Origin of the sequence: Pseudomonas mucoides (genome assembly GCF_015461845.1) — a bacterium.
GTDB lineage: Bacteria > Pseudomonadota > Gammaproteobacteria > Pseudomonadales > Pseudomonadaceae > Aquipseudomonas > Aquipseudomonas mucoides.
The window spans coordinates 913,682-971,352 of the sequence record NZ_JACOPW010000001.1 but is presented as its reverse complement, the minus strand read 5'-3'; the positions used below and the strand labels follow the sequence as shown (position 1 = coordinate 971,352).

44 protein-coding genes and 1 other RNA gene (1 of these 45 cut by a window edge) are annotated in these 57,671 nt (G+C 59.7%); 18 read left to right on the top strand and 27 right to left on the bottom strand.

The window, feature by feature from the left end:
- A protein-coding gene (gene rlmKL / locus H8F22_RS04590) for a bifunctional 23S rRNA (guanine(2069)-N(7))-methyltransferase RlmK/23S rRNA (guanine(2445)-N(2))-methyltransferase RlmL (RefSeq protein WP_027922568.1) crosses the window boundary here: on the top strand, nucleotides 1–1,678 show its 3' portion. The gene continues 593 nt to the left of window position 1, outside the view; the window shows 1,678 of its 2,271 coding nt (coding positions 594–2,271); its start codon lies off the left edge, out of view; its stop codon occupies nucleotides 1,676–1,678.
- Between the two features lie 142 nt (nucleotides 1,679–1,820).
- Nucleotides 1,821–4,220: a sensor domain-containing diguanylate cyclase gene (locus tag H8F22_RS04585; protein ID WP_027922569.1), complete on the top strand. Its 2,400-nt coding sequence runs from the start codon at nucleotides 1,821–1,823 to the stop codon at nucleotides 4,218–4,220.
- A 135-nt stretch (nucleotides 4,221–4,355) separates the two neighbouring features.
- Here the strand turns inward: H8F22_RS04585 and dacB are convergent, their stop codons facing one another.
- Nucleotides 4,356–5,816: a D-alanyl-D-alanine carboxypeptidase/D-alanyl-D-alanine endopeptidase gene (dacB, locus tag H8F22_RS04580; protein ID WP_059181320.1), complete on the bottom strand. Its 1,461-nt coding sequence runs from the start codon at nucleotides 5,814–5,816 to the stop codon at nucleotides 4,356–4,358.
- A 234-nt stretch (nucleotides 5,817–6,050) separates the two neighbouring features.
- Here dacB and H8F22_RS04575 point away from each other — a divergent pair, with 234 nt between their 5' ends.
- Complete coding sequence (locus H8F22_RS04575; RefSeq protein ID WP_007896965.1) at nucleotides 6,051–6,395, top strand: YggL family protein; 345 nt, start codon at nucleotides 6,051–6,053, stop codon at nucleotides 6,393–6,395.
- Between the two features lie 107 nt (nucleotides 6,396–6,502).
- Here H8F22_RS04575 and H8F22_RS04570 read toward each other — a convergent pair whose 3' ends face one another.
- The gene (locus H8F22_RS04570; protein ID WP_027921749.1) at nucleotides 6,503–7,693 is read right to left on the bottom strand and encodes a benzoate/H(+) symporter BenE family transporter; all 1,191 of its coding nucleotides are present in this window, start codon (nucleotides 7,691–7,693) and stop codon (nucleotides 6,503–6,505) included.
- A 354-nt stretch (nucleotides 7,694–8,047) separates the two neighbouring features.
- Between H8F22_RS04570 and H8F22_RS04565 the strand changes: the two genes are divergently transcribed.
- Entirely contained in the window at nucleotides 8,048–8,812 is a 765-nt protein-coding gene (locus H8F22_RS04565) for a GntR family transcriptional regulator (protein ID WP_010456474.1), read from the top strand.
- Nucleotides 8,813–8,919: 107 nt separating this feature from the next.
- On the opposite strand, the gene guaD is transcribed toward H8F22_RS04565, so the two are convergent.
- From guaD to xdhA, 4 genes are all read right to left on the bottom strand, one after another.
- Entirely contained in the window at nucleotides 8,920–10,224 is a 1,305-nt protein-coding gene (gene guaD, locus H8F22_RS04560) for a guanine deaminase (protein ID WP_194939794.1), read from the bottom strand.
- Nucleotides 10,225–10,249: 25 nt separating this feature from the next.
- Entirely contained in the window at nucleotides 10,250–11,095 is an 846-nt protein-coding gene (gene xdhC / locus H8F22_RS04555; RefSeq protein ID WP_194939793.1) for a xanthine dehydrogenase accessory protein XdhC, read from the bottom strand.
- Between the two features lie 115 nt (nucleotides 11,096–11,210).
- Nucleotides 11,211–13,610 carry a xanthine dehydrogenase molybdopterin binding subunit gene (gene xdhB / locus H8F22_RS04550; protein WP_027921746.1) on the bottom strand — a complete coding sequence of 800 codons (2,400 nt, stop codon included), beginning with the start codon at nucleotides 13,608–13,610 and terminating at the stop codon, nucleotides 11,211–11,213.
- On the bottom strand, nucleotides 13,603–15,057 hold the full coding sequence (gene xdhA / locus H8F22_RS04545; RefSeq protein ID WP_027921745.1) for a xanthine dehydrogenase small subunit: 1,455 nt from the start codon (nucleotides 15,055–15,057) through the stop codon (nucleotides 13,603–13,605). The genes xdhB and xdhA overlap by 8 nt, the downstream gene beginning before the upstream one ends.
- 266 nt (nucleotides 15,058–15,323) lie before the next feature.
- On the opposite strand from xdhA, the gene H8F22_RS04540 reads away from it, so the two are divergent.
- From H8F22_RS04540 to H8F22_RS04510, 7 genes are all read left to right on the top strand, one after another.
- Nucleotides 15,324–15,983 carry a GntR family transcriptional regulator gene (locus tag H8F22_RS04540; RefSeq protein ID WP_027921744.1) on the top strand — a complete coding sequence of 220 codons (660 nt, stop codon included), beginning with the start codon at nucleotides 15,324–15,326 and terminating at the stop codon, nucleotides 15,981–15,983.
- Nucleotides 15,984–15,985: 2 nt separating this feature from the next.
- Nucleotides 15,986–19,474: a chromosome segregation protein SMC gene (gene smc, locus H8F22_RS04535; RefSeq protein ID WP_194939792.1), complete on the top strand. Its 3,489-nt coding sequence runs from the start codon at nucleotides 15,986–15,988 to the stop codon at nucleotides 19,472–19,474.
- Between the two features lie 258 nt (nucleotides 19,475–19,732).
- Nucleotides 19,733–20,587 (top strand): cell division protein ZipA, encoded by an 855-nt coding sequence (gene zipA, locus H8F22_RS04530; RefSeq protein WP_027921742.1) that lies wholly within the window; start codon nucleotides 19,733–19,735, stop codon nucleotides 20,585–20,587.
- A gap of 90 nt (nucleotides 20,588–20,677) precedes the next feature.
- On the top strand, nucleotides 20,678–23,041 hold the full coding sequence (ligA, locus tag H8F22_RS04525) for an NAD-dependent DNA ligase LigA (protein WP_194939791.1): 2,364 nt from the start codon (nucleotides 20,678–20,680) through the stop codon (nucleotides 23,039–23,041).
- A gap of 131 nt (nucleotides 23,042–23,172) precedes the next feature.
- Complete coding sequence (locus tag H8F22_RS04520; RefSeq protein WP_059181316.1) at nucleotides 23,173–24,339, top strand: zinc-binding metallopeptidase family protein; 1,167 nt, start codon at nucleotides 23,173–23,175, stop codon at nucleotides 24,337–24,339.
- Between the two features lie 168 nt (nucleotides 24,340–24,507).
- An RNA gene (gene ffs, locus H8F22_RS04515) (signal recognition particle sRNA small type) lies at nucleotides 24,508–24,604 on the top strand.
- Nucleotides 24,605–24,918: 314 nt separating this feature from the next.
- Nucleotides 24,919–26,619 carry a putative bifunctional diguanylate cyclase/phosphodiesterase gene (locus tag H8F22_RS04510; RefSeq protein WP_059181315.1) on the top strand — a complete coding sequence of 567 codons (1,701 nt, stop codon included), beginning with the start codon at nucleotides 24,919–24,921 and terminating at the stop codon, nucleotides 26,617–26,619.
- A gap of 10 nt (nucleotides 26,620–26,629) precedes the next feature.
- Here H8F22_RS04510 and H8F22_RS04505 read toward each other — a convergent pair whose 3' ends face one another.
- Complete coding sequence (locus H8F22_RS04505; RefSeq protein ID WP_194939790.1) at nucleotides 26,630–27,376, bottom strand: substrate-binding periplasmic protein; 747 nt, start codon at nucleotides 27,374–27,376, stop codon at nucleotides 26,630–26,632.
- A gap of 143 nt (nucleotides 27,377–27,519) precedes the next feature.
- Here H8F22_RS04505 and dnaX point away from each other — a divergent pair, with 143 nt between their 5' ends.
- The 5 genes from dnaX to H8F22_RS04480 all read left to right on the top strand — a co-directional run bounded on the left by dnaX (nucleotide 27,520) and on the right by H8F22_RS04480 (nucleotide 33,293).
- Entirely contained in the window at nucleotides 27,520–29,589 is a 2,070-nt protein-coding gene (dnaX, locus tag H8F22_RS04500; protein ID WP_027921724.1) for a DNA polymerase III subunit gamma/tau, read from the top strand.
- Between the two features lie 66 nt (nucleotides 29,590–29,655).
- The gene (locus H8F22_RS04495; RefSeq protein ID WP_027921723.1) at nucleotides 29,656–29,994 is read left to right on the top strand and encodes a YbaB/EbfC family nucleoid-associated protein; all 339 of its coding nucleotides are present in this window, start codon (nucleotides 29,656–29,658) and stop codon (nucleotides 29,992–29,994) included.
- Nucleotides 29,995–30,256: 262 nt separating this feature from the next.
- Nucleotides 30,257–31,291, top strand: a complete 1,035-nt coding sequence (locus tag H8F22_RS04490) for an NADP-dependent oxidoreductase (RefSeq protein WP_027921722.1) — start codon at nucleotides 30,257–30,259, stop codon at nucleotides 31,289–31,291.
- A gap of 65 nt (nucleotides 31,292–31,356) precedes the next feature.
- Nucleotides 31,357–31,959, top strand: coding sequence for a recombination mediator RecR (gene recR, locus H8F22_RS04485; RefSeq protein ID WP_059181314.1), 603 nt, complete (start codon nucleotides 31,357–31,359; stop codon nucleotides 31,957–31,959).
- Between the two features lie 185 nt (nucleotides 31,960–32,144).
- The gene (locus tag H8F22_RS04480) at nucleotides 32,145–33,293 is read left to right on the top strand and encodes an acyl-CoA dehydrogenase family protein (protein ID WP_027921720.1); all 1,149 of its coding nucleotides are present in this window, start codon (nucleotides 32,145–32,147) and stop codon (nucleotides 33,291–33,293) included.
- 106 nt (nucleotides 33,294–33,399) lie between these two features.
- On the opposite strand, the gene H8F22_RS04475 is transcribed toward H8F22_RS04480, so the two are convergent.
- From H8F22_RS04475 to ccoG, 8 genes are all read right to left on the bottom strand, one after another.
- Nucleotides 33,400–33,948 (bottom strand): adenine phosphoribosyltransferase, encoded by a 549-nt coding sequence (locus tag H8F22_RS04475; RefSeq protein ID WP_027921719.1) that lies wholly within the window; start codon nucleotides 33,946–33,948, stop codon nucleotides 33,400–33,402.
- 79 nt (nucleotides 33,949–34,027) lie between these two features.
- Nucleotides 34,028–34,762 carry a fumarate/nitrate reduction transcriptional regulator Fnr gene (gene fnr, locus H8F22_RS04470; protein ID WP_027921718.1) on the bottom strand — a complete coding sequence of 245 codons (735 nt, stop codon included), beginning with the start codon at nucleotides 34,760–34,762 and terminating at the stop codon, nucleotides 34,028–34,030.
- Nucleotides 34,763–34,917: 155 nt separating this feature from the next.
- A complete protein-coding gene (gene hemN, locus H8F22_RS04465; RefSeq protein ID WP_027921717.1) occupies nucleotides 34,918–36,300 on the bottom strand; it encodes an oxygen-independent coproporphyrinogen III oxidase in 1,383 nt (460 codons plus the stop codon).
- A 235-nt stretch (nucleotides 36,301–36,535) separates the two neighbouring features.
- On the bottom strand, nucleotides 36,536–37,219 hold the full coding sequence (locus H8F22_RS04460; protein WP_027921716.1) for a sulfite exporter TauE/SafE family protein: 684 nt from the start codon (nucleotides 37,217–37,219) through the stop codon (nucleotides 36,536–36,538).
- Complete coding sequence (gene ccoS, locus H8F22_RS04455) at nucleotides 37,212–37,430, bottom strand: cbb3-type cytochrome oxidase assembly protein CcoS (RefSeq protein WP_027921715.1); 219 nt, start codon at nucleotides 37,428–37,430, stop codon at nucleotides 37,212–37,214. Before ccoS ends, H8F22_RS04460 begins: the two co-directional genes overlap by 8 nt.
- Before the next feature lie 24 nt (nucleotides 37,431–37,454).
- Nucleotides 37,455–39,905, bottom strand: a complete 2,451-nt coding sequence (locus H8F22_RS04450; protein WP_027921714.1) for a heavy metal translocating P-type ATPase — start codon at nucleotides 39,903–39,905, stop codon at nucleotides 37,455–37,457.
- A gap of 67 nt (nucleotides 39,906–39,972) precedes the next feature.
- Nucleotides 39,973–40,512 carry a FixH family protein gene (locus tag H8F22_RS04445; RefSeq protein ID WP_027921713.1) on the bottom strand — a complete coding sequence of 180 codons (540 nt, stop codon included), beginning with the start codon at nucleotides 40,510–40,512 and terminating at the stop codon, nucleotides 39,973–39,975.
- An 11-nt stretch (nucleotides 40,513–40,523) separates the two neighbouring features.
- Nucleotides 40,524–41,939, bottom strand: coding sequence for a cytochrome c oxidase accessory protein CcoG (gene ccoG / locus H8F22_RS04440; protein WP_027921712.1), 1,416 nt, complete (start codon nucleotides 41,937–41,939; stop codon nucleotides 40,524–40,526).
- 467 nt (nucleotides 41,940–42,406) lie between these two features.
- Between ccoG and H8F22_RS04435 the strand changes: the two genes are divergently transcribed.
- On the top strand, nucleotides 42,407–43,396 hold the full coding sequence (locus tag H8F22_RS04435; protein WP_027921711.1) for a metallophosphoesterase family protein: 990 nt from the start codon (nucleotides 42,407–42,409) through the stop codon (nucleotides 43,394–43,396).
- An 82-nt stretch (nucleotides 43,397–43,478) separates the two neighbouring features.
- Here the strand turns inward: H8F22_RS04435 and ccoP (H8F22_RS04430) are convergent, their stop codons facing one another.
- From ccoP (H8F22_RS04430) to ccoN (H8F22_RS04395), 8 genes are all read right to left on the bottom strand, one after another.
- The gene (gene ccoP, locus H8F22_RS04430; RefSeq protein ID WP_194939789.1) at nucleotides 43,479–44,462 is read right to left on the bottom strand and encodes a cytochrome-c oxidase, cbb3-type subunit III; all 984 of its coding nucleotides are present in this window, start codon (nucleotides 44,460–44,462) and stop codon (nucleotides 43,479–43,481) included.
- A complete protein-coding gene (locus tag H8F22_RS04425) occupies nucleotides 44,459–44,644 on the bottom strand; it encodes a CcoQ/FixQ family Cbb3-type cytochrome c oxidase assembly chaperone (RefSeq protein WP_003175465.1) in 186 nt (61 codons plus the stop codon). Before H8F22_RS04425 ends, ccoP (H8F22_RS04430) begins: the two co-directional genes overlap by 4 nt.
- Nucleotides 44,645–44,649: 5 nt before the next feature.
- Nucleotides 44,650–45,258: a cytochrome-c oxidase, cbb3-type subunit II gene (gene ccoO, locus H8F22_RS04420; protein ID WP_027921709.1), complete on the bottom strand. Its 609-nt coding sequence runs from the start codon at nucleotides 45,256–45,258 to the stop codon at nucleotides 44,650–44,652.
- Nucleotides 45,258–46,700, bottom strand: coding sequence for a cytochrome-c oxidase, cbb3-type subunit I (gene ccoN, locus H8F22_RS04415; protein WP_027921708.1), 1,443 nt, complete (start codon nucleotides 46,698–46,700; stop codon nucleotides 45,258–45,260). The genes ccoO (H8F22_RS04420) and ccoN (H8F22_RS04415) overlap by 1 nt, the downstream gene beginning before the upstream one ends.
- Nucleotides 46,701–47,199: 499 nt before the next feature.
- Nucleotides 47,200–48,156: a cytochrome-c oxidase, cbb3-type subunit III gene (gene ccoP, locus H8F22_RS04410; RefSeq protein WP_059181312.1), complete on the bottom strand. Its 957-nt coding sequence runs from the start codon at nucleotides 48,154–48,156 to the stop codon at nucleotides 47,200–47,202.
- Nucleotides 48,153–48,353, bottom strand: a complete 201-nt coding sequence (locus H8F22_RS04405; protein ID WP_027921706.1) for a cbb3-type cytochrome oxidase subunit 3 — start codon at nucleotides 48,351–48,353, stop codon at nucleotides 48,153–48,155. The genes ccoP (H8F22_RS04410) and H8F22_RS04405 overlap by 4 nt, the downstream gene beginning before the upstream one ends.
- A gap of 3 nt (nucleotides 48,354–48,356) precedes the next feature.
- Nucleotides 48,357–48,965, bottom strand: a complete 609-nt coding sequence (gene ccoO / locus H8F22_RS04400) for a cytochrome-c oxidase, cbb3-type subunit II (protein ID WP_027921705.1) — start codon at nucleotides 48,963–48,965, stop codon at nucleotides 48,357–48,359.
- A gap of 10 nt (nucleotides 48,966–48,975) precedes the next feature.
- Nucleotides 48,976–50,400: a cytochrome-c oxidase, cbb3-type subunit I gene (gene ccoN, locus H8F22_RS04395; RefSeq protein WP_027921704.1), complete on the bottom strand. Its 1,425-nt coding sequence runs from the start codon at nucleotides 50,398–50,400 to the stop codon at nucleotides 48,976–48,978.
- A 98-nt stretch (nucleotides 50,401–50,498) separates the two neighbouring features.
- Between ccoN (H8F22_RS04395) and H8F22_RS04390 the strand changes: the two genes are divergently transcribed.
- Nucleotides 50,499–51,197: an alpha/beta family hydrolase gene (locus H8F22_RS04390; RefSeq protein ID WP_059181311.1), complete on the top strand. Its 699-nt coding sequence runs from the start codon at nucleotides 50,499–50,501 to the stop codon at nucleotides 51,195–51,197.
- Nucleotides 51,198–51,305: 108 nt separating this feature from the next.
- Here H8F22_RS04390 and H8F22_RS04385 read toward each other — a convergent pair whose 3' ends face one another.
- The 4 genes from H8F22_RS04385 to acnA all read right to left on the bottom strand — a co-directional run bounded on the left by H8F22_RS04385 (nucleotide 51,306) and on the right by acnA (nucleotide 57,479).
- Nucleotides 51,306–51,773, bottom strand: a complete 468-nt coding sequence (locus H8F22_RS04385; RefSeq protein WP_059181310.1) for a hypothetical protein — start codon at nucleotides 51,771–51,773, stop codon at nucleotides 51,306–51,308.
- Between the two features lie 270 nt (nucleotides 51,774–52,043).
- Nucleotides 52,044–53,609, bottom strand: coding sequence for a methyl-accepting chemotaxis protein (locus H8F22_RS04380; RefSeq protein WP_059181309.1), 1,566 nt, complete (start codon nucleotides 53,607–53,609; stop codon nucleotides 52,044–52,046).
- 103 nt (nucleotides 53,610–53,712) lie between these two features.
- Complete coding sequence (locus H8F22_RS04375; RefSeq protein ID WP_027921700.1) at nucleotides 53,713–54,504, bottom strand: CPBP family intramembrane glutamic endopeptidase; 792 nt, start codon at nucleotides 54,502–54,504, stop codon at nucleotides 53,713–53,715.
- A 233-nt stretch (nucleotides 54,505–54,737) separates the two neighbouring features.
- On the bottom strand, nucleotides 54,738–57,479 hold the full coding sequence (acnA, locus tag H8F22_RS04370; protein ID WP_027921699.1) for an aconitate hydratase AcnA: 2,742 nt from the start codon (nucleotides 57,477–57,479) through the stop codon (nucleotides 54,738–54,740).
- Nucleotides 57,480–57,671: the final 192 nt, after the last annotated feature.

Here is a 57,671-nt window from a genome sequence, read left to right as displayed (position 1 = left end):
CGCGCTGGCTGACCCGATGTGCGGTGTCGGTACGTTCCTCGTTGAAGCAGCGATGATCGCCGCCGACATGGCGCCGAACCTGCGTCGCGAGCAATGGGGCTTCACCGCCTGGCTCGGTCACGTCCCGGCGCTGTGGAAAAAACTTCACGAAGAAGCCACCGAGCGCTGTGCGGCCGGCCTGGCCAAGCCACCGCTGTGGATTCGCGGTTACGAAGCCGACCCGCGCCTGATTCAACCGGGCCGCAACAACGTCGAGCGTGCCGGCCTGAGCGAGTGGATCAAGATCTACCAGGGCGAAGTCGGTACGTTCGAGCCGCGTCCGGACCAGAACCAGAAAGGCCTGGTCATCTGCAACCCGCCGTACGGCGAGCGTCTGGGCGATGAGGCGAGCTTGCTCTACCTCTACCAGAACCTCGGCGAACGTCTGCGTCAGGCCTGCCTGAACTGGGAAGCCGCGGTGTTCACCGGCGCCCCGGACCTGGGCAAGCGCATGGGCATTCGCAGCCACAAACAGTATTCGTTCTGGAACGGCGCGTTGCCGTGCAAGCTGCTGCTGATCAAGGTCACGCCCGACCAGTTCGTCACCGGCGAACGTCGCACCCCGGAACAGCGTCAGGTCGAGCGCGAGCAGGCTGAAGTCGAAGTCGCCGACAACGACGTGGCACCGGGCAAGTACGAGAAGTACAACAAGAACGGCAATCCGATCAAACCGGCCCCGGTGGTGATCGAGCAACCGCGCTTGAGCGAGGGCGGGCAGATGTTTGCCAATCGCCTGCAGAAAAACCTCAAGGCGTTGGGCAAGTGGGTCAAGCGTGAAGGCATCGACTGCTATCGCGTGTATGACGCCGACATGCCGGAATACTCCATGGCCATCGACCTGTATCAGGATTGGGTCCACGTCCAGGAATACGCCGCGCCGAAATCCATCGATCCGGAAAAAGCCTCGGCCCGCATGTTCGATGCCCTGGCCGCGATTCCGCAGGCCTTGAACATCGACAAGAGCCGTGTGGTGGTCAAGCGTCGCGAACGCCAGAGCGGCACCAAGCAGTACGAGCGTCAGGCTGCGCAGGGCAAGTTCGTCGAAGTCAATGAAGGTGGCGTGAAGCTGCTGGTCAATCTCACCGACTACCTCGACACCGGGCTGTTTCTCGACCACCGCCCAATGCGCATGCGCATTCAGAAAGAGGCGGCCGGCAAGCGCTTCCTCAACCTGTACTGCTACACCGCAACGGCCAGTGTTCACGCGGCCAAGGGCGGCGCACGCACCACCACCAGCGTTGACCTGTCGAAAACCTACCTCGACTGGGCGCGTCGTAATCTGTCGCTGAACGGTTTCTCTGACAAAAACCGCCTGGAGCAGGGCGACGTGATGGCCTGGCTCGAGGCCTGCCGTGACGAGTACGACCTGATCTTCATCGATCCGCCGACGTTCTCCAACTCCAAACGCATGGAAGGGATCTTCGACGTGCAACGCGATCAGGTGCAGTTGATCGACCTGGCCATGGCGCGTCTGGCACCCGGTGGGGTGTTGTACTTCTCCAACAACTTCCGCAAGTTCACCCTTGAGGAAAACCTCGCCGAGCGTTACGCCGTTGAAGAAATCACCGCCCAGACCATCGATCCGGATTTCGCCCGTAACGGTAAGATCCACCGCGCCTGGAAAATCACTGCGCGTTGACACTTGAGCTGATTGGATCCACAGAGCCTTGATTTTTAAAGGCTCTTGGGTCATTTCAGTGCTGGCCAAATTAGTGGCTAATGGCTATAACTCACTCATGGCCAATGGGCTTTTCCGGCACCTGGCATTGTGAGTTGCCTTTATGTCGTTTCAGGCCGTACGCCCCAAGATCCTGGGTTTTATCAGCGAAGATGTGTCGGCCTGGCTGGTCGCGTTGCTGGTATTGCTCATGGGCGGCGTGCTCACCGGGTTACTGGCCTGGTCGACGGTCAATGTGTTTCACCATCAACTCAAACAACGCTTTCAACTGCTGGCCAGTGAGCGTTACAGCCGCATTGAAGAACGTTTCGAAGACCAGGAGCAGCGCCTCGACGGTCTGCGCCGGTTCTTCGTCAATTCCGACTCGGTCTCCCGCGAGGAGTTCGACGGTTACACCCAACCCCTGTTGCACCGAACCCAGGCCTATTCCTTCGCGGCCCGAGTGACTCGTGCCGAGCGCGCGGCATTCGAACAAAAGGTACGGGACGAGGGCTTCAGCAATTTCACCCTTCGTGAGCTCGACGGCAACGGTCAACTGCAATTGGCCGCCGAGCGCGATGAATACGTGGCGGTGCTGTACAGCCAGACGCAAAGTCGACTGGGCTCGCCGCTGGGGTACGACTTGCTGGCCCAGCCGATGCGCCGCGCCACCCTTGAGCGGGCGGACAAACTGGGCACCATGGCGGTGTCGCAGCCCATGCATCTGGTCAGCATCGAGCCGGCCTATGCGCGCGGCGTGCTGTTGGTGGCCCCGGTGATGCCGCGTAACTCATCCAGCGCAGCGGGGGTAAAACCCTCCGGTTATGTGATGGCGGTGATCAGCATGCGCCAGCTGTTGGCCGATGGATTGCCGGACGCCAACTACGACTATCTTTCGGTGCGCATTCTCGATTTGTCGATCGACGAGCAGCACGAAGTGCTCTACGAGTCTTTCAACTCACCGGCGGCCAGTGATTTGTCCGCGAGCCGGCTGTTGCGATTGGCCGATCACGATTATCAGGTTGACATCACGCCGAGCGAAGCCTTTACAAAAGCCAATCATTCCTCGGTGATGCCCCTGATGGTGCTGGGCGGTTTGCTCAGTCTGCTGCTCAGTGCGTTGCTGTATGTGCTGGTCAGTCAGCGTCAGCGCGCACTGAAAATGGTGGAGCAACGCACCCAGGAACTGCGGGCCCGTGAGCAAGAGTTGCGTGGCACCCACGGCCAGTTGCGCGGCGTGCTGAATGCGGCGACTCAGGTGGCGATCATCGCCACCGACCTGCGCGGGGTCATCAGCACGTTCAACGCCGGCGCCGAGCAGATGCTGGGTTACGCCAGCGTGGACGTCGTGGGGCATATGACCCTGGAAAACCTGCACTTCCCCCGGGAACTGGTAGCGCGGGCCGCGGAGTTGAGTGCGCGGTATGGCAAACCGATTCCGACCTGTCAGGCGATGTTGGTCGAAGGGGACGAAGAGGGCGGTAGCGAGGCGCGGGAGTGGACGCTGGTACGCAGCGACGGCAGCCATTTGGCGGTGAACATGCTCGCCACCCCGGTGCTCGACGAGCAGGGGTTGTGGGTCGGTCACCTGGCGATCTGCATCGACATTACCGAGCGCAAGCGTGTGCATGAGGCGCTCGCGGCACGGGACCTGTTGTTGAAGAAACTCAGCGCCCATGTGCCTGGTGGCATCTACCAATTCAAGATGGAATTCGACGGCCGCTTCAGTGTGATCTATGCCAGCGACGGTATTCGCGAGATCTACGAGCTGGAACCGGACGTGCTGCTGCTCAATGCCGAAGCGATCTTCACGCGCATTCACCCACAGGACACGACCCGGGTCCGTGCCTCGATCCGCGCCTCGGCGGACACCCTCAGTCCGTGGCGCGAGGAATACCGCGTGCAACTGCCCATGCGCGGCCTGCGTTGGGTTCGCGGTGAGGCAACGCCCGAAGAGCTGCCCGGTGGCGGGGTGCTCTGGCATGGCTACATTTCCGACATCTCTGACCTGAAACGAGTGGAAGAGGAGCTGCGGGCGCTGTCGATTACCGATTCGCTGACCGGGATTCACAACCGCCGTTATTTCCAGGAGCGCCTGACCACCGAAATGGCGAGGGTCCAGCGTGGCGTGGGCGAGTTGTCGGTGATCATGCTCGACATCGACCACTTCAAACGCATCAATGACCAGCATGGCCACGCCGTGGGGGATCGGGTGTTGCAAGCCGTGTGTGAGCGCATTGGTCATCGGCTGCGGCGCACGGACGTGTTCTGTCGCCTTGGGGGAGAAGAATTCATGGTGCTCTGCCCGGACACCGACCGCGAGCAGGCGCACGTGCTGGCCATGCAGTTGTGGCAAGGGCTGCGCAGTTCACCGATTGACTGCGTGGGGTTCGTTACCGCGAGTTTCGGGATCGCCAGTTGGCGCGTCGGGGAGGGCGCGGATGCGCTGTTGCTGCGAGCGGATTCGGGGGTGTATGCGGCGAAGCAGGCGGGACGTGATCGGGTCGAGGCCCAGAAAACCTAAGGCCTGACACACAACCCTTGTAGGAGTGAGCCTGCTCGCGATAGCGGTTTATCAGTCAACATCTGAGTTGAATGTTAGACCGCTGTCGCGAGCAGGCTCGCTCCACAGGTGATCTCCAGTGTCTGGAGGATCGGGTTAGAGCACCGACGCCGTGTCTGGCAGTTTCGGCTGGCGATAGAGGTCCAGCAGCACTTGATCCAGTACCGACGACGCGCCAAACGGTGCCTTGTCATTGAGGATCGCCACGACTGCCCACGTGTTGCCATTGACGTCGCGGCTGAAGCCGGAGATGGCGCGTACGGTGTTCAGAGTGCCGGTCTTGACGTGGGCTTCGCCGCGCATCGCGGTGGTCTTCAGGCGTTTGCGCATGGTGCCGTCGGTGCCGGCAATCGGCATCGAACTGATGAACTCGGCAGCATACGGGCTATGCCACGCGGCTTGCAGCATCGCTCCCATTTCACGGGCGCTGACGCGTTCTGCGCGGGACAAGCCGGAACCGTTCTCCATCACCAGGTGCGGCGCGGTAATGCCTTTCTTCGCCAGCCACTGACGTACTACGCGCTGGGCAGCCTTGGCATCGTCACCATCGGCATCGGTACGGAATTTCTGGCCCAGGCTCAGAAACAGCTGCTGCGCCATGGTGTTGTTACTGTATTTGTTGATGTCGCGGATGATTTCCGCCAGATCCGGCGAGTAAGCCCGGGCCAGAAGTTTTGCATTGCCCGGAGTGGCCGCCAGCACGTCCTTGCCCTGAATGCTGCCACCGAGCTCCTTCCAGATGGCGCGCACGGCGCCGGCGGTGTAGGTCGCGTGGTCAAGCAGCGACAGATAGGTCTGCGAGCTGCAGCCATCGCCCAACTGGCCGCCGACCGTTACGGTCATGCTGCCATCCGGCTGGGTCACCGGGTTGTAGCGCACACCGCCAGTGCACTGCTTGGAATTGACGGCCTTGACCTGGTTTTCGATGCGAATGCTGGCAATCGGCGGTTCCACCGACACCAATACCCGACCGCCGTCGTTACGCGCGACAAAACGCAGGGCCTTGAGGTTGACCATCAGCGAGTCGGGTTTGACCAGGAACGGCTTGTTCTCGTCATTGCCGTCGTCATTGAATTCGGGCAACTGCGGTTGTACGAAGAAACCGCGGTCCAGCACCAGGTCGCCGGTGATTTGCGTCACGCCGTTGGCGCGCAGGTCACGCATCAGCAGCCAGAGCTTCTCCATGTTCAGCTTCGGATCGCCGCCACCCTTGAGGTAGAGGTTGCCATTGAGAATGCCGCCGCTGAGGGTGCCGTCGGTGTAGAACTCGGTTTTCCACTGGTGGTTCGGGCCGAGCATTTCCAGCGCGGCATAGGTGGTGACCAACTTCATGGTCGAGGCCGGGTTGACCGAAACGTCCGCGTTGTAAACGGTCGGCGTGCCCGGCCCGGTGAGCGGGATCATCACCAGTGACAGGGCGTTGTCCTGCAACTTGCTGGCCTTGAGGGCTTTTTCGACGTTAGGCGTGAGCGCAGTGTTGATCGGGGCGGCGGAGACGGAGAGGGCCAGCGGAAGAATGAAACTGGCCAGCAACAATGGACGCAAAGACTTGATCATGTGTAATAAAACCCTACAGCCGAGGGGGAAAAAGACGAGGGCATGGCGATAAAATCCCTCAGTGGTCATGAAAGTGTCGGCATTATGCCCCAAGGCTTGAAAGTGTGTGCCGTGCCATGGCCTTCTAATCTGCTATTTTTTTACCGGCGGTCAGCGATGCCCCCCAGAGAGTCGGGCAATTAGCGGCTTAAACTGCTAAAGTGCCGCCCGTTATTACTTATGAGGATTGTTCCAATGGCGACTAACCGTTCCCAGCGTCTGCGCAAAAAACTGTGCGTCGATGAATTTCAAGAGCTGGGTTTCGAACTGAACCTGGATTTCAAAGAAGATTTGGCTGATGAAGCCATTGATGCTTTCCTCGACGCGTTCCTGAAAGAAGCCATGGAAGCCAACGGTCTGGGTTATGTTGGCGGCGACGACTTCGGTCTGGTTTGCCTGCAGAAGCGTGGCTCGGTGTCCGAAGAGCAGCGCGCAGCTGTTGAAGCCTGGCTCAAAGGCCGCAGCGAACTGACCGAAGCAACCGTCAGCCCGCTGATCGACGTCTGGTACCCGGAAAAGCCGATCAATCCGGTAGCTTGATGTCATAGCTTTTTGTCTAAAAAAAGCGGCGACCCAAGGGTCGCCGTTTTTTTATGCCTGCTTTTTGCAGGTGCATGGCTTGGCCTGCGAAGTCGATGTCGGGTCCCTCAGCCCTTGCGCCAATTCAAAATCACCAGCGTCAACACACCCGCCACAATCCCCCAGAACGCCGACCCAATGGAAAACAACGTCAGCCCCGACGCCGTGACCATAAAGGTGATCAGCGCCGCCTCCCGTTCCTTCACCTCGGTCATGGCAATGCTCAAGCCATTGATGATCGAGCCAAACAGCGCCAGCGCCGCAATCGACAGCACCAGTTCTTTCGGCAGCGCGGCAAACAACGCTGCCAATGTCGCGCCGAACACCCCGGCAATCCCGTAGAAAATCCCGCACCAGACCGCCGCCGTGTAGCGCTTGTTGCGGTCTTCATGGGCATGCGGCCCGGTGCAGATGGCTGCGCTGATGGCCGCCAGGTTGATGCCGTGGGAGCCGAACGGTGCGAGCAGCAATGAGGCGATACCGGTGGTGGTGATCAATGGCGAGGCCGGCACGGTGTAACCGTCGGCGCGCAGGACGGCAATGCCCGGCATGTTCTGCGAGGTCATGGCCACCACGAACAGCGGAATGCCGATGCTGATGGTCGCAGCCAGCGAGAAGTGCGGCGTGGTCCAGACCGGCGTCGCCACTTCCAGGTGGAAACCACTGAAATCCAGCAACCCCATGAACCCGGACAATGCAGTGCCGATCAACAACGCGGCCAGCACGGCGTAACGCGGCGACAGGCGCTTGATCACCAGATAGGTGAAGAACATGCCCAGCACCAGCCCGGTGCGATGCTGGGCGGCGACGAAAATTTCGCTGCCGATCTTGAACAGAATCCCTGCCAGCAACGCAGCGGCCAGGGAGGCTGGAATCTTCTTCACCAGCCGTTCGAAGCTGCCGGTCAGGCCGCAGATCGTCACCAGCACTGCGCAGGTGATATAGGCGCCGATGGCTTCGCCATAACTGACACCGCCGAGGCTGGTGATCAGCAAGGCCGCACCGGGGGTCGACCAGGCAATGGTGATGGGCGTGCGATAACGCAACGACAGGCCGATCGAACATACCGCCATGCCAATCGAGATCGCCCAGATCCACGAGGAGATCTGCCCACTGGTCAGGCCCGCCGCTTGGCCGGCCTGGAACATCAGCACCAGGGAGCTGGTGTAACCGGTCATCATCGCGATGAAGCCGGCGACGATGGCCGACGGCGAGGTGTCGGCCAGTGGTCGGAGCTGCGTATGCGTGGCGTCGTTCATGACAGCGCTGTTCCTTTTATAAAGATGTCCGAAACGCCGGTGAACCCTGTGGGAGCCGAGCTTACTCGCGATGGCGGTGGATCAATCGACACGTGTGTTGACTGCCCGGACGCCATTGCGAGCAAGCTCGGCTCCCACAGGGATTGTGTTCGAGCGGCAGATTTCAGGTTCAAGCCTAAACTCAAACGTAAGGGATCGTTGCAATACAGCGGAAGCGACAAACAGCCGTACAGTCGTGTTGCCACCCTCCATTGTGTACAATCGCGGTGTTTTTTACGCGATACTTGCCAGCGACCCACTGTGCCGTATTACAGTCACCGTCAATTCGCCGCAGTTCTCCCGACTCGAGTGCCCATGAACGAACAGTTGCAGCCCCTCAAAAAACAACCGCGAGCAGGTAAAGCCGGCCGCAGCGGGACCCAGGACGATATTGTCTACGCGCATATCTTCGAGGCCATCCTCGAACAGCGTCTGGCGCCCGGCACCAAGTTGAGCGAAGAAGCGCTGGGGGAAATTTTCGGGGTCAGTCGCACCATCATCCGCCGTGCGCTCTCGCGCCTGGCCCATGAAGGCGTCGTGCTGCTGCGTCCGAACCGTGGCGCGGTCGTCGCCAGCCCAAGCGTCGAAGAGGCCCGTCAGGTGTTCCTCGCGCGCCGTCTGGTGGAACGAGCGATCACTGAACTGGCTGTCCAACACGCGACCGCCGAGCAGATCGCCGAATTGCGCCAGATGGTCAACGACGAGCGCGACAGCTTCTCCCGCGGTGATCGCGGTGCCGGCATCCGTCTGTCGGGCGAATTTCACCTGAAACTTGCCGAAGCGGCGAAGAATGCGCCGCTGATCAGCTTCCAGCGCAGCCTGGTGTCGCAGACGTCGTTGATTATTGCCCAGTATGAAAGTGGCAACCGTTCGCACTGTTCCTACGACGAACACACCCAGCTGATCGACGCCATCGAAGCGCGCAACGGTGAGCTGGCGGTGAATTTGATGATGCATCACATGGATCACATCGACAGCAAACTCAACCTCGACGAAGAAAGTGCGTCGGATGATTTGCATGCGGTGTTCTCGCATTTGTTGCAGACCAAGAAGCCTGGGCGGCCAGCGGTCAAACTCTAAGGTAGACCGAGTCGAACCATCGCGGGCAAGCCCGCGATGACGGTCTCAAGAGCAATAAAAATCCCCCGCAACCATCGATTGCGGGGGATTTTTTATGCCCGGAAGATTTAGCGCTGATGCACCTGATTCCCCGCCGCATACGTCTGCAGAACAGCCCGGTCATCCCCCAGCGTCATCAACACAAACAACGTCTCGGCAATGTTGTTCGCCTGCTTCAAGCGATAGCTCAGCAACGGCGTGGCGTTGTAATCCAGCACGAGGAAGTCGGCATCGGTGCCCGGTTTCAAGGTGCCGATCTTGTCTTCCAGACGCAACGCGCGAGCACCGCCGAGTGTCGCCAGGTACAGCGATTTGAATGGGCTCAGACGCGCACCTTGCAGCTGCATGACTTTGTACGCTTCGTTCAAGGTTTGCAGGATCGAGAAGCTGGTGCCACCGCCAACGTCCGTGCCCACACCGACATTCAGTTTGTGCTTCTCGGCCATCGGCAGGTTGAACAGGCCGCTGCCGAGGAAGAAGTTCGACGTCGGGCAGAACGCGATGGCCGAACCGGTTTCCGCCAGTCGCGCGCACTCGTCGTCGCACAGGTGCACGCCGTGGGCAAACACCGAACGCTCGCCGAGCAATTGATAGTGATCGTAGACGTCCAGGTAGCCTTTACGCTCCGGGAACAGCTCTTTGACCCATTCGACTTCCTTCAGGTTTTCGCTGATGTGCGTCTGCATGTACAGGTCAGGGAATTGGCTGAGCAACTGGCCGGCGAGGGTCAGTTGTTCCGGGGTGCTGGTCGGGGCGAAACGCGGGGTGACTGCGTAGTGCAAGCGACCCTTGCCGTGCCAGCGCTCGATCAGCGCCTTGCTTTCGACGTAGCTGGATTCGGCGGTGTCGGTCAGGTAGTCCGGCGCGTTGCGGTCCATCATCACCTTGCCGGCGATCATCCGCAGGTCGAGCTGTTCGGCAGCCTCGAAGAACGAGTTCACCGATTGCGGATGCACGCTGCCGAACACCAGCGCAGTGGTGGTGCCGTTGCGCAGCAGTTCCTTGATGAAAATATCGGCGACTTCGTCGGCGTGTTTCTTGTCGGCGAACTGGCTTTCACACGGGAAGGTATAGGTGTTCAGCCAATCGAGCAGTTGCTCGCCGTAGGCGCCGACCATGCCGGTTTGCGGCAAGTGAATGTGGGTGTCGATGAAGCCGGGGGTAATCAGCGCGTCCTGATAATGAGTGATTTCGATGTCGGCCGGCAGGGTCGGCAGCAAGTCGCTGGCGTGACCGAGCGCGCTGATCTGGCCGTTGTCGACCACCAGCAAGCCGTCTTCGAAATACTCGTACGAGGCTTCAATACCGACTTCGGCGGGGTCGGCAAGGCTGTGCAGGATGGCGGCGCGGTAAGCTTTGCGAGTCAAAGGCATGAGGGTTCTCGGTTTCTAAGGCTTATCAATGAGAGGCTTGGCTGCGGCGTGAAGCGGGCAGCAGTTTGGCAATCGATGATCCGGCGCTGGCGGTCTGCTGGCCGAAATTCGCGTTATAGGTGGCGATGATTTCGCCGGCGATGGAGATGGCGATTTCCACAGGCAACTTGCCTTTGACTTCGCCGATGCCCATCGGGCAGCGCATGCGTTGCACGACGCTGTTGTCGAATCCGCGGTCGCGCAGGCGGTGTTCGAACTTCACCCGTTTGGTCTTCGAGCCGATCAGGCCGAAGTAGGCGAAGTCGTTGCGCTTGAGGATCGCGGCGGTGAGTTCGAGGTCGAGCTGGTGATTGTGGGTCATGACGATGCAGTAACTGCCGGCGGGCAGGTCGTCGATTTCGTCCACCGGTTCTTCGCTGACAATCTTGCGCACGCCGTGAGGGATCTGTTCAGGGAATTCGTCGTCCCGCGAATCGATCCAGCGTACCCGGCAGGGCAGGCTGGCGAGCAGCGGCACCAAGGCGCGGCCGACATGACCGGCACCAAACACGGCGATCTGCGCCTGGACCTGGCCCATCGGTTCGAACAGCAACACGGTCGCGCCTCCGCAGCACTGGCCGAGGCTGGCGCCGAGGTTGAAGCGCTCCAGGTGGGTGTCCTGTTTGCCGCTGGCAAGCAGGTCGCGGGCGATCTGCATGGCCTTGTATTCCAGATGCCCGCCACCGATGGTGTCGAAGGCCTGGGTGGCGCTGATGACCATCTTCGAACCGGCATTGCGCGGCGTCGAGCCAAGCTCTTCGATGATGGTCACCAATACGCAGGGCTCACCCCGGGATTGCAGGTCGGCGAGGGCGTCGATCCAGTTGTACATAGTCACCTCGACATCGTTGTTGTTTGTACCGGCCTCTTCGCGGGCAAGCCCGCTCCCACAAGGATTGCATCGTACCTGTGGGAGCTGGTTTGCCTGCGATGGCCGCGACGCGGTCTTAGAGCGAAGCCAGTTCGGTTTCAGCTTCCACGGCTTTCACCGCCTTCAACTGCCGCATCTGCTCACACCCCCACAACACACGCTCCGGGGTCGCCGGCGCATCGATTTTCGGTTGATGCTTGTAGTCGCCAAGGCTCGCCACGGCGTCCTTGATCGCACACCACGAGGCGATGCCGAGCATGAACGGCGGCTCACCCACGGCCTTGGAATGGAACACCGTGTCTTCCGGGTTCTTGCGGTTTTCCACCAGCTTCACCCGCAGGTCCAGCGGCATGTCCGCCACGGCCGGAATCTTGTAGCTGGCCGGGCCGTTGGTCATCAGCTTGCCCTTGTTGTTCCACACCAGTTCTTCCATGGTCAGCCACCCCATGCCCTGGATGAAACCACCCTCGACCTGGCCGATGTCGATGGCCGGGTTCAACGAGGCGCCGACGTCGTGGAGGATGTCGGTGCGCAGCATCTTGTACTCGCCGGTCAGGGTGTCGACGATCACCTCGCAGCACGCTGCGCCAAACGCGTAGTAGTAGAACGGACGGCCACGCGCCTGACTGCGGTCGTAGTAGATTTTCGGGGTCTTGTAGAATCCGGTGCTCGACAGCGACACCTGAGCGAAATACGCCTGCTGGATCAGTGCTTCAAAGGTCAGGATGTGATCGCGAACCCGCACGTGACCGTTGTGGAATTCCACGTCTTCTTCGCTGACCTTGTAGTGCCGCGCGGCGAATTCGACCAGACGCTGCTTGATGATTTCCGCTGCGTTCTGCGCCGCTTTACCGTTGAGGTCGGCACCGCTGGACGCGGCGGTCGGCGAGGTGTTTGGCACCTTGTCGGTGTTGGTTGCGGTGATCTGTACACGGTCCATTTCCACCTGGAACACTTGCGCCACGACCTGCGCGACTTTGGTGTTCAAGCCCTGGCCCATTTCGGTGCCGCCATGGTTCAAGTGGATGCTGCCGTCGGTGTAGACGTGAATCAGCGCACCGGCCTGGTTGAGGAAGCTCGCGGTAAACGAAATACCGAATTTCACCGGGGTCAGCGCCAGGCCTTTTTTCAGGATCGGACTGTTGGCGTTGTAGCGACGAATTGCTTCACGACGCTCGGCGTACTGGCTGCTTTCTTCCAGCTCGGCGGTCATTTCTTCGAGCATGTTGTGCTCGACGGTCTGGTAATAATGCGTGATGTTGCGCTCGGTCTTGCCGTAGTAGTTGGCCTTGCGCACCGCCAATGGATCGAGGGCCAGATGACGGGCAATCGCGTCCATCACTTCTTCGATGGCGACCATGCCTTGCGGGCCGCCGAAGCCACGATACGCGGTGTTCGACGCGGTGTTGGTTTTGCAGCGGTGACCGTTGATGGTCGCGTCGCCCAGATAGTATGAGTTGTCGGCGTGAAACATCGCACGGTCGACAATCGACGCCGACAAGTCCGGCGAGCAACCGCAGTTGCCGGCCAATTCCAGGGCGATGCCGTGCAGGCGGCCGGTGCTGTCGAAGCCGACGTCGTACTCGACGTAGAACGGGTGACGCTTGCCGGTCATCAACATGTCTTCGACACGCGGCAGGCGCATTTTGGTCGGCTGGCCGGTGAGGTGCGCGATCACGGCGCACAAACAGGCCGGGCTGGCGGCTTGCGTTTCCTTGCCACCAAAACCTCCGCCCATGCGGCGCATGTCGACCACGATTTTGTTCATCGACACATCAAGCACTTCGGCGACAAGCTTCTGCACTTCCGTCGGGTTCTGCGTCGAGCAGTAGACGATCATGCCGCCGTCTTCCGTCGGCATCACCGAAGAGATCTGGGTTTCGAGGTAGAAATGTTCCTGGCCGCCGATGTGCAGCGTGCCCTGGATGCGGTGCTCGGCAGTCGCCAAGGCACCCGCAGAGTCGCCGCGCTGATGGGTGTGGCTGTCGAGCACGAAGTGGCGTTTGCGCAGGGCTTCGACCACGTCCAGCACCGGCTCGAGATCTTCGTATTCGATGATCGCGGCCATCGCGGCCTTGCGTGCGGTTTCGAGGTCTTTCGCCGCCACGGCGAGCACCGGCTGACCGACGAATTGCACGTCATCAATCGCCAGCAGCGGGTCGCCCGGCAACAGCGGCCCGATGTCCTTCAGGCCCGGCACATCTTCATGGGTGATCGCGATGCGCACGCCTTCGAAGGCGTAGCAGGGCTTGGTGTCAATGCTGATGATTTTCGCGTGGGCGCGGTCCGACAGGCGTGCATAAACGTGCAGCTGGTTCGGAAACTCCAGGCGGTCGTCGATGTACTGCGCCTCACCGGATACGTGCTTGGCGGCGCTGTCGTGCTTGACGCTGCGGCCGACACCGGTGGTCAGGTCCTTGGCGAACAGTTCAGCCAGTTCGGCTTGGGTCTTCTCTACAGCGTGATGATTAGACATAAGCGGTCACCCGAGTCTCGATGTGCGGTGTTTGCAGTTCGATGAAGTATTTACGCAGCAGGTTTTGCGCGCTGAGCAGGCGGTACTCTTTGCTGGCGCGGAAGTCCGACAGCGGGGTGAAATCTTCGGCCAGTGCGGCGCAGGCGCGTTCGACGGTGGCGTTGTTGAACGGCGCACCGAGCAATGTTTTTTCGCAGGCACTGGCGCGTTTCGGGATGGCCGCCATGCCACCGAAGGCGACGCGGGCATCGGCGATCACACCGTTTTCCAGACGGATCTGGAACGCGGCGCACACAGCGGAGATGTCATCGTCCAGACGCTTGGACACCTTGTAGGCGCGGAACAGTTGTTCGGCGCGGGCCCGTGGCACGATGATCTTCTCGATGAACTCGCTTTCCTGACGCGCGGTGACCCGGTAATCGATGAAGTAATCTTCCAGGGCCAGGGTGCGCCGGGTTTCGCCTTTGCACAGGACGATTTGCGCGCCCAGGGCGATCAGCAGGGGCGGCGAGTCTCCGATGGGCGAGGCGTTGCCGATGTTGCCGCCGAGGGTGCCCTGGTTGCGGATCTGCAGCGAGGCAAAACGTTGCAGCAACTCACCGAAATCCGGGTACTCGGCCTTTAATGCTTCGTAGCAGTCGGAGAGGGCGGTGGCGGCGCCGATTTCCAGGCGATCATCGAAACGCTCGATGCGCTTCATCTCGGCGACGTTGCCGACGTAAATCATCACCGGCAAGGTGCGGTGGAATTGTGTGACTTCAAGGGCCAGGTCTGTACCACCGGCCAGCAGGCGCGCCTGTGGATAAGCGTCATAGAGGTCGGCCAGATCGGCGACGGTCAGCGGCACCAGGCAGCGCTTGTCGCCACTGTTGAGCTCGCCGATGGACGTTGGGGCAATCGCTTTCAAGCGCGCGATGGTGTCGGCTTCACGCGCATCGAACTGGTCCGGTTGCTTGCCGCAGCAAGACTGTTCGGCGGCTTGCAGGATCGGCCGATAACCGGTGCAACGGCACAGATTGCCGGCCAGCGCTTCGTGCGCCTTGTGAGAATCGGGTGCATCGCTGTTCTTTTGCAGGGCGAACAGCGACATGACGAAGCCCGGGGTGCAGAAGCCGCATTGCGAACCGTGGCACTCGACCATGGCTTTCTGCACGCTGTGCAGTTCGCCCTGATGCTTGAGGTCTTCGACGCTGATCAATTGTTTACCGTGCAACGACGACACGAACGTCAGGCACGAGTTGAGGCTGCGATAGCGAATGTGTTCGCGGCCGTCGTCATCCGTTTGTAGCTCGCCGACCACCACTGTGCAGGCGCCGCAGTCACCGCTGGCGCAGCCTTCTTTGGTGCCGGGTTTGCCCACATGGTCGCGCAGATAATTGAGCACGGTCAGGTTTGGGTCCAGGGCGTGCTCGCTACGGAGTTCCTGGTTAAGTAAAAACTGGATCACGGAAGGCCTCGCAGACTCATTATTGTTGTTAACCGACTTGAACCGAATTTAGCAGGTCTGACTTTTCGGTCAATGATTTTCTGACTTAAAGGTCAGGAAATAGCATTTTGTCGACAAACACCTCATTTCTTCAGTATTGACCCTCACGCACACACCTGCTTTTTTGCTTGAATCGTGCCAAAACCGCCGAGTGGGCACTCCGCCATGAGCTATCAAGTGGGTTACACTGCGCCGCTTGTGCAGATCGAAGAGTTTGAAGGACAACCATGACGTTCAAGGCGCCGGACAGCCTCGCCGAGCAAATCGCTCACCACCTCGCCGAACGCATCATTCGCGGCGAAATGAAGCCCGGGGAGCGCATTCAGGAACAGAAGGTCACGCTGGCGCTCAATGTCAGCCGCGGCTCGGTCCGTGAAGCCTTGCTGATCCTCGAGCGTCGCCACCTGATCGCGATCCTGCCGCGACGGGGCGCCCATGTCACCGAACTCACGGCGCACAAGGTCCAGAGCCTGTGCACGCTGATGAGCGAGCTGTACATCCTGCTCGGTAACGCCGTGGCCAGTGGCTGGAAAGTCCAGGCCGACATGGCGCCGTTCGTGCAGATCCAGCAACGTCTGGCCGCCAGCTACGAGCGTCAGGACATCCGCACCTTCGTCGACGACAGCTTCAATGTGATGCGCGCCGCGTACCCGTTCGCCAACAACCCGTACTTGCAGGAAACCGTCGAGAATCTGCAGCCGGCCATGAGCCGCGCGTATTTCCTCGCCCTGGACCAGCGCAAGGCGTCGATGAGCGAATTCCTCGAACTGTTCGAGCGCCTGCTCGCTGCCGTGCTGGCCCGTGACTTTCCGCAGATCCGCGAAGTGCTGACGGCGTATGCCCAGCGCAGCTGCGATCTGGTGGTTTCTGCCCTGACGGACGCTTAAGCGTGCGGCTCAAGTGCATCAAGCTGGCGGGGTTCAAGTCCTTCGTCGATCCGACCACGGTGAACTTCCCCAGCAACATGGCGGCAGTGGTCGGGCCCAATGGTTGCGGCAAGTCGAACATCATCGACGCCGTGCGCTGGGTGATGGGCGAAAGCTCGGCCAAGAACTTGCGTGGCGAGTCGATGACCGACGTCATCTTCAATGGCTCCACCAGTCGTAAACCGGTGAGTCAGGCCAGCATCGAGCTGGTGTTCGATAACTCCGACGGCACGCTGCTCGGCGAATATGCCGCCTATGCGGAAATTTCCATTCGCCGCAAAGTGACCCGCGACAGCCAGACCACTTATTACCTCAACGGCACCAAATGCCGACGTCGCGACATCACCGACATCTTCCTCGGCACCGGCCTCGGCCCGCGCAGCTACTCGATCATCGAGCAGGGGATGATCTCCAAGCTGATCGAGTCCAAGCCCGAAGACCTGCGCAACTTTATTGAAGAAGCGGCGGGCATCTCCAAATACAAGGAGCGCCGGCGCGAGACTGAAAACCGCATCCGCCGCACCCACGAAAACCTGGCGCGCCTGACCGACCTGCGCGAGGAGCTCGAGCGTCAACTCGAACGCTTGCACCGTCAGGCCGAAGCCGCGAAGAAGTATCAGGAATACAAAGGCGAAGAGCGCCAGCTCAAGGCCCAGCTGTCAGCCTTGCGCTGGCAGGCATTGAACGAACAGGTCGGTCAGCGCGAAGCGGTGATCGGCAATCAGGAAGTCACCTTCGAAGCGCTGGTCGCCGAGCAACGCAACGCCGATGCCGCCATCGAACGCTTCCGGGACGGGCACCATGACCTGTCCGAGCGCTTCAATCTGGTGCAAGGGCGCTTCTATTCGGTCGGCGGCGACATCGCCCGGGTCGAGCAGAGCATCCAGCACGGTCAGCAGCGTCTGCGTCAGTTGCAGGACGATCTGAAAGAAGCCGAGCGCGCACGTCTGGAAACCGAATCGCATCTGGGGCACGACCGCACACTGTTGCTGACCCTCGGCGAAGAGCTCGACATGCTCACGCCGGAGCAAGAAGTTACCAGCGCCGCCGCCGAAGAAGCCGCCGCCGCGCTGGAAGAATCCGAAACCACCATGCACGGCTGGCAGGAGCAATGGGACACGTTCAACCTGACCGCCGCCGAGCCGCGGCGCCAGTCCGAAGTGCAGCAGTCACGCATCCAGCAGCTGGAAACCAGCATGGAGCGTCTGGCCGACCGTCAGAAGCGCCTCGGTGAAGAGCGCGCGTTGCTCTCGGCGGACCCGGAAGACGCGGCGATCATGGAACTCAGCGAGCAACTGGCGGCCAGTGAAGCCACGCTTGAAGATTTGCAGGCCAGCGAAGAAGCCCAGGTCGAACGCCTTGAGCAACTGCGTCAGGAATTGCAGCTCGCGTTGCACAATCAGCAGCAGGCGCAAGGCGATTTGCAGCGCCTCAACGGTCGTCTCGCTTCCCTTGAAGCCTTGCAGCAAGCCGCGCTTGATCCGGGCACCGGTACCGCCGAATGGTTGCGTGAGCAGCATCTGGCGGATCGCCCGCGCCTGGCCGAAGGCCTGAAGGTGGAAGCGGGTTGGGAGCTGGCGGTGGAAACCGTGCTCGGCGCCGACCTGCAAGCGGTGCTGGTGGACGACTTCGGCGATTTCGATCTGGCTGGTTTTGCTCAGGGCGATTTGCGCTTGCTCAGCCCGGCCACTGATGGCGTGCGCGTGCCGGGCAGTTTGCTCGACAAGGTCGAGGCGCAGATCGATCTGTCGCCGTGGCTGGGGCAGGTCAAGCCGGTCGACAGCCTCGAACAGGCGCTGGCGTTGCGCAGTCAATTAACCCCTGGGCAGAGCCTGATCAGCCGTGATGGTTACTGGGTTGGTCGGCACTTTTTACGGGTGCGGCGGGCCAGCGAAGCCGAAAGCGGTGTGCTGGCGCGCGGTCAGGAAATTCAGCGGTTGACCGAAGAGCGTGAAGAGCGCGAAGCCACGGTCGAGACCCTGGAAACCCAACTGCAGAACCTCCGGGCGCAACAGCGTCAGCAGGAAAACGGACGCGAACATCTGCGCCGTCTGCTGCAAGACGAAGCGCGTCAGCAAGGTGAATTGAAAGCTCAACTGTCCGCCGGCAAAGCCAAGGCTGAACAGCTGACGCTGCGTCGTACGCGCCTCGACGAAGAGCTCGCGGAACTGGGCGAACAGCGCGCGCTGGAACACGAAAACATCGGTGAGGCACGCCTGCAATTGCAGGAAGCCCTCGACGCCATGGCGCTCGACACCGAGCAGCGTGAATTGCTGTTGGCCCAGCGCGACAGCTTGCGCGAGCGCCTCGATCGGGTGCGCCAGGAAGCCCGGCAGCACAAGGATCACGCGCATCAATTGGCGGTGCGTCTCGGTTCGCTCAAGGCGCAACACGACTCGACGCGTCAGGCGCTGGAACGGCTGGAAATGCAGTCCGAGCGCCTGACCGAAAAACGCGAACAGCTCAGCCTCAATCTGGAGGAGGGTGAGGCGCCGCTGGAAGAGCTGCGGTTGAAACTGGAAGAATTGCTCGACAAGCGCATGACCGTCGACGAAGAACTCAAGACCGCGCAAATCGCTCTGGAAGACGCTGACCGTGAACTGCGTGATGCGGAAAAACGACGTAACCAGGCCGAGCAGCAGTCGCAGTTGATTCGCGGCCAGATGGAAACCCAGCGCATGGAATGGCAAGCCCTGACCGTGCGCCGCAAGACCCTTGAGGATCAACTGCTGGAAGACGGCTACGACCTGCACGGCGTGCTTGCCACGCTGACGGCCGAGGCCAACGAGAAGGACGCCGAAGAAGAACTTGAACGCATTGCCGCGCGCATTCAGCGTCTCGGTGCGATCAACCTCGCGGCCATCGACGAATACCAGCAACAATCCGAGCGTAAACGTTATCTGGATGCGCAGAACGATGATCTGGTGGAAGCGCTGGACACGCTCGAGAACGTGATTCGCAAGATCGACAAGGAAACCCGCAACCGCTTCAAAGATACCTTTGATCAGATCAATGGCGGTTTACAGGCGCTTTTCCCAAAAGTTTTCGGTGGAGGGCGCGCGTATTTGGAACTGACGGGCGAAGATCTACTCGATACAGGGGTAACGATCATGGCGCAGCCGCCAGGGAAGAAGAACAGCACCATCCATTTGCTCTCCGGTGGCGAAAAAGCCCTGACCGCATTGGCGCTGGTTTTTGCGATCTTCAAGTTGAACCCGGCGCCGTTCTGCATGCTCGATGAAGTTGACGCACCACTGGATGACGCTAACGTTGGACGCTACGCACGGCTGGTCAAGGAAATGTCGCAGACGGTGCAGTTCATCTACATCACCCACAACAAGATCGCCATGGAAATGGCCGATCAACTGATGGGTGTGACGATGCACGAACCGGGTTGCTCGCGTCTGGTGGCAGTGGATGTCGAGGAGGCGATGGCGATGGTGGACGCCTGAGTCGGCGTCTGTAGGACGGGTATTGCCAGGCCGTAGGACGTTTTTACTGGGTCTTACTTGCTGGCCAATCGACATATTCGCTAAAGCCATGGTGACAGACGGTGTAAAGTTGCCTTTGGTCGTGCTAGTTTAATGTCAATTTTTCGTATACGTGGGCAAAACGCCTGTCAGAACATAGAGTTGGCGCCACGTTTTAAAGCGGTTTACGAGTTGTAAACCCCTTATTTTTCAGCATTTTTTATAGAGGCACGGGATTACATGGAAATCGGTCTGCGCGAGTGGCTGATCGTCATCGGCATTATTGTTATTGCCGGTATTCTTTTTGATGGCTGGCGCCGTATGCGCGGCGGCAAGGGAAAACTGAAATTCCGTCTTGACCGAAGTTTGTCCAATCTGCCGGACGAGGACACCAGCGCCGAGCTGTTGGGCCCGCCCCGCGTGCTGGACACACACAAGGAACCGCAACTGGATGAGCACGATCTGCCCTCGGTGAGCATGCCTGCCCGTGAACCGCGTGAGTCGGGTTCCAAGCGCGGCAAGCGTGGTCATGGCGAACCGTCGCAAGGCGACATGAACCTCAGCCTTGATCTGGATGGCGGCCCGAGCTTCAGCAGTCGTGACGACGATTTCCCGGATGACACCAAAGCCTCGCCAGCCGTGACTGAAAAAGATCAACCACAAGCTGAAGAAGTGCTGGTGATCAGCGTGATCTGCCGCGACGCCGCCGGTTTCAAAGGCCCTGCGTTGTTGCAGAACATTCTGGAAAGCGGTTTGCGTTTCGGCGAGATGGACATCTTCCACCGTCACGAAAGCATGGCCGGTAATGGCGAAGTCCTGTTCTCCATGGCCAATGCGGTCAAGCCGGGCATCTTTGATCTGGACGACATCGACCACTTCAGCACCCCGGCCGTGAGCTTCTTCCTCGGTCTGCCTGGACCGCGTCATCCGAAGCAAGCCTTCGACGTGATGGTGGCTGCGGCGCGCAAACTGTCCCAGGAGCTGAACGGCGAACTGAAAGACGACCAGCGCAGCGTGCTGACCGCCCAGACGATTGAGCATTACCGTCAGCGCATCGTCGAGTTCGAACGCCGCGCGTTGACCCAGAAGCGTTGATTCAAAGGTTGCTCCCGCGCCATGCGCGGGACGATCGGCAAAATAGATTGAGCAGCCTCGGCTGCTCTTTTGCTTTATGAGAGAAACCACATGTCTGACATTGAAAACGATGCCAACCGAATTTTGCTGCTTCGCACGGAACTGCGTGAGCACAATCATCGTTACTACGTCCTTGATGAACCGAGTGTTCCAGACGCGGAATATGATCGTTTGTTTCGAGAGCTCAAAGCTCTTGAGGCCAAGCATCCACGTTTAGTGACATCTGATTCTCCGACACAGCGCATCGGTAGCGAAGTGCTTTCAACTTTTCTTCAAGTCAAGCATCAGGTTCCCATGCTGAGCTTGGGTAACGCGTTTGATGAAAGCAGTATGTTGGAGTTTGATCGGCGGGTGAGAGGGGGGCTCGATTTAGACAATGACTTGTTTATTGAGAATATCGAATATAGCTGTGAGCCTAAGCTTGATGGGCTAGCTGTCAGTCTTCTCTATCGAGAAGGAATTTTGGTCCAGGGCGCTACTCGAGGGGACGGAGCTACGGGGGAGGACATTACTGTAAATGTACGCACCGTACGTAGCATTCCACTGAAGCTTCAAGGTTCAGGCTGGCCTAGCGTATTGGAGGTTCGTGGTGAGGTTTTCATGTCTAAGGCCGGGTTTGAGCGGCTCAACGCATCCCAGTTAGAGATTGGTGGGAAACCCTTTGCTAATCCACGGAATGCAGCAGCAGGAAGTCTTCGTCAGCTGGATTCGAGAATTACCGCTAGTCGCCCGTTGGAATTTTGTTGTTACGGTATTGGGCAGGTCCAGGGGCAGCTTCCGGATACACACATAGCGATACTCGAAAAACTCCAAATGTGGGGTTTGCCGATCAGTCATGAGCTTAAGCGAGCAAACGGAATTGAAGAGTGTTTGGAGTATTACCAGGATATAGGTGCCCGTCGTAATTCGCTTCCGTACGAAATCGACGGAGTTGTTTTTAAGGTTAATAGCCTCGCTTATCAACGGGAGTTGGGATTCCGTGCGCGTGAGCCTCGCTGGGCAATTGCGCATAAATTTCCGGCGTTGGAGGAGTTGACTGAGCTTCTAGATGTCGAGTTTCAGGTTGGAAGAACTGGCGCAGTAACGCCGGTCGCTCGACTGATGCCAGTTAAGGTGGCGGGCGTCACAGTAGCGAACGCGACACTGCACAACATGGATGAAGTAGCTCGCTTGGGGTTGATGATCGGTGACACGGTAATTATTCGTCGGGCAGGAGATGTAATTCCTCAAATCATGCAAGTGGTGCTCGAGCGTCGTCCGGACAATGCCCGGCCGGTACACATTCCCGAGCAGTGCCCCGTGTGCGGTTCGCAGGTCGAGCGCACGCAACTGGTCAAACGCAGCAAGGGCCGCGAGACCGTCAGCGAAGGCGCGGTGTACCGCTGCGTCGGTCGTCTGGCCTGCGGTGCGCAACTCAAGCAGGCGATCATTCACTTCGTTTCCCGCCGTGCCATGGACATCGAAGGCCTGGGGGACAAGAGTGTCGAGCAACTGGTCGACGAAGGCCTGGTGAGCTCGCCGGCCGATCTGTATGCCCTGAAGTTCGACGACATTGTCGATCTGGAAGGCTTTGCCGAGGTTTCGAGCAACAAGTTGCTGAGTGCCATCGAGGACAGCAAAAAGCCAAGCCTGGCGCGGTTTATCTATGCCCTCGGGATTCCCGATGTCGGCGAAGAGACGGCCAAGGTGCTGGCGCGTTCTCTGGGGTCGCTGGAGCGGGTTCAGCAGGCGTTGCCGCACGTGCTCACGTACTTGCCGGACGTCGGCCTGGAAGTGGCCCACGAAATTCACAGCTTCTTTGAAGATGCGCATAACCAGCAAGTGATCAAGGAACTGCTCAAGCACGGTCTGCAGATTCAGGATCAGGGCGAGCTTGGGGCCGAGTTCGCGGCCAGCACGACGCTGGGCGGGTTTCTCGACAAGCTGCACATTCCTTCGGTCGGGCCGGGCGGGGCGCAGAAGCTAGCGGACCGGTTTGGTTCGCTGGAAGGTGTGTTCGGTGCGGACTGGCTGGACTTGCGTCAGACGCTGCCGGAGAAACAGGCCAATTCGGTTCGCGAGTTTTTTGCGCTCGAGGACAATCGTCTGATCGCTGAGGCTGCCGAGAAGCAGTTGCGCGATTTCGGCATGCACTGGCTGAGCGAGAAGAAGGTCGTCGAAGGGCTGCCGCTGGCCGGGCAGACCTGGGTGCTGACCGGTTCGCTGGAGTTGATGAGCCGCGACGTTGCCAAGGAAAAACTTGAAAGCCTGGGGGCGAAGGTAGCGGGATCGGTGTCGGCCAAGACCCACTGCGTGGTGGCAGGGCCGGGAGCGGGTTCCAAGTTGGCCAAGGCCAATGAGCTGGGGTTGAAGGTGCTCGATGAAGAAGCGTTCGTCGAGTTCCTGAAACACCACGGTATCGCGGTCGAGTCGTGATCGTTCCCACGCTCTGCGTGGGAATGCCGCCCCGGACGCTCCGCGTCCCTGGATACGTTCCCACGCAGAGCGTGGGAACGATCGCTGCGTGGCGATGATCTAGTCTTGGCAAGCCTCAGGGAGAGATCGCCATGTACCGCTTCTTCGAACAGCTCAGCGCGCGCATCGCCGCGCCTTTCATGGGCGTCAACTCGCGCAACAGCAAGGTCTGGCAATGTCGCTGCGGGCAGTCGCTGTTCTTTCGCAACAGCCAGTGCCTGGCCTGTTCGGCGGCGCTGGGCTATCAGCCTGAGCAGAGTCGCTTGTCTTCGCTGCAGCCAGGTGAGCAGGCCGACACCTGGCTGCTCGATGCCGACCCGCAAGCCGGCGTGTTCCGCCGCTGCGCCAATCTCGATTCCCCGGCGGCGTGCAACTGGCTGCTCCCGGCCAATGACCACGATGCGCTTTGCATCGCCTGTAGCCTGAATCACACCATTCCCGACCTGTCGATTCCCGAAAACCACGAACGCTGGCGCAAGGTCGAAACGGCCAAGCGACGACTGGTCGCGCAGTTGGTCAGCCTCGGTTTGCAGGTGATACCCAAAACCGTCGACGAAGAAACCGGCCTGGCGTTTGATTTTATCGGTGTCGACCTCGAAGGCAAATCACCGACCACCGGTCACGCCAACGGCTTGATCACCCTCGACATCAAAGAAGCCGATGACGCCCACCGCGAGCAGGTCCGGGTGCAAATGCACGAGCCCTATCGCACGTTGCTCGGGCATTTTCGGCATGAGGTCGGGCATTATTACTGGGACCGGTTGATCGCCAGTAGCCATTGGCTGGAGCCTTTTCGTGGGTTGTTCGGTGATGAGCGCGCCAGCTACGCCGAGGCGCTGGAGCGGCATTACCAGCAAGGCGCGCCACTCGACTGGCAACAACAATGCGTCAGCGCCTACGCGACCATGCACCCGTGGGAGGACTGGGCGGAAACCTGGGCGCATTACCTGCACATGATGGATGCGGTGGACACCGCGCTGGGATTCGGCATGAGCGCGCGGGAAATGGATTTCGATTACCAGCCATTCCCGTCAAGCGCGCTCTACGACCCGCAGCATCCCGGCGGCGCGGCGTTTCTGTCGTTCGTCAATGCGTGGATCGAGTTGGCGGGCATGCTCAATGAGTTGTCGCGCAGCATGGGCCAGCCGGATTTCTACCCGTTCGTCCTGCCGCCGCCGGTGATCGCCAAGCTGCACTTCATCCATCTGGTGATCCAGCAAGAGGGCGGCAGGGCGGATGAGGTGCTGCAGGACCTCTGACCATCCTGTAGCCGCTGACGTGCAGCGGCTACAGAGGAAGGTCTTTCACAGGGATTGCATGTCCTTGAAGCCGTTCATGTTTTTTAATCCGCCCCAACGGTTGTAACTTCGTCTCAGATAGGTACAATGGCGCGGCTCGCCGTCAGGTGAGCGTCGTTATGGTGACCCCATCGGTCCCCCCGCAACGATTACCCGTGAACCTGGTCAGATCCGGAAGGAAGCAGCCACAGCGGGAACATTGTGTGCCGGGGTGTGGCTGGTGGGGTTGCCTCCATAACGCACCGCGAATCCTCTTTCGCGTTTTCTATCTGAAAATATTTTTTGTCGTTCTGCCATGGATCATCTCCAGGGCGGTTTTTCGACGTTTGCGGTTTTCAGAACGAACATTTCACTTATGCACCGATATTCATTGCTGCACGAAGGCTTGGACAAGCCTTGGTCAAGCTGCGAGCATTGCGCGCCCTCGTCAGACTGGCGCGAGGTGTTCAAGTCAGATTGATCTGCAGTCTTGCAGGGCCATCAAAAATGCGCGTCCGGGATGACACGCCATTCTTCCGCTAGCGACAGCGAGCCTGATTCATGGATGAGAAGTACCGCAGGGCTGTGGATGCCGCCGCGATTTTTTCCGAGACCGACCTGAACGGCCGGATCACCTACGTCAATGACCAATTCTGCGCCGTGTCCGGTTATAGCCGTGAAGAGCTGATCGGCCAGAATCACCGTCTGCTCAATTCCGGCGTGCATTCCTGCGAATTCTTTTCTGTGATGTGGCGCACCATTGCGCTGGGCAGTGTGTGGAAAGGCGAGATCTGCAATCGCGCCAAGGACGGCAGCCTGTACTGGGTCGACAGCACCATGGTGCCGGTCCTCGATGATGACACCGGGCGGGTCGATCGATACCTGTCGATCCGGTTCGACATCAGTGAAAAACGCGAGTTGCTGCATACCTTGCAATGGCGGGTCGGGCATGACGTGCTGACCGGATTGCCTAATCGCGCGTACCTCTCGGACTTGCTGGATCAGGCGCTGGAGTTCTCACGGCTGGAAGACACCCCGCTGGCGGTGTGCATGCTCGACCTCGACGGGTTTAAAGCGGTCAACGACGGCTACGGCCATGCCAGTGGTGATGTGTTGCTGGTGGAGGTGGCCAGGCGTTTGCGTGGCATCGTGCGGGGCGAAGATGTGGTGGCGCGTCTGGCAGGCGACGAGTTCGTGCTGGTGTTGCGTCATGTGCGGGATCTGCCCGAACTGCGTGCGGCGCTGAACCGGGTGCTGGGTGCGATTTCGGCACCGTACGTGCTGCATGGCAAGGACGTTCATGTGTTCGCCAGCATCGGGGTCACGCTGTTTCCCCTCGACAATGAAGATGCTGAAACCCTGTTGCGTCACGCCGATCAAGCCATGTACGTGGCCAAGCAGCGCGGACGCAACCGTTTTCACCTGTTCGACGTGACTCGGGATCAAGAGGTCAAGGCGACGCACCAGACCGTCCAGCGCGTGCGTCAGGCGTTGGCAGCCGGTGAACTGCGTCTGCATTTCCAGCCCAAGGTCAACATGCGCCTGGGTAAGGTCGTCGGTTTCGAGGCGCTGTTGCGCTGGGCGCATCCGCAAAACGGCCTGATACGGGCCAGGGATTTCTTGCCCGCGGTGGAGGAGACGGACCTGATCATCGACATCGGCGAGTGGGTGATGGATCAGGTCCTGGCGCAGTTGCACCGCTGGCAGCAGGCGGGGCAGTGCTGGCCGATCAGCCTGAACATCGCGGCACGGCATTTTCAGCGTGCGGATTTTGTTGAACGGCTCAAGCAGGTGCTCGCTCGGCACGCCGAGGTGCCTGCGCAGATGCTTGACCTGGAAATCGTCGAGTCGGTGGCCATCGAGAATATCCACCACGTCAGCGTCTGTTTGCAGGCTTGTCAGGCGCTGGGGGTGCAGTTTTCGCTCGGCGACTTTGGCACCGGTTATTCGTCACTGAGCTATCTCAAGCGTCTGCGCACGCAAACCATCAAGATTGATAAGACGTTCGTGCGCGACATGCTGGAGGATCGCGATGACCTGGCGCTGACCACCGCTGTGATCGGTCTGGCCCGGGCATTTGGCCGGCAGGTGATTGCCGAAGGGCTGGAAAGCATCGAGCACGGTGAGTTGTTGCTGAGACTGGGTTGCGAGGTCGCCCAAGGCTATTTCATCGCCCGGCCAATGCCGCCCGAAGCGGTGCCAGGCTGGGTGGCGGGGTTTGTAGTGCCGCCGCAATGGCAGGCAGTGACCATGTCCCTGTAGCCACAGGCTGCTAAAAGTTTGCGGGGGTGCCGATGTACAACCGGATAATGTCATCAATCTCCCCGGACATTTTCATCCGCAACAACGTGCGCAGAATGCGCTGCACCGGCACCTTGGGGTCATTGCGCACATAGCAACCGACATTCTGTTCCTGCAACACGGCCACCGCTTTCAATTGTCGGTCGGGCAGCAGGCGCTGATTGAACCAGTCCAGTGTCCATTGATTGCTCACGGCATAGCGATGACGCCCGGCATTGAGTTTTTCCAGCACTTGTTCCTGATTGCGCGCGTCTTCGCGGCGCAGGCGATCGGCATCGAACAGCGGTTGCAGCGTCGGGTAGTAATAGCCGAGCACTGTGCCGATGGGCTGGCGTGAAAGGGTCGCAGGCAACACCAGGGCGGGCGGGGCTTGCTGACTGACCAGCACGTCACGCTGAAACCACAGCGGGATGCTCCAGATGTAGTCGCCTGACTGATTCGGTAGCCATGACTGCGCGGCATAGCAGCGCACATCGACCTCGCCGTGTTCCATGGCGTTTTGCACTCGCGCCCGGGGCAGTACGTGAAATTCCGCCGGCACTCCCACCTGAGTGGCCAGGCTGAGCATCACGTCATACAGGATGCCCTGGGTCAGGCGGCCATGATCCAGTTGCACCATCGGCATCGCCCAACTGTCGGGCACGACAAATCGCAACGGCGCTTCGGCAGCGGCGGCGCTCACACTTATCCACAGCAATGCCCCCAAGGCACAACGCATAAACGCTCCGGTACAGCTAAAACCCGAGCCGATTAAAGCCCCCAAAGTGCAGCTTAGCCAGATTAGACGAGCACACCGGATGCAATTTTGGCCTTGCTCCGCTAGCATTAGCCGCTTCTGTTCCTTCGTTGCGACGGTTTTCGATGAGTTATCAGGTTCTTGCACGTAAATGGCGTCCGCGCTCGTTCCGCGAAATGGTCGGCCAGACCCATGTGCTCAAGGCTCTGATCAATGCCTTGGACAGCCAGCGGCTGCACCATGCCTACCTGTTTACCGGTACGCGCGGGGTGGGCAAGACCACCATTGCGCGGATCATCGCCAAATGCCTGAACTGTGAAACAGGTATCACTTCGACGCCGTGCGGCGAGTGCTCGGTGTGCCGCGAAATCGATGAAGGGCGCTTTGTCGACCTGATCGAGATCGACGCCGCGAGCCGGACCAAGGTCGAAGACACCCGCGAACTGCTCGACAACGTGCAGTACGCCCCGAGCCGCGGGCGCTTCAAGGTCTACCTGATCGACGAAGTGCACATGCTCTCCAGCCATTCCTTCAATGCGCTGCTGAAAACCCTCGAAGAGCCGCCGCCCTACGTCAAGTTCATCCTGGCGACGACCGATCCGCAGAAACTTCCTGCAACCATTCTGTCGCGGTGTCTGCAGTTCTCCCTGAAGAACATGACGCCGGAACGCGTAGTCGAGCATTTGACCCACGTGCTGGGTGTCGAGAATGTACCGTTCGAAGACGACGCATTGTGGCTGTTGGGCCGTGCCGCCGATGGCTCGATGCGCGATGCCATGAGCCTCACTGACCAGGCCATCGCCTTCGGTGAAGGCAAGGTCATGGCCGCCGACGTGCGGGCGATGCTCGGTACGCTGGATCACGGCCAGGTCTACGACGTTTTGCATGCGTTGATCGAAGGTGACGCCAAGGCGTTGCTCGAAGGCGTTCGTCATCTGGCCGAACAAGGCCCGGACTGGAACGGCGTGCTTTCGGAAATTCTCAACGTACTGCACCGCGTCGCCATCGCCCAGGCCTTGCCTGAAGGCGTCGACAACGGTCACGGCGACCGTGACCGGGTACTGGCGCTGGCCCAGGCGTTGCCAGCCGAAGACGTGCAGTTTTATTACCAGATGGGCCTGATCGGCCGGCGTGATTTGCCGCTGGCGCCGGACCCGCGTGGTGGCTTTGAAATGGTCCTGCTGCGGATGCTCGCCTTCCGCCCCGCAGACACCGCGGACGCCCCGAGGCAACCGCTAAAGCCAGTGGGGATCAGCCAGGCCACAGTTGATTCCGCAAATTCAGTGGCTGCCGCGCCGGTTGTTGCGCCGGTAGTCGCTGCGGCAGTTGCACCTGCTCCCGTTGTTGCCGTTCCAGTTCCCGCGCCGGAACCTGAACCGGTTGCGCCCGTTGTCGTACCGGAACCGGTGGTTGAGCCCGTAGCGGTCGAGGCCGTCGTCGACTTGCCGTGGAACGACCCGGTCGTTCCCGACGTCATGCAGCAACCCGCCGTCGAGCCGGTACTGGAAACCGCCAGCGAGCAGCCCGAGTTGCCGCCAATGCCGTTGCCAACGCCGGACAGCGTGGTGCCGGATGCGCCGGAGTGGGCCGCTGCGCCGATCCCGGAACCGTCCGTTGCCGACGTCGATGCCGCTACCCCTGGCATCGACCAGGACGACGAACCGCCGCTGGACGAGGATTACATCGAGCCGGACATGGATTCGGCCTACAGTTACCTTGATGAACTGGCCAGCGAACACACCGCCGAACCCGCGCCGGAACCGGAGCCGGAACCCGCTGCGATGCCGGCCACCGGTCTGGCGCTGCAATGGCTGGAAATGTTCCCGAAACTGCCGATCTCCGGCATGACGGGCAGCATTGCCGCCAACTGCACGCTGATTTCCGTCGAGGGCGATCACTGGCTGATGCACCTGGACCCGGCCCACAGCGCCTTGTTCAATGCGACCCAGCAACGTCGTCTCAACGATGCGCTGAACCAGTTTCACGGGCGCACGCTGACCCTGAGCATGGAGCTGATCAAGCCTGAGCAGGAAACTCCGGCCCAGGCGGCGTCCCGGCGCCGAGCCAACCGTCAGCGCGAGGCCGAGGAGTCGATCCACGGCGATCCGTTCATCCAGCAAATGATGCAACAGTTCGGTGCGGTGATCCGTAACGATACTATTGAACCTGTCGACGCTCTGGTCAGTCAGGGCTAATAACTGAAGGCGTTCGGTCAACAGGGCCGGACGCTGTTTAATCCAAGTACTTTTGAGGTGATTCCCATGATGAAAGGTGGCATGGCCGGCCTGATGAAGCAGGCACAGCAGATGCAGGAAAAAATGGCCAAGATGCAGGAAGAGCTGGCCAACGCCGAAGTCATCGGTAAAGCGGGCGGCGATATGGTCACCGTGGTGATGACCGGTCGTCACGACGTCAAGAGCGTGACCATCGACCCAAGCCTGGTTGAAGGCCTGAGCGAAGACGACAAAGAGATGCTGGAAGCCGTCGTCGCCGCCGCCGTCAACGATGCCGTGCGCAAGATCGAAGCGAACAGCCAGGACAAAATGTCCGGCATGACCGCAGGCATGCAATTGCCGCCGGGCATGAAGCTGCCATTCTGATTCGCTAAAGCGCATCGGATGAGCTACAAAAAAATGCCAGGCATCGCGCCTGGCATTTTTGTTTCTGCCTGATGGGTGTAGCGTCTGTGCGATCGCCATCGCGGGCAAGCCTAGCTCCCACAGGGGTCACCTCAATCCTGTGGGAGCGTGGCTTGCCCGCGATGAAGTCACCTCGGTACACCTGACGAAACATCGAACCTGAAACCGCCACAAAGGTCTGCTCCCCTATACCACTCGATTCTCGATCAAAGGAGACGCTCACATGCCACAAGCATTGACCCTCAACCAACGTATCGTCCTGGCGTCCCGCCCGGTTGGCGCGCCGACGCCGGAGAATTTTCGCCTGGAAAGGGAAGCGTTGCCGGAGCTCGCTGACGGTCAGGTCCTGCTCAAGACCCTTTACCTGTCGCTGGACCCGTACATGCGCGGTCGCATGAGTGACGCGCCGTCCTATGCCGCCCCGGTCGAAATCGGCGAGGTCATGACCGGTGGCGCTGTCAGCCGGGTCGAACGCTCGTTGAATCCAAAATTCCAGGAAGGTGATGTGGTCGTCGGCTCCACCGGCTGGCAGAGCCATAGCATCAGCGACGGTCGCAACATCATCCCGGTGCCGTCCGGGTTGCCGAGCCCGTCGATGGCCTTGGGCGTGCTGGGGATGCCGGGCATGACGGCCTATATGGGGCTGATGGACATTGGCCAGCCGAAGTCCGGCGAAACCCTGGTGGTCGCGGCGGCATCCGGTGCCGTGGGGTCGGTGGTCGGTCAGGTAGCGAAGATCAAGGGTTTACGCACGGTCGGCGTCGCCGGTGGCGCGGAAAAATGCCGTTATGTCGTCGACGAATTAGGTTTTGATGCCTGCGTCGACCACAAGAGTCCGGACTTCGCCCAAGAGTTGGCGAAGGCGTGCCCCAACGGCATCGACATCTATTACGAGAACGTCGGTGGCAAGGTGTTCGACGCGGTATTGCCGCTGCTCAACCCCAAGGCGCGTATTCCGCTGTGCGGCCTGATCGCTTCCTACAACGCCCACGAAGCCCCGAGCGGCCCGGATCGTCTGCCGCAATTGCAACGGACGATTTTGACCAAGCGCGTGCGAATCCAGGGCTTCATCGTGTTCGACGACTACGGCGATCGCCAGCCGGAATTCATCAGTGCCATGGCGCCGTGGGTGCGCGACGGCAAGGTGAAATTCCGCGAAGACGTGGTCGATGGTCTCGAACAGGCACCCGAAGCATTCATTGGTCTGCTGGAAGGGCGCAACTTCGGCAAACTGGTGGTGCGGGTCGCGCAGGACTGAGTATTTGACGCTAAAGAGAGGCGCGGGTATAAACCGCGTCTCGTTGTTTTGTCGGACGTTTCCCTATGAGCTTCAGCCCTTTGATTCGCCAACTGATCGATGCCCTGCGAATTTTGCCGGGCGTGGGTCAGAAAACCGCCCAGCGCATGGCGCTGCAACTGCTTGAGCGTGATCGCAGCGGTGGTTCGCGACTGGCGTTGGCCTTGAGTCAGGCCATGGAAGGGGTGGGTAATTGCCGTTTGTGCCGCACGCTGACCGAGGACGACCTGTGCCCGCAGTGCGCGGATACCCGCCGTGACGACACGTTGTTGTGTGTGGTGGAAGGGCCAATGGATGTCTATGCGGTGGAGCAGACCGGTTTCCGTGGTCGCTACTTCGTGCTCAAAGGGCATTTGTCGCCGCTTGACGGTCTTGGGCCTGAGGCGATTGGTATTCCGCAGTTGATGGCGCGGATTGAAGAGGCCGGGACTTTTACCGAAGTCATTCTTGCGACCAACCCGACGGTGGAAGGTGAGGCGACGGCGCATTACATTGCGCAGTTGCTTAGCAATAAGGGGCTGATTGCTTCGCGTATTGCTCACGGTGTGCCGTTGGGGGGTGAGCTGGAGTTGGTGGATGGCGGGACGTTGGCGCATTCGTTTGCCGGGCGTAAGCCGATAGCCTTGTAGTGGCTGAACGGGCCTCATCGCGGGCAAGCCCGGCTCCCACACTGGATCTCCAGTGTTCACCACAGCATTGTGGGAGCTAGGCTTGCCCGCGATGGCCGCGCCTCAGTTCTCCGTATTGACACAATCCTGTTGAAAACCAAGCAAGCGCTCGGTTAACGTCGCTGAACCTTCAGTGGAGTTCGCCGATGCCTGCCTTTCAGGAATACTTCGATCCCAGCCACCAATTGGTCCGTGACAGCGTCAGACGTTTCGTCGAGCGGGAGATCCTTCCGGACATTGATCAGTGGGAGGAAGCTGAAAGCTTTCCCCGTGAGCTCTACCTCAAGGCCGGTGCTGCCGGGATTCTGGGAATTGGCTATCCCGAAGCGCTGGGCGGCAGCCATGAAGGTGATCTGTTCGCCAAGGTCGCTGCCAGCGAAGAGCTCATGCGCTGTGGCTCGGGTGGACTGGTGGCCGGTTTGGGGTCGCTGGACATCGGCTTGCCACCGATCCTCAAGTGGGCCCGGCCCGAAGTGCGTGATCGCGTGGTGCCGCAGGTGCTGACCGGCGAGAAGATCAGCGCCCTGGCGGTCACCGAACCCAGCGGCGGTTCCGACGTCGCCAATCTGCAAACCCGCGCCGTGCGTGACGGCGACTTCTATCGCGTCAGCGGCAGCAAAACCTTCATCACCAGCGGCGTTCGCGCCGATTACTACACCGTCGCAGTGCGCACCGGCGAGCCCGGTTTTGGCGGCATCAGCCTGTTGTTGATCGAGAAGGGCACACCCGGTTTCACCGTCGGCCGTCAGTTGAAGAAAATGGGCTGGTGGGCATCGGACACCGCGGAGTTGTTCTTCGATGACTGTCGGGTGCCGGTGGGCAATCTGATTGGCGCGCAAAACATGGGTTTCGCCTGCATCATGGGTAACTTTCAGAGTGAGCGGCTGGCGTTGGCATTGATGGCCAACATGACTGCGCAGCTGGCGCTGGAGGAGAGCCTGAAGTGGGCGCGTCAGCGCGAAGCTTTCGGTAAACCCATCGGCAAGTTCCAGGTACTCAAGCATCGCCTCGCCGAGATGGCGACCGCGCTGGAAGTGTCTCGGGAATTTACCTATCGCCAGGCGGCGAAGATGGCGGCGGGGCAGAGTGTGATCAAGGAAATTTCGATGGCCAAGAACTTTGCCACCGACACGGCGGACCGGATCGTCAATGATGCGGTGCAGATTCTGGGAGGCTTGGGTTACATGCGTGACAGTCTTGTGGAGCGGCTGTACCGGGATAACCGGATTCTGTCGATTGGCGGCGGGACGCGGGAAGTGATGAACGAGATTATCAGTAAACAGATGGGGCTTTAATTGGTGGTGTAGCGGCTGACGTCATCGCGGGCAAGCCCGGCTCTCATATGACATAGGTCACTGTGGGAGCCGGGCTTGCCCGCGATGGCGTCAGTACCAACGCCGCTTACTTGTCAGTCAACGCAAACTGCGTCAGGCAGAAAGTAGGAATCCCCATATCTTCCAATCGCTGCGACCCACCCAGCTCCGGCAGATCAATAATCGCCGCCGCTTCATGAACCCGCGCGCCCATGCGTCGAATCAGGTTCGCCGCCGCAATCAGCGTGCCGCCCGTGGCAATCAAGTCATCGAACATCACCACCGAATCGCCCTCGCACAGGCTGTCGGCGTGGACCTCGAGGAACGCTTCGCCGTACTCGGTCGCGTAACCCTCGGCCAACACGTCGGCCGGCAGTTTGCCTTGCTTGCGGAACAGCACCAGCGGTTTGTTCAACTGATACGCCAGCACCGAACCGATCAGGAAGCCACGCGCGTCCATCGCCCCGATGTGGGTGAAATCGGCTTCGACGTAGCGATGGGCAAAGCTGTCCATCACCAGGCGCAGGGCCGTGGGTGACTGAAACAACGGCGTGATGTCACGAAAGATCACGCCCGGCTTGGGGAAGTCGATCACGGGGCGGATCAGGGATTTGATGTCGAAGGAGTCGAAGACCATCGTCGAGGTGTCCTGGCAGGCTGCAAACGTCGCAGTATAACGGCGGCTGAACCGTTTCGCTCAGCCGCAAGGGTGACAATCAGCCTTCGAGAGAGCCGCCGGCCAGCGCGCAGAGTTGGATCGGGTCGAGGATACGAATTTCCTTGCCTTCAGCGGCGATCAATTCGCTCTGCTGAAAACGGGTGAACACCCGGGACACGGTTTCGACCGCCAGCCCCAGGTAATTGCCGATTTCGTTGCGCGACATGCTCAGGCGGAACTGGTTGGCCGAGAAACCGCGGGCGCGGAAACGTGCCGACAGGTTGACCAGGAACGTGGCAATGCGCTCGTCGGCGGTTTTTTTCGACAGCAGCAGCATCATTTGTTGATCGTCGCGAATCTCGCGACTCATGACGCGCATTAACTGGCGACGCAGTTGCGGCAGTTGCACGGACAGTTCGTCGAGGCGATCGAAAGGGATTTCGCACACTGAGGTGGTTTCCAGCGCTTGCGCGGACACGGGGTGCTTTTCAGTGTCCATGCCCGACAGGCCGACCAGTTCACTCGGCAAGTGGAAACCGGTGAGCTGTTCTTCACCGGCGTCGCTCAGGCTGAAGGTCTTGAGGGCGCCGGAGCGCACCGCATAGACGCAATCGAAGGTGTCGCCCTGGCGAAACAGGAACTCTCCTTTTTTCAGCGGACGTCCACGCTTGACGATGTCGTCCAGCGCGTCCATGTCCTCCAGGTTCAGAGACAGCGGTAAACACAGGGGGGCGAGGCTGCAATCCTTGCAATGGGCCTGGTTATGAGCACGCAGTTTGACTGGCTCGGACATTTCTTCAATCCTTGTGGGAAAATCACACATAAGACGTAAGGGTAACCCACGGGATGGCATTCCGGCCAGTTTGTGCAGATATTGTCACGCCACGATACCGCGTGATGTTTGGCGGTCCTGTAAACGCTGAAATCCGCCTCCATGGCGATGAAGAATTAGATCACCCGGGAAAATCGTTGGTGGTTGAGTTGCTGCAGATAAGCATCGAACACCATGCACACCGAGCGCACCAGCAAACGACCGGCCGGCAGTACAGTGATTCGTTCGTTGTCGAGGCTGATCAAGCCGTCATCGGCCATGGTCAGCAACTGCGGCCACAACTGGCCGAAGTAACCGCGAAAGTCGATGTTGAACGCTTGCTCGATCTCGACGAATTCCAGGCTGAACCTGCAGATCAGCTGCTGTATCACCGCCCGCCGCAGCCGATCATCGGCGTTGCACACCAGGCCACGGCTGGTGGCCAGTTGACCCGTGGCCAGGGTGTTCTGGTATTGAGCCAGATCGCTGGTGTTCTGGCAGTACAGATCACCGATCTGGCTGATGGCTGACACCCCCAAACCGATCAAATCGCAATGGCCGTGGGTGGTGTAGCCCTGAAAATTGCGCTGCAGGGTTGATTCCTCCTGGGCGATCGCCAGTTCGTCGTCGGGCAGGGCGAAGTGGTCCATGCCGATGTAGCGGTAACCGGCCGTGGTCAGTTGCTCGATGGTGCGCTGGAGCATTTCCAGCTTCTGCGCCGGTGTCGGCAGCTCGTCGCTGTTGATGCGTCGCTGCGGCATGAAGCGTTCGGGCAGGTGCGCGTAGTTGAACACCGAGAGCCGATCCGGTTGCAGGTTGATCACTTCATCCACCGTGCGGGCGAAGTTTTCGGGCGTCTGCCGGGGCAAGCCGTAAATCAGGTCGATGTTGATCGAGCGAAATTGCAGGGTTCGGGCCGCATCGATCACCGCGCGGGTTTCTTCCAGGCTTTGGAGGCGGTTGACCGCCCGTTGCACGGCCGGGTCGAGGTCTTGCAGGCCAATGCTGACACGATTGAACCCCAGCTCGCGCAACAGGCCCATGGTTGACCAGTCGGCTTCGCGAGGATCGATTTCGATGCCGTAGTCGCCGGAATCATCGTCCAGCAAGTTGAAGCTCTTGCGCAGTTGAGCCATTAACTGGCGCAGTTCATCGTGGCTGAGGAACGTCGGGGTGCCGCCGCCGAAGTGCAGTTGTTCGACCTTCTGCGCCGGGTCGAGGTGACAGGCGATCAGCTGGATTTCCTGCTCAAGACGCTGCAAGTAGGGCAGGGCGCGGCCGCGATCCTTGGTGATGACTTTGTTGCAGGCGCAGTAGTAGCAAATGTTCGCGCAGAACGGCACATGCACGTACAGCGACAACGGGCGCAGGGCCTTGCGGCTGTCGCGCAGTGCGTGAAGCAGGTCGAACGAGCCGACTTGACTGTGGAATTGCACAGCCGTCGGGTAAGAGGTGTAGCGCGGTCCCGCCAGGTCATAACGGCGGATCAGATCGGTGTCCCAACGAATGGCGTCGAGCATCATGCGGGCATTCCCCCGGATAGGCTTGCAGTGTGGGCGAGTCTAGGGGGGGAGGCGTTGGGGCATCTTGATTTGCATCAACGGTGAGCACGGACGTGTAGCAGCTGCCGAAGGCTGCGTCCGGCTGCTAAGCAGTCGTAAACCTTTCACCTCGGGCTCTCAGGGGATTTGCATGCTTTGTATAGGCGAGGACTTCGCCCTCGAACGCAGCCTGCGGCAGCTGCTACAGGGCGGACTAGTGACCCATCAACCAATGCTGATGCGGCCCCGGCAAGGTCCAGAGGCCGAACAGCATCACCAGCAGACCACCGGCCATGCGCACGCTGCGTTTACGCAACAGCGCCGTCACCCGCTCAGCCGCCAGGCCTGTGGCCAGCAACACCGGCCAGGTGCCCAGGCCGAACGCGAGCATCAACAAAGCGCTGTCCAGCGCATTCCCCTGACTCGCCGACCACAGCAAAGTGCTGTAAACCAACCCGCACGGTAGCCAGCCCCAGAGCGCGCCCAGCAGCAAGGCGCGGGGCAGGCTCGACACGGGCAGCAGTTTGTTGGCAATCGGCTGGATATGCCGCCACAGGCCGCGACCCAGGCTTTCGATGCGGGTCAGGCCGCTCCACCAACCGGCGAGGTACAGCCCCATGGCGATCAGCAGCAGACCGGCGATGACCCGCATAAACATCGCTGCCGGGCTGTTGGCCACGGCCCAGCCGGCCAGGCCGATCAAGAGGCCGGCGGTGGCGTAGCTGAGGATGCGGCCCAGGTTGTAGGCCAGCAGCAAGCGGAAGCGTCGGCTGCGTTGTTCCTTGGGAATCGCCAGGGTCAACGCGCCCATCAAGCCGCCGCACATACCCAGGCAATGGCCGCCCCCGAGCAAGCCGAGAATCACCGCAGACACCAGCAGTGGCGCCAATTCAAGCATGAGGCGGCGCCTTGTCGTCGGGTTTGGCCGGATGGCCGCTGGCTTCATCGACCGCAGCTTTGTGGGCCGGGTCCTGGTCGTCGAACAGAATGCTGTGGGCCGGGCCGTCGAGGTCATCGTACTGACCGCTGTCCACCGCCCAGAAGAAGATGTAGACGGCGATGGCCACGATCAGCAGCGCGGCCGGAATCATCACGTAAAGAGCTGGCATGGGAGGACTCCATGCCCGCGCGGCTCAGGCCGGCAGCGGGCGGGTTTCTGGCGTGGCGCGGGTGGCTGGCGAGCTCGGCAAGCGAGTCAGGCGCAGGGCATTGAGCACCACGGTCAACGAACTGATCGACATGCCGACGGCAGCCCACACCGGAGTGATCCAGCCGAGGGCAGCGAACGGCAACATGAGGCCATTGTACAGCCCGGCCCACAGCAGGTTCTCGATGATTACCCGACGGGTTCGCCGGGCCAGACTGAAGGCTTGCACCAGTGCGTCGAGACGGTTGGACAGTAACACGGCATCGGCACTGGTTTTCGCCAGATCCGTGGCCGAGCCCATCGCCACGCTGATGTCGGCCGCGGCCAGTACCGGCACGTCGTTGACCCCGTCTCCGAGCATCAACACCTTGCGGCCTTCCTTGTGCAGTTGTTGCAGGACTTGCAATTTGTCGTCGGGACGCAAACCGCCACGCGCCTCGTCGATTCCCAACTCGGCGGCAACGCTGGCGACCATCGGCGAGCTGTCTCCGGACAGCAGCAATGTGCGCCATCCCCGCGCCTTGCAGGCTTGCAGCAATGCAGGGGCATCTGCGCGCAACCGGTCGTCGAGGACAAACCACGCCAGAGGGCCCTGACTGTCGCCGAGCAGCAGCCATTGGCCCGCTTCATCGGGCATCGAAGGTGCGGCAGCGCCACTGAGTTCGCAGACAAAACCTGGCTGGCCAATGCGCAGGCGTTGTACGCCGACCAGGCCTTCAAGCCCCAGCCCCGGTGTGCTGTGGACTTCTTCGGCGGCCAGTGGCGCGCGGCCGAAGGCGCGGGCGATCGGGTGTTCGGAGCGGTTTTCCAGCGCGGCCGCCAGGCTCAGGCATTGGTCACTGTCGAGTGCGGCCAGCGGGCGGATTGAACGTAAGGCGAGGCGCCCTTCAGTCAGGGTCCCGGTCTTGTCGAAGATCACCGTGTCGATCTGGTTCAGACCTTCCAACACATGGCCGCGCGTCAACAGCAGGCCGAGTTTGTGCAGCGTACCGGTGGCGGCGGTCAGCGCGGTGGGCGTCGCGAGGGACAAGGCACACGGACAAGTGGCGACGAGCATGGCCAGCACAATCCAGAAGGCCCGGGATGAATCGAGTTCCCACCACAACAGGCCAATGGCGGCAGCGGCGATCAGCGATAGCAGCAAAAACCACTGCGCGGCGCGGTCGGCGATTTCCGCCAGGCGCGGCTTTTCGGCTTGCGCGCGATCCAACAGGCGGACAATGGCGGACAGTCGTGTGTCCTGGCCCAGGGCCAATACTTGCACGGTCAGCGCGCCTTCAACGTTCAACGTGCCGGCGGTGACTGCATCGCCTGGCATTCGCGGTTGCGGCAAGTATTCACCGGTCAGCAACGATTCATCGATGCTCGACTGACCGTCGAGGATCTTGCCGTCTGCCGGCAGAATGGCCCCCGGATGGACCAGCACCTGATCGTCGACGCGCAATTCGCTGAGCAGGATTCGCTCGCTCTGGCCATCCGCGCTCAGGCGCAGGCATGAAGCGGGCAGCAGGTTGACCAATTGGGCAGTGGCCGCAGCGGTACGTTCTCGGGCGCGGCGTTCCAGATAACGACCGGCCAGCAGGAACAGCGCAAACATGCCGACTGCATCGAAATACAGCTCACCAACGCCGCTGATCGAAGTCCAGATCCCGGCGAGGTAGGCGCTGCCAATCGCCAGCGACACCGACACGTCCATGGTCAGGTGGCGGGTGCGCAGGTCGCGCATCGCGCCTTTGAAGAACGGCGCACAGCTGTAGAACACGATTGGCGTGGTCAGGAACAGCGCGACCCAACGCAGAATGGTGTGCAGTTCGGGGCTGAGGTCGATGTTGAATTCCGGCCAGGTGGCCATCGTCGCCATCATCGCCTGGAACCACAGCAGGCCGGCCACGCCGAGTTGGCGCAAGGCCAGACGGTTCTCACTGGCCAGTTGTTCACTGGCGCGGTCGGCTTGATAGGGGTGGGCGGCGTAACCGATATGGCGCAACTCACTGAGCACCTTGCTCAACGGTAATTGCGCATCGGCCCAGCGTACGTGCAGGCGATGGTTGGACAGGTTGAGGCGCGCTTCGGCCACCGCCGGCAAGCCGCGCAGGTGTTTCTCGATCAGCCAGCCGCACGCGGCGCAGCTGATGCCTTCCATCAACAGGGTGGTTTCGGCGAGGTCGCCGTCGTGGCGCACGAACGGCGCTTGCACGTCGGCGCGGTCGTACAGCGCCAGTTCGTCCACCAACTGCACCGGCAAGGCTTCGGGGTTGGCCGATGACTCGCTGCGATGCTGGTAATAGCTTTCCAATCCGCCCGCCACAATCGCCTCGGCCACGGCCTGGCAACCCGGGCAGCAGAACTCGCGGGTTTCACCCAGGACCGCCGCGGTGAAGCGGCTGCCAGCCGGGACGGGCAGGGCGCAGTGGTAGCAGGGGGTTGGAGTGGTCATTCGGTTTTCACAGGGGGTTGTCCGATGATCGTTCCCACGCAGAGCGTGGGAACGATCAGAGTCGGGCTTACTTTTTCAGGTCTTCCGCGCCTTGCAGCGGCTCATCGCCCAGCAGCAGGTCCTTGTCATGGCTGACCTGTTCTTCTTCGAACAGGCGCCAGGTCTTGTCGCCTTCGACCCCCAGCAGTTCTACAAAGCGACGGCCTTCGACCTTGTCGCTCAGTTGACCGATGTAGCGGCCCTGTTCCGTGTCGCTGTGGGCGAGGGTGATCTTGCGATCCTTCTCCGGTTGCGTCGGCGAGATCAGGTTCAGTTCAAGGGTTTTCGGTTGGCTGTTGCCGCTCAGGTGCAGGTCGACTTCGCCGGTCACGCCATCCAGATGCACGCTGGCCCGTAACAGCAGGGTCTGGGCCAACAGTTCACGGTCGAGGGAGCGGTTGATGCCTTTGCCGGCTTCGTAGTAGTTGTCGTTCACCAGGTTGTCCGGGTTGTTCACCGCGATGGTCACCATGGACAAGGTCAGGGTCACCGAGCAGGCCAGAATCCCGATGATGATCCACGGCCAAAGGTGCTTGTACCAGGGACTTGCGGCAGTTGCTGCGGGCATGATCACTTCTCTCAACGAATTTGGGGGCCGATGAATCGGCTCTTGGCTTCAACATGAACGCTGTCGTCATCGGCATCCTTGAGGATGAATTTCACCTCGTTGGTGCTCGATGGCAGTTGTTCCGGTGCACTGGACAGCTCCACTGGCTGGCTGAAAATTTCCCCGGCGGCGACTTTGATCTCGCGCTTGCCTTGCAGCTTGAGGTCCGGCAGGCCGGTGGCTTCCAGCACGTAGGTGTGGTCGCGCTGATCCTTGTTCATGATCTTCAGGCTGTAGACGTTTTCGATCCGGCCCTCGGCGTTCTCGCGGTACAGCACGCGGTCTTTGCTGACGTCGAAACCGACCAGCGAGCGCATGAAGAACGCGGTGATCAACAACGAGATCATCGCCAGCAGCACCACGGCATAGCCGATCAGGCGCGGGCGCAGTTTATGGGTTTTTTGCCCGGACAGGTTGTGCTCGGTGGTGTAGCTGATCAGGCCGCGCGGGTAATCCATCTTGTCCATGATGGCGTCGCAGGCGTCGATACAGGCGGCACAGCCGATGCACTCGATTTGCAGGCCATCGCGGATGTCGATGCCAGTCGGGCAAACCTGTACGCACATGGTGCAGTCGATGCAATCGCCCAGGCCTTGAGCCTTGTAGTCGATGCCTTTCTTGCGCGGGCCACGGGATTCACCGCGGCGTGGATCGTAGGAAACGATCAGCGTGTCTTTGTCGAACATCACGCTTTGGAAACGCGCGTACGGGCACATGTAAATGCACACCTGCTCGCGCAACCAGCCGGCGTTGCCGTAGGTGGCGAGGGTGAAGAAACCGACCCAGAAATACGACCAGCCATCCGCTTCGCCGGTGAAGAAGTCGAATACCAGCTCACGGATCGGCGAGAAGTAACCGACGAAGGTCAGGCCGGTGACAAACCCGATCAGCAGCCACATCGAATGTTTGCTGAGCTTGCGCAGGAATTTGTTGGCGCTCATCGGCGCTTTGTCGAGCTTGATGCGCTGGTTGCGGTCGCCTTCGGTGACCTTTTCGCACCACATGAAAATCCATGTCCAGACGCTCTGCGGGCAGGTGTAACCGCACCACACGCGACCGGCGTAGACCGTAATGAAGAACAGGCCGAAGGCACTGATGATCAAAATCCCCGACAGCAGGATGAAGTCCTGAGGCCAGAAGGTTGCGCCAAAAATAAAGAATTTACGCTCCGGCAGGTTCCACCAGACGGCTTGGTGGCCGCCCCAGTTCAGCCACACCGTGCCGAAATACAACAGAAACAAAAAGGCACCGCCCATCATCCGCAGGTTGCGGAACAAACCCGTGAAGGCGCGGGTGTAGATCTTTTCTCGAGAGGCGTAGAGGTCGACGCTGTTGTTTGCGTTCTTGTTGGGTGGAGTGACGTCGTGTACCGGAATCTGGTTGCTCATCATTGCATCCCACGGCAGTGGAAAAATGCCTCGGTCAGTACATGCCGACCGCGGTCAAAAGGGGTGGTGCAGTGGCGCAATGATACGCCTGAAGCTCTAGCACAAGGGTGCGACCTTTGGTCGCGTTGGGAAAAAAACCTGAATGGTGTAGCAGATGTAACAAAACGTGATGCAGATCAATTGACTTGTGAAGTATGGACGAATTTTTGGGGGGCAGGGCTCGTTCAGTTGCAGATTTCATGCTTGGGGTCAGTGAAGGGGCAAGCCTTTTGCCTTTGATTGTCTGGCACCCGGTTCGCTGTTTGACGATAAATACCGGCCTTTAATAGTGTTGGAGATTTCAGTGAGTGAAATACTATTAATTAATTAGAGGGGCGTTGCGTGTTTTGTTTTTGAGGGTTTTGGCATAAGTTTGTTTTCGGCGAAGAGTCGCCGTTCTTATTTGGTTTTGATGGAAATGGAATTCTATGAAGTTGTTAACAAAGAGTGGCTTTATTGTCGGCCTCATGATGGCTTCAATAGCCAGTTATGCGGCGTATGTGCCGAGCATTATAAATCCGGAATTTGCGGTGTTTACTTCTGATCCGCAATACCCCTGGACAGATAAAACAGATGCTGGCGTAGAAGAATCGGATTCTGAACAGCAGGCCCGATCCCGAACGTTGATCGAAAGCCAGTATTCCGACATTGCTCATTTCAGGAAGAGTCGTCCGTGGATGGAAGTTCCTGTCATGATCAACGGTGATATTACGGCGTATGGTCACGGCTGGCAGCGCTCCTATATTCGCTCGGTGCAGAAGAAGTATTTCGGTAGCGATTTTGTCTACGGGCTGGGTAATCATGATTATGAAAATCTCGATTGTTTTTCCGCGAGTTGTGCTGCGGGCAGCATTACCGACTTCGAGGAACATCATCGCGATAAAGTGGGGAGTTTTGATTTAAAAATCAGTGGTCCTTTCTTTAATAAGCTGTATTCCGGAAGTCTCGCCTGGTCCAGAGATGTTGGGGATGTGCATTTTGTTCAGTTGAACAACGAGCCGACGTACTCGGATCGAATTTCCCATCCCTTGAACCCGACGACCTTCGAGATCACGGACTCACTGGATTGGTTGGAGCAGGATTTGAAGACGGCCCGTGCCAAAGGTCAGATCATCCTTCTAAATATGCACAAACCAGGTTACTGGAAAGGCGATTCGGAGCAGGTCACCAGGTTCCGCAAGATAATCGCGGACAATAAGGTCACTGCAGTCTTCGCTGGTCATCTACACGAGGACGCCGGAGGATTTCAGGGTGGATACTACTTTGGAGATGTGCCCTTATTCCTGAGCGGCGCGGCGTCACAGCAGACGTACTTGATTGCCAGCTTTTCGCAAGACCGGAAATCGATGACCGTTGACCTTGTCAAAGGGAATCACTGGCCGAGTCGCACCTTCGTGGCCACGGTTGCGGTCAGGTAAACTTTCGCTACCGGCCCATAACGAAAAAGGCCCCGCCAATTCACATTGGCGGGGCCTTTTTTTGTTGCTTCAAGCGTGTGTCTTACTGAGCGTCTGCCGCCGGAGCCTTCTCGCCGTGAGACAGGCTGTAGACGTAAGCGGCCAGCAAGTGAACCTTGTCGTTGCCTTGCAGCTGCTCTTGCGCAGGCATCTGGCCCTGACGGCCGTAACGGATGGTCTGCTGCAGTTGAGCGAAGCTCGAACCGTAGATGAACGCGGCCGGGTGGGTCAGGTTAGGGGCGCCCATTGCTGGCGTACCTTTACCTTCCGGACCGTGGCAAGCCACGCAGTTGGCGGCGAACAACTTCTGGCCGGCAACCGGGTCAGCCTTGGTGCCTTCCGGCAGTTTGCGGCCATCGAGGTTGGTCAGGACAAAGGCAGCGACATCGGAAACGCCTTGCTCGCCGATCACGTCAGCCCACGCCGGCATGACGGCGTGACGGCCGCCCATGATGGTGGTCTTGATGGTGGCAGGCTCGCCGCCCCAGCGCCAGTCGGCGTCGGTCAGGTTAGGGAAGCCGTAAGCGCCTTTGGCGTCGGAACCGTGGCAGACCGAGCAGTTGGAGGCGAACAGGCGGCCACCCATCTTCAGGGCTTGCGGGTCTTTGGCGACTTCTTCGATTGGCATGGAGGCGAACTTGGCGAAGATCGGACCGAACTTGGCGTCCGACTTGGCCATTTCCTTTTCCCACTCGTGAACGCCGGTCCAGCCGGCCTGGCCGTTGGCGAACGCAGTCTGCTTCTCGTTATCGAGGTAGTTGTAACCCGGCAGCAGGCCTTTCCAGTTGCCCAGGCCCGGGTACAGCACCAGGTAACCCAAGGCAAAAATGATGGTGCCCACGAACAGCATGAACCACCATTTTGGCAGTGGGTTGTCGTACTCCTCGATCCCGTCGAAGGAGTGGCCAACCGTTTCTTCCGTCTGCTCGGCGCGCTGGCCCTTGCGGGTGGACAGCAGCAGCCAGGTCAGGGCGAAGATGGTGCCGAGACTGAGGACTGTGACGTACAGACTCCAGAACGTAGTCATTCTTTGTTACTCCTAGAAGCTTGCTCGACGTGCTTGATGGCTTCGGGATCATCCGCGAAAGGCAGCAAGGTCGCGTCTTCAAACTCCGACTTGCGCTTGGGGCTGAACACCCACAACGCCAGACCGATGAAGGCCACCATCACAACAACGGTGCCCAGGCCACGAATCATCCCGATATCCATCTAAATCACCGTTTGCTTTTGATGATGGTGCCCAGGCCTTGCAGATAGGCCACCAGCGCGTCCATTTCGGTTTTGCCCTTCACAGCATCCTTGGCGCCGGCGATGTCTTCGTCGGTGTAAGGGACGCCGAGCGTGCGCAAGACTTCCATTTTCTTGGCGGTGTCTTTGCCGTCGAGCTTGTTTTCCACGAGGAACGGGTAGGCCGGCATTTTCGACTCAGGCACTACGTTGCGCGGGTTGTACAAGTGCGCACGCTGCCAGTCATCGGAGTAACGACCGCCGACACGGGCCAGGTCCGGACCGGTACGCTTGGAACCCCACAGGAACGGGTGGTCCCAGACGCTTTCACCGGCAACCGAGTAGTGGCCGTAACGTTCGGTTTCAGCGCGGAACGGACGGATCATCTGCGAGTGGCAGCCGACACAGCCGTTGGCGATGTAAATGTCGCGGCCTTCCAGTTCAAGCGCAGGGCGAGGCTTCATGCCTTCGACCGGCTTGTTGGTAACGTCCTGGAAAAACAGCGGAACGATCTGGGTCAGGCCGCCGATACTGACGGCGATAACCATGAAGAAGGCCAGCAGGCCAATGTTCTTCTCGACTGCTTCATGCTTCATCAGTGAGCTCCAACTACAGCAATCTGTTCAGCAGCTTTGGCTTCAGCCGGGTTCGAGGCACGTACGGTACGCCATACGTTGTAGGCCATGAACAGCATGCCGCTGGCGAAGAACGCACCGCCCAGGGCGCGAACGATGAAACCAGGATGGCTGGCTTGCAGCGCTTCGACGAACGAGTAGGTGAGGGTGCCGTCGTCGTTGATTGCGCGCCACATCAGACCCTGGGTAATGCCGTTGACCCACATCGAAGCGATGTACAGAACGGTACCGATGGTCGCGAGCCAGAAGTGCGTGTTGATCAGGCCGACGCTGTGCATCTGCGCACGACCGAACAGTTTCGGGATCATGTGGTAGATCGCGCCGATCGAGATCATCGCTACCCAGCCCAAGGCACCGGCGTGTACGTGGCCGATGGTCCAGTCGGTGTAGTGAGACAGCGAGTTGACGGTCTTGATGGCCATCATCGGGCCTTCGAAGGTCGACATGCCGTAGAACGCCAGCGACACGACCAGGAAGCGCAGGATCGGGTCGGTGCGCAGCTTATGCCAGGCGCCCGAGAGGGTCATCATGCCGTTGATCATGCCGCCCCAGCTCGGAGCCAGCAGGATGATCGACATCGCCATGCCCAGGGACTGAGCCCAGTCCGGCAGCGCGGTGTAGTGCAGGTGGTGCGGACCGGCCCAGATGTACAGGGTGATCAACGCCCAGAAGTGCACGATCGACAGGCGATAGGAGTAGATCGGACGCTCGGCCTGCTTCGGAACGAAGTAGTACATCATCCCCAGGAAGCCGGTGGTCAGGAAGAAACCTACGGCGTTGTGGCCGTACCACCACTGGATCATCGCGTCAGTCGCACCCGAGTAAGCGGAGTAAGACTTGAACAGGCTGACCGGCAGCGACATGTGGTTGACGATGTGCAGCATCGCGGTCACGACAATGAACGCGCCGTAGAACCAGTTACCGACATAGATGTGCTTGGTCTTGCGCTTGACGATGGTGCCAAAGAACACCAGTGCGTAAACGATCCAGACAATAGCCAGCAAAATTGCCAGCGGCCATTCCAGTTCCGCGTATTCCTTGGTCGTGGTGTAGCCCAGCGGCAATGTAATGCCGGCTCCGACGATCACCGCTTGCCATCCCCAGAAGTGGAAGGCCGCGAGGCTGTCGGAAATCAGTCGCGTTTGGCAGGTTCGCTGCACGACGTAATAAGAAGTGGCAAACAGTGCACAACCACCGAAGGCGAAAATCACCAGGTTGGTGTGCAACGGGCGTAAGCGTCCAAAAGTCGTCCACGGCAGACCGAAGTTCAATTCCGGCCATACAAGCTGTGAGGCGATGAAGACACCGAGCCCCATGCCAAGGATCCCCCAGACCACCGTCATGATGGCGAACTGGCGGACTACCTTATAGTTATAAGCAGTCGGACTGATTGCTGTGCTCATTCTAAGGTTCCACGGTTTGGGTGTTTTATTAGGAGTAAAAATCGGCCGCAAGTATGGAGAAAGCAGGGGGTCATTGCAACGCGCCATGACCTGGGTCAATGCTTTCAAAAGCTGATTCTGCGGCCTTTCCATGCGCCGCGTAAGGACAAAATCACCCAAGGGCAAAATGTCGCAGCGGACGAAAATGAGAAGGGGGTCCGGTCAGATGTAACGGGGTGTGTTCAAACGCAACGATCGGGTGACCGACGGCAATTGGCGCGACAGCCGGTATCTACCAGCCTTTGCGGCTTGCCATTGAGCAGAATCGTCGAACACATCGGCTAAAAACGACCTGGAACCGGCTCATGCCAGTCCGCACCGAGCAAGCTTAGACCCGAATCTGGTGAACCGAAAGAAAGAGCGTGGGGAGGGTGCGACAATGGGTCGCAAAGAAGCAGTTGCAAGCTTCAAGCTGCAAGCTTCAAGAAGATCTCGTCGCTTGCAGCCTTTGCTTTTGTCTTTACTTGACGCTTATAGCTTGAACCTTGCCGCTCAACTGCTCATCACCTTTCGAAAGGCTATAAACATAAGCCGCGAGCAGTTGCACCTTATCGTTGCCGAGCAATTCGTTCTGCGCCGGCATATGGCCCTGGCGGCCATGGCGAATGGTCTGTTGCAGCTGCGCCAGGCTTGTACCGTAAATAAAACCGGCCGGGTGCGTCAGATTCGGCGCGCCCATGGCTTCTGTGCCCTGGCCTTTTGCCCCATGACAGGCGACGCAGGTGGTACTGAACAGTTGCTGTCCGGCTTGCAGGTCGGCGCCGCTGTCGGCAGGCAACGGCAGGCCGGCGAGGTCGTGACGCACATAAGCGGCGACATTCTTCACGCCGGTCTCACCGAGGATTTCACCCCAGGCCGGCATCGCGGCCATGCGCCCGCCCATGATCGTGGTTTTGATCGTGTCGGCCGTACCACCCCAGCGCCAATCGCTGTCCGTCAGGTTCGGGAAACCAAATGCCCCCTTGGCGTCCGAGCCGTGGCAGACCGAGCAGTTGGACGCAAACAGGCGCCCGCCCATCTTCAGCGCTTGCGGGTCCTTGGCCACTTCTTCCACGGGCATCGCAGCGAATTTGGCGAAGATCGGCCCGAACTTCGCGTCGGCCTTGTCCATCTCCTTTTCCCATTCGTGCACGCCAGTCCAGCCGTTTTCATAGCCCGGCAGAATGCCTTTCCAGTTGCCCAGGCCCGGGTAAAGAATCAAATAACCGACGGCAAACACCAGCGTGCCGGCGAACAGCATGAACCACCACTGCGGCAGCGGGTTGTCGTACTCCTCGATGCCGTCGAAGCTGTGGCCCATGGTCTGGTCGACGCTGCCCTTGGTTTCGCCCTTGCGGGTGCCGATCAGCAACCAGGTCAGGCCGATCAGGCTGCCGATAGTCAGTACGCAGATCCACGTACTCCAGAAGGTGGTCATGGCCGGGTACTCCTTGTTTCAGGTTCTTGGGTGGCGTCATCGGGTTTCGGTTCGTCGGCGAACGGCAACAGGCGCGCTTCGGCGAATTCCGGGTTGCGCTTGCTGTTGAACACCCACAGCGTCAGGCCGACGAAGGCCACAAACACCACGACCGTGCCTAAGCCTCGAATCATTCCACTGCTCATTTCAACGACCATGGCTCACCTCTTGCTCTTGATGGCAGTGCCGAGCACTTGCAGGTAAGCGACCAAGGCGTCCATTTCGGTCTTGCCCTTGAGCGAAGCGGTGGCCCCGGCGATGTCATCGTCGGTGTACGGCACGCCCAAGGTGCGCATGGCGCGAATCTTGGTTTCGGTGTGGCTGCTGTCGAGCTGATTGGCCACCAGCCATGGATAGGCAGGCATTTTCGATTCCGGCACCACGTTGCGCGGGTTGTACAAGTGCGCGCGGTGCCAGTCTTCCGAGTAGCGACCGCCGACCCGCGCCAGGTCCGGCCCGGTACGTTTCGAGCCCCAGAGGAACGGGTGATCCCAGACGCTTTCGCCGGCGACCGAGTAGTGGCCGTAGCGTTCGGTCTCGGCCCGGAACGGGCGGATCATCTGCGAGTGACAACCCACGCAACCTTCGCGGATGTAAATGTCGCGACCTTCCAGTTGCAGGGCGGTATAGGGCTTCATGCCTTCCACCGGTTTGTTGGTCACGTCCTGAAAGAACAGCGGGACGATCTGGGTCAGGCCGCCGATGCTCACGGCCAGCACCATCAACAACAGCAACAGGCCGACGTTTTTCTCGATTGTTTCGTGTTTCATGGCGGACTCCTCAAGCCATCTGCGCGGCAGCGGCGACGTCGGCAGGCTGCGAGGCCCGTACGGTGCGCCAGGTGTTGTAAGCCATCAGGAACATGCCACTGAGGAAGATCGCCCCGCCCACCAGTCGCACGACGAAGCCTGGGTGGCTGGCCACCAGGGTTTCGACGAAGGAGTAGGTCAGCGTGCCGTCTTCGTTGACTGCGCGCCACATCAGGCCCTGGGCGATGCCGTTGACCCACATCGAGGCGATGTAGAGCACGGTGCCGATGGTGGCGAGCCAGAAGTGCGCGTTGATCAGGCCGATGCTGTGCATCTGCTCGCGACCGAAGATTTTCGGGATCATGTGGTACAGCGCGCCGATGGAAATCATCGCCACCCAGCCGAGTGCTCCGGCGTGAACGTGGCCGATGGTCCAGTCGGTGTAGTGGGAGAGGGCGTTAACCGTCTTGATCGCCATCATCGGCCCTTCGAAGGTCGACATGCCGTAGAACGCCAGCGACACCACGAGGAAGCGCAGGATCGGGTCGCTGCGCAACTTATGCCAGGCGCCCGAGAGGGTCATCATGCCGTTGATCATGCCGCCCCAGCTTGGCGCCAGCAGGATCAGCGACATCACCATGCCCAGCGACTGTGCCCAGTCCGGCAGTGCGGTGTAGTGCAAGTGGTGCGGGCCGGCCCAGATGTACAGGGTGATCAGCGCCCAGAAGTGCACGATCGACAGGCGATAGGAATACACCGGGCGCTCGGCCTGTTTCGGCACGAAGTAATACATCATCCCGAGGAAACCGGCGGTGAGGAAAAAGCCCACCGCGTTGTGGCCGTACCACCACTGGACCATGGCGTCGGTCGCACCGGAATACACCGAGTAGGACTTGGTGAAACTCACCGGCAACTCAAGGTTGTTGACGATATGCAGAATCGCCACGGTGATGATGAACGCACCGAAGAACCAGTTGCCGACGTAGATGTGTTTGGTCTTGCGCTTGGCCAGCGTGCCGAAGAACACGATGGCGTAGGCGACCCAGACGATGGTGATCAGAATGTCGATCGGCCATTCCAGCTCGGCGTATTCCTTGGAACTGGTGTAACCCAGCGGCAGGCTGATCGCCGCCAACAGGATCACCAGTTGCCAGCCCCAGAAGCAGAACGCGGCGATTTTCGGCGCAAACAGCTGTGTCTGGCAGGTGCGTTGCACCGAATAGAACGAACTGGCGAACAGGGCGCAACCGCCGAACGCGAAGATCACCGCGTTGGTGTGCAACGGGCGCAACCGGCCGAAACTGGTCCACGGCAAATTGAAGTTGAGTTCGGGCCAGACCAATTGGGCCGCGAGAAAAACCCCGAGCCCCATGCCGACGATGCCCCACACCACCGTCATAATGGCGAATTGGCGGACCACCTTGTAGTTGTAGGCGGTACTGATAGAAGTGTTCATGGTTCCCCATCCACGGTTCAGCTGAAGTGAAGTCGTCTGCGCAAGGCAATGACGCTCCCTTCGGCCGGAGTTATAGGCAGACTAAAAGCGAGGCAAGCATGGACAAACAGCACAAGGCCGGTATTGACGGGGATCAATGGGCGCAGTGCGTGCAGGATCATGGATGGTTGTGGAATGCGGCTACAGGGCCGGCATCGACGACGTTGATCCTTGCCCATGGCGCCGGAGCGTCGATGGACAGCGAATGGATGAACGACATGGCCGCACGCCTTGCTGCGCTGGGCGTCAACGTGTTGCGCTTCGAGTTTCCATACATGGCGCAACGGCGTGTTGATGGGGGTAAGCGACCACCCAATCCGGCGCCGAAACTGCTGGAATGCTGGCGTGAGGTGTATGCCGTGGTGCGACGCCATGTCACTGGGCGTTTGGCTATTGGCGGCAAGTCCATGGGTGGGCGGATGGCGAGTTTGCTGGCTGATGAGTTGGGGGCGGATGCATTGGTGTGTCTGGGGTATCCGTTTTACGCAGTGGGTAAACCGGAAAAACCTCGGGTCGAGCATTTGGCCGGGTTGAAAACGCGGACGCTGATTGTTCAAGGCGAGCGGGACGCGCTGGGGAATCGTGAGGCGGTCGAGGCTTACACGTTGTCACCGAGTATCGAAGTGTTCTGGCTGGTGGCAGGGGATCATGATTTGAAGCCGTTGAAGGCTTCGGGGTTTACGCATGAGCAGCATTTGGCGACTGCGGCGCAAAAAGTAGCCGAATCTATCTGTCAGATTTTTAGTTTTAATACCTAGCCGGATCTTCATCAGATAAAAAATGAACGTTTGAATAGAGAATCCCCGATGTATCTATCAGGGATTTCTACAATGCGCTGGTAAGGGGAGGAATCCCTGCTGACCGAACTAAATGTTGTCCCGTAATTCGGAGGTCATTTGTATATTTCCTTCTGGATTTAAGTTGTAGCCGTCGCTGGTGAATGTGGCAGCAAAAGTGCCTGATACAGTCCCTTTTTTGGGGTCGAGCTTGATGCGGAGTTTTGCTGTGTCCGCATCGACAATCCTGATCCAATTACCTGGCTTGTCGGGAAGGGAGTGAAAGTGTTGAAAGTTGAGTCCGTTTCCGAGCGTGTACTCTTGCGCAATCAGATCGTCTCCCTTGTAATCGATCCACATTTGGTAGGCGAAATAAGTGCCCTCGGAGCTGTTTCCTACAGACCCCCAGAAGAGCCAGCTGATTTTTCCGCTGGCATGCTGATGTTTAGAAAAACTATTCTGTTCAGATGTTGTTTTATGTGCATTGTCATTCCAGTCGAACAAGTTTTTGGAAGTTATAGATTGTTGTTCTGGCAGTAAAATATCGTGAATAGCCATGGTTCGTCTCCTGCGGTTTATTGATTTGTTAATCAGGTAATTGCCAGGTTGCGAAAATGGTTTTAGCGGGTAATAGGTCTTTCTGCTACTGTCAAAGTTGTCAGTTGTATGTTTTGTTGAATTGTGATGATGGGGGAGGGAGTACATAAATAGCGTATAAAAAACAATTGGTTGAGTTAAAGCTCTTACGTCAAAAGGGACCGCATGGTTTCTACAGACGAAAAAAAACCGGATGTTTGATTTTCCGGTTTTTATTCATCCCTTCAACGATCAGCGATTAAACCGCTCCACCAACGAATACTGCGTATTAGCCGTCTTCGTCAGCTCTTCACTCAACAACGCCGAGTTCTGCGCCTGTTCCGACGTCTGGTCAGCCAGTTGCGAGATGTTGCTGATGTTGCGGCTGATCTCTTCAGCTACTGCACTTTGCTCTTCGGTCGCCGCCGCGATCTGGGTGGTCATGTCGGTGATGTTGGCCACCGCTTCGCTGATCCCCACCAGCGCCTGATCCGCTTCCAGTACCCGCGCCACCCCTTCTTCGGCCTGGCGATGCCCGGCTTCCATGGTTTGCACGGCGGTGCTGGCAGTCTGCTGCAGCTTGGCAATCAGGGCGTGGATCTGCCCGGTGGATTCACTGGTGCGCTGCGCCAGTTGACGAACTTCGTCAGCCACCACCGCAAAACCACGGCCCATCTCCCCGGCGCGGGCCGCTTCGATGGCGGCGTTCAAGGCCAGCAAGTTGGTCTGGTCGGCGATCCCTTTGATCACATCGACCACGCCGCCGATTTCGTCGCTGTCCTTGGCCAGTTGAGTCACGGTCAGGCCGGTTTCACCCACCACCACCGACAGACGCTGGATGGCATCGCGGGTTTCCCCGGCGATGTCGCGGCCGCGACCGGTCAGGCGATTGGCCTCCTGGGTGGCGTCGGCGGTGCGCTGTACGTGGCTGGCGACTTCCTGAGTGGTGGCGGCCATCTGGTTGACGGCGGTGGCCACTTGCTCGGTTTCGACGCGCTGACGTTCCAGGCCGCTGGAGCTGTTGTGCGCCAGGGTATCGGACTGTTTCGCTTGTTCGGTCAGGTGCTCGGCGGTGTCCTGCAGACGGGTCAGGCAGGTTTTCAGACGGGCTTCCTGGCTGAGGATCGACATTTCCAGGCGCGCCTGGGCGCCGCGGCTGTCGGTGTACATCTGTGCGATCAACGGGTCGGACGTGGTTTGCCCGGCCAGGACCAGCAGGCGCTTGAGACCACGCTGCTGCCAGCTCAGCCCCATCAGGCCCAACGGCACCGACAGGCCGGCCGCCAGGGCAAAGCCCCAATGGGAATTCAGCGTCGCACCGATCATGAAACTCAATTGGCTGACCAGAATGAACGGCAGCCAGTCCTGAAGCACCGGCAGCCATTTATCAGTCGATGGAATGGCGGACTTGCCCTGGTTGATGCGTTGGTAGAGCGCTTCGGCACGCTGGATCTGTTCGGTGGTGGGTTTGATCCGCACCGACTCGTAACCGATCACCTGGTTGCCCTCGAACACCGGTGTCACGTAGGCGTTAACCCAATAGTGATCACCGTTCTTGCAGCGATTCTTGACGATGCCCATCCATGGCAAGCCTTGTTTCAGAGTGCCCCACATGTGCGCGAACACGGCGGCCGGGACGTCGGGGTGACGGACCAGGTTGTGCGGTGCGCGGACCAGTTCCTCACGAGAAAACCCGCTGATCTCGACGAACGCGTCGTTGCAGTAGGTGATCACGCCCTTGGCATCGGTGGTGGAAATCAACCGTTGCTGTGCCGGGAAGGTCCGTTCGCGTTGGGTAATGGGCTGGTTGTTACGCATGGCTAATTCAATCCGCAAGGCTTTGAAAGGTTGTCGGCGGTGTCAGGAATTAGTTGAAATTATTTTTCAATAATCAGCGCTGCGTCGCAAAATGAGCATTGCCTCAACCCGCGAGCATCGGATAGGTGAACAGCGCGAAGTGCAGCAGGTTCAGGCCGAAATGGGTGGCAATGGCGGCACCCAAACCGCCGAAACGATAGGCCAGGCCGTACCCGACACCGGCGAGGCTCGCCAACAGCACCCATTGCCAGCCAGCACCCACATGCACCAGGCCGAACAGCAACGACGCGAGCAGCAGGGCGAGGTTTTCGCCATAGGGCAGGTGTTTGAAGCTACGGCTCAGGCCGCCCTGGATGTAGCCTCGGAACAGCGCTTCCTCAACCAGCGTGACTAGCAACAGATTGTTCAGCAGCCACAGCCAGGCCTGGTCTGGCCACTTCGGCGCCCAACTGATCATGCCCAGCAACAGCGCCCCACCCAAGGCCAGTACGGCACACAGCGTCAGGGCCAGGGCGGTGGCGTAAACGCCCAGGCGCCAGGAGCGCCGGCCGACAATCCATGGACATACCAGCAGTAGCCAGAAGCCGATCAGCGGTTTGTCCTGATTCAGGTACATGGAAAACGGCACGGCATCGGCGGTGAGGTATTGAGGGGCGATCGCGCGACCGTTGAAGAACCCGGGGAGCCAGTGCATCGCCAGCGACATGGCCAGGAAGATGAACAGGCCGTGACCGAAGTAACGGACGATCGGGAGTTTTTGCTGGCGGACGGCGGCACCGGCCGCTAACAGCAAGGCGATGGTGATCAAGGCCAGCCAGCTGAGTTGGCCGTAGGTCAAAGCGAGGCTGAAGCCAAGGGAGAGAAGGGCCAGGTAGGTCCATGGCAGGGCGATCATTGAGCATCCTTAATGTGCAAAATTTTGCGGCATACGCCGGCCCCCTGTAGGAGTGAGCCTGCTCGCGATAGCGGAGTGTCAGGCGACATTGATGTTGAATGTACCGCCCTCATCACGAGCAGGCTCACTCCTACAGAGGTTTTGTGTTGGGTATGCAAAAGCGGGGGGATTATGGGCCGTTTGCGGCACAAACAAAAACACCGCCCGAAGGCGGTGTCTTTGTCAGCAGGCCTTTATGAGGCAATCAACTGGCGCAGCACATAGTGCAAAATCCCGCCGGACTTGAAGTACTCGACCTCATTGAGCGTATCGATGCGGCACAGCACGTCGATCTTTTCCTTACTGCCATTTTCACGGGTGATCACCAGCGTCAGGTTCATCCGCGGCGTCAGCTCCACACCGGTCAACCCTAGGATATCCAGGGTTTCCTTGCCGGTCAGGTTCAGGCTCTTGCGGTTCTGATCCAGCTTGAACTGCAACGGCAACACGCCCATGCCGACCAGGTTGGAGCGGTGAATTCGCTCGAAACTTTCCGCGATGACCGCTTTCACGCCCAGCAGGTTAGTGCCCTTGGCCGCCCAGTCGCGGCTTGAACCGGTGCCGTATTCTTGACCGGCAATTACCACCAGCGGCGTGCCTGACGTTTGATAACGCATGGCCGCGTCGTAGATCGGCATTTTCTCCATCGTAGGAATATAGAAAGTGTTGCCGCCTTCCTCGCCGCCAAGCATTTCGTTGCGGATACGAATGTTGGCGAAGGTGCCGCGCATCATCACTTCATGGTTGCCGCGACGTGAACCGTAGGAGTTGAAGTCCCGCGGCTCCACGCCTTTGTCGCGCAAGTACTCACCGGCCGGGCTGTCGGCCTTGATATTGCCGGCGGGGGAGATGTGGTCGGTGGTCACCGAGTCGCCGAGCAGCGCCAGTACCCGCGCCCCGGCGACGTCCTTGACTTCCGGCGGCGGGCCGCCGATGTCGTCGAAGAACGGCGGATGCTGGATGTAGGTCGAATCGTCCTGCCACACATAGGTCGCCGCTTGTGGCACCTGGATGGCTTGCCATTGCTCGTCGCCGGCAAACACTTCGGCGTATTCCTTGTGGAACATCGCCGTGTTGACCTGACTCACTGAATCGGCAATTTCCTTGCTGCTCGGCCAGATGTCCCGCAAGTACACCGGATTGCCGTCCTTGTCATCGCCCAGCGGCTCACGGCTGATGTCGATGCGCACCGTACCGGCCAGCGCATAGGCAACGACCAGCGGCGGGGAGGCCAGCCAGTTGGTTTTCACCAGTGGATGCACGCGTCCCTCAAAGTTGCGGTTACCCGACAACACCGAAGCAACGGTCAGGTCGGCGGCCTGAATGGCTTTTTCAATCGGCTCCGCCAATGGGCCGGAGTTGCCGATGCACGTGGTGCAACCGTAGCCGACCAGCGCAAAACCCAGTTCATCGAGGTATTGAGTCAGGCCCGCTGCCTTGTAGTAGTCGGTGACCACTTTCGAACCGGGCGCCAGTGAGCTCTTGACCCACGGTTTGCGCTTGAGGCCTTTCTCCACAGCCTTTTTCGCCACCAGACCCGCCGCCATCATCACGCTCGGGTTGGAGGTGTTGGTGCAGGACGTGATCGCGGCAATCACCACCGCGCCGTTTTTCAGGCGGTAGGTCTGGCCGTCGTGTTCGTAATCGGCTTCACCGGCCAGATCCGCATTGCCCACCGCGACACCGCCGCCGCCCTCACTTTCCAGGCGTCCTACTTCCTTGCTGGTGGGTTTGAATTGCAGGTCGATGAAGTCCGTGAACGCCTGCGCGACATTGGGCAGGGAAACACGGTCCTGCGGACGTTTAGGGCCGGCGAGGCTGGCTTCGACGCTGGTCATGTCCAGCGCCAGGCTGTCGGTGAAGATCGGTTCCTTGCCCGGCAGGCGCCACAGGCCTTGAGCCTTGCAGTAGGCCTCGACCAGTTTCACCGTTTCCGGTGGTCGGCCGGACAGGCGCAAATACTCCAGCGTCACATCGTCCACCGGGAAGAAGCCGCAAGTGGCGCCGTATTCAGGGGCCATGTTGGCGATGGTCGCGCGGTCGGCCAGCGGCAGGTCGGCGAGGCCGTCGCCGTAGAACTCGACGAACTTGCCGACCACGCCTTTCTTGCGCAGCATCTGGGTGACGGTCAGCACCAGGTCGGTGGCGGTGATGCCTTCCTTGAGTTTGCCGGTGAGTTTGAAACCGATGACTTCCGGAATCAGCATCGACACCGGTTGGCCGAGCATCGCCGCTTCCGCTTCGATCCCGCCAACCCCCCAGCCGAGCACGCCGAGGCCGTTGATCATGGTGGTGTGGGAGTCGGTGCCGACCAGTGTATCGGGGAAAGCGTAGGTGCGGCCATCCTCGTCCTTGGTCCAGACCGTGCGTCCGAGGTATTCAAGGTTGACCTGGTGGCAGATCCCGGTGCCCGGCGGCACCACGCTGAAGTTGTGGAAGGCGCTCTGGCCCCAACGCAAGAACGCATATCGCTCACCATTGCGTTGCATCTCGATGTCGACGTTCTGCTCGAAGGCGCTGGCACTGGCGAATTTGTCGACCATCACCGAGTGATCGATCACCAGGTCCACCGGCGACAGCGGGTTGATGCGTTGCGGGTCGCCGCCAGCCTTGGCCATGGCGGCGCGCATGGCGGCCAGGTCGACCACGGCGGGCACGCCGGTAAAGTCCTGCATTAGCACGCGGGCGGGGCGGTACTGGATTTCGCGGTCGGAGCGACGCTCCTTGAGCCACGCGGCAATCGCCTTGAGGTCGGCGCCGGTGACGGTTTTTTCGTCTTCCCAGCGCAGCAGGTTTTCCAGCAGCACTTTCAACGACATGGGCAGCTTGTCGAGATCACCGAGGCTTTTGGCCGCGTCGGGCAGACTGAAATAATGGTAGGTCTTGTCGTCGACTTGCAGGGTTTTAAGGGTTTTCAGGCTATCGAGGGACGGCATTGAAATGACTCCTTTGGGTCCGCACGGCGACGGACTGGCGGGACGGACAGAGCTCTTAACCTAGCCCTGTTTGGACGTTAAGGCTAATAACTGGACTCTATGGTTAAGTCCAAGGTTCCGAACTCGGCTATCATGCGCCGGTTTTCGTGACAGGCTTTGCTACAGGGCAAGTTTGCGCATCGATTCATTGCC

Coding starts and splice junctions, on each gene's coding strand:
- H8F22_RS04585 (WP_027922569.1), top strand. CDS start 1,821: ATGTCGTTTCAGGCCGTACGCCCCAAGATCCTGGGTTTTATCAGCGAA.
- H8F22_RS04375 (WP_027921700.1), bottom strand. CDS start 54,504: ATGATCGCCCTGCCATGGACCTACCTGGCCCTTCTCTCCCTTGGCTTC.
- H8F22_RS04435 (WP_027921711.1), top strand. CDS start 42,407: ATGAAGTTGTTAACAAAGAGTGGCTTTATTGTCGGCCTCATGATGGCT.
- H8F22_RS04380 (WP_059181309.1), bottom strand. CDS start 53,609: ATGCGTAACAACCAGCCCATTACCCAACGCGAACGGACCTTCCCGGCA.
- ccoO (WP_027921709.1), bottom strand. CDS start 45,258: ATGAAGCATGAAGCAGTCGAGAAGAACATTGGCCTGCTGGCCTTCTTC.
- xdhC (WP_194939793.1), bottom strand. CDS start 11,095: ATGTACAACTGGATCGACGCCCTCGCCGACCTGCAATCCCGGGGTGAG.
- H8F22_RS04445 (WP_027921713.1), bottom strand. CDS start 40,512: ATGCCCGCAGCAACTGCCGCAAGTCCCTGGTACAAGCACCTTTGGCCG.
- dnaX (WP_027921724.1), top strand. CDS start 27,520: ATGAGTTATCAGGTTCTTGCACGTAAATGGCGTCCGCGCTCGTTCCGC.
- H8F22_RS04540 (WP_027921744.1), top strand. CDS start 15,324: ATGACGTTCAAGGCGCCGGACAGCCTCGCCGAGCAAATCGCTCACCAC.
- H8F22_RS04490 (WP_027921722.1), top strand. CDS start 30,257: ATGCCACAAGCATTGACCCTCAACCAACGTATCGTCCTGGCGTCCCGC.
- guaD (WP_194939794.1), bottom strand. CDS start 10,224: ATGCCTTTGACTCGCAAAGCTTACCGCGCCGCCATCCTGCACAGCCTT.
- ccoP (WP_194939789.1), bottom strand. CDS start 44,462: ATGACTACGTTCTGGAGTCTGTACGTCACAGTCCTCAGTCTCGGCACC.
- H8F22_RS04505 (WP_194939790.1), bottom strand. CDS start 27,376: ATGCGTTGTGCCTTGGGGGCATTGCTGTGGATAAGTGTGAGCGCCGCC.
- H8F22_RS04390 (WP_059181311.1), top strand. CDS start 50,499: ATGGACAAACAGCACAAGGCCGGTATTGACGGGGATCAATGGGCGCAG.
- H8F22_RS04450 (WP_027921714.1), bottom strand. CDS start 39,905: ATGACCACTCCAACCCCCTGCTACCACTGCGCCCTGCCCGTCCCGGCT.
- ccoN (WP_027921704.1), bottom strand. CDS start 50,400: ATGAACACTTCTATCAGTACCGCCTACAACTACAAGGTGGTCCGCCAA.
- H8F22_RS04520 (WP_059181316.1), top strand. CDS start 23,173: ATGTACCGCTTCTTCGAACAGCTCAGCGCGCGCATCGCCGCGCCTTTC.
- ccoG (WP_027921712.1), bottom strand. CDS start 41,939: ATGAGCAACCAGATTCCGGTACACGACGTCACTCCACCCAACAAGAAC.
- xdhB (WP_027921746.1), bottom strand. CDS start 13,610: ATGTCTAATCATCACGCTGTAGAGAAGACCCAAGCCGAACTGGCTGAA.
- ccoN (WP_027921708.1), bottom strand. CDS start 46,700: ATGAGCACAGCAATCAGTCCGACTGCTTATAACTATAAGGTAGTCCGC.
- hemN (WP_027921717.1), bottom strand. CDS start 36,300: ATGCTCGACGCCATTCGTTGGGACACCGATCTGATCCGCCGTTATGAC.
- fnr (WP_027921718.1), bottom strand. CDS start 34,762: ATGTCCGAGCCAGTCAAACTGCGTGCTCATAACCAGGCCCATTGCAAG.
- acnA (WP_027921699.1), bottom strand. CDS start 57,479: ATGCCGTCCCTCGATAGCCTGAAAACCCTTAAAACCCTGCAAGTCGAC.
- H8F22_RS04565 (WP_010456474.1), top strand. CDS start 8,048: ATGAACGAACAGTTGCAGCCCCTCAAAAAACAACCGCGAGCAGGTAAA.
- H8F22_RS04405 (WP_027921706.1), bottom strand. CDS start 48,353: ATGGTCGTTGAAATGAGCAGTGGAATGATTCGAGGCTTAGGCACGGTC.
- H8F22_RS04385 (WP_059181310.1), bottom strand. CDS start 51,773: ATGGCTATTCACGATATTTTACTGCCAGAACAACAATCTATAACTTCC.
- dacB (WP_059181320.1), bottom strand. CDS start 5,816: ATGATCAAGTCTTTGCGTCCATTGTTGCTGGCCAGTTTCATTCTTCCG.
- H8F22_RS04460 (WP_027921716.1), bottom strand. CDS start 37,219: ATGCTTGAATTGGCGCCACTGCTGGTGTCTGCGGTGATTCTCGGCTTG.
- ccoP (WP_059181312.1), bottom strand. CDS start 48,156: ATGACCACCTTCTGGAGTACGTGGATCTGCGTACTGACTATCGGCAGC.
- H8F22_RS04425 (WP_003175465.1), bottom strand. CDS start 44,644: ATGGATATCGGGATGATTCGTGGCCTGGGCACCGTTGTTGTGATGGTG.
- recR (WP_059181314.1), top strand. CDS start 31,357: ATGAGCTTCAGCCCTTTGATTCGCCAACTGATCGATGCCCTGCGAATT.
- H8F22_RS04575 (WP_007896965.1), top strand. CDS start 6,051: ATGGCGACTAACCGTTCCCAGCGTCTGCGCAAAAAACTGTGCGTCGAT.
- H8F22_RS04480 (WP_027921720.1), top strand. CDS start 32,145: ATGCCTGCCTTTCAGGAATACTTCGATCCCAGCCACCAATTGGTCCGT.
- ccoS (WP_027921715.1), bottom strand. CDS start 37,430: ATGCCAGCTCTTTACGTGATGATTCCGGCCGCGCTGCTGATCGTGGCC.
- H8F22_RS04475 (WP_027921719.1), bottom strand. CDS start 33,948: ATGGTCTTCGACTCCTTCGACATCAAATCCCTGATCCGCCCCGTGATC.
- ligA (WP_194939791.1), top strand. CDS start 20,678: ATGTCTGACATTGAAAACGATGCCAACCGAATTTTGCTGCTTCGCACG.
- H8F22_RS04495 (WP_027921723.1), top strand. CDS start 29,656: ATGATGAAAGGTGGCATGGCCGGCCTGATGAAGCAGGCACAGCAGATG.
- zipA (WP_027921742.1), top strand. CDS start 19,733: ATGGAAATCGGTCTGCGCGAGTGGCTGATCGTCATCGGCATTATTGTT.
- ccoO (WP_027921705.1), bottom strand. CDS start 48,965: ATGAAACACGAAACAATCGAGAAAAACGTCGGCCTGTTGCTGTTGTTG.
- H8F22_RS04510 (WP_059181315.1), top strand. CDS start 24,919: ATGGATGAGAAGTACCGCAGGGCTGTGGATGCCGCCGCGATTTTTTCC.
- H8F22_RS04570 (WP_027921749.1), bottom strand. CDS start 7,693: ATGAACGACGCCACGCATACGCAGCTCCGACCACTGGCCGACACCTCG.